This is a genomic window from Pseudomonas gebzensis (genome assembly GCF_034427815.1).
Classification (GTDB): domain Bacteria; phylum Pseudomonadota; class Gammaproteobacteria; order Pseudomonadales; family Pseudomonadaceae; genus Aquipseudomonas.
The window spans coordinates 172,721-230,391 of sequence record NZ_JAXQNS010000008.1 but is presented as its reverse complement, the minus strand read 5'-3'; the positions used below and the strand labels follow the sequence as shown (position 1 = coordinate 230,391).

The window sequence follows — 57,671 nt, the reverse complement described above, 5'->3', positions numbered from 1 at the left end:
CTGACCGAACTGAAATTTCTTGATTACCGGGTTCACGGTTTCCTACCTTCTTAGTGGCTCTGGGGGAACTGGTTTCTTGCGAATTCTTGGGCAGAACAGGGAATTGGCCCTGTTGACCGTCCAGATACAACACGAGGCTGGGAGCCTGACTGCCGCGCGGTAAAAACCGAACGGGGTCAGGCTGCCAACCTCGAAGATACGCGTGGCGTGTCCGACGGCAACGCTGCAGAGCAACGCTGCCGAAGCCTGCGACACGCCATGCACACCACTGGCCAGGCCGCTATTAGCGACGCAGGCCCAGGCGACCGATCAGGGTGCTGTAACGCGTGGTGTCTTTGCCCTTCAGGTAATCCAGCAGCTTACGACGCTGGTTGACCATACGAATCAGACCACGACGGGAGTGGTGGTCTTTACCGTTGATCTTGAAGTGACCTTGCAGCTTGTTGATGTTGGCGGTCAGCAGAGCAACCTGCACTTCCGGGCTACCGGTGTCACCGGCGGCTTGCTGATAGTCGGCAACGATCTGGGCTTTGTCTTCAACGCTGAGTGCCATCTGGCTTCTCCTGATAAACGGAATCCGTAAGCGAATCCCAATAGGCCGGGGAAAACCCCGTATTGATAAAGGAAGGTATGACCGCGCCTAATAACAGCCACCCTTTTTATCCACAGGTTCGGGCAAACGCCTTTGCCTGTGGTTCCGGTCATTCCGACCGAATCAGTCGACGCGGCGCAATGCGCCCGTCTTCGCTCACTTCACCGATACCCAGGAAGCGACCGTCTTCGTCTTTTACTCGAACCATGCCGAACTGCGGCGCATCAGGCGCTCGCACGGCTTGACCATGCAGCCAGTAAAACGCGCTGTTGGCCGACAAGCATACCAGTGGCCAATGCAAAAGGCCGCTGTCTGAAGGCATCAGGAACCGATCAAGGGCTTCACTGCCACCTTCGGCGTGCGCCTGCTCCAACGCTTCCAGCGTAACCGTCTGCGCCAGCTCGAAAGGGCCAGCATGCGTGCGCCGCAGCTCTGCGACATAGGCACCACAGCCCAGCACCTCGCCAATGTCTTCCACCAGCGTGCGAATGTAGGTGCCTTTGGTGCAACCTACCGTCAGCCTGGCCCGGCTTGCTTCACTTTCGAGAAGCTCAAGACGGGTAATAGTAACAGAACGTGCCTCACGCTCCACTACCTCTCCAGCGCGCGCCAGCTTGTACAGCGGCTGACCGTCCCGCTTGAGGGCCGAGTACATCGGCGGTATCTGGCTGATCGGGCCGCGAAAGCCCGGCAAGGCTGCCTCGATATCGGCACGACCAACGGTCACCTCGCGGGTCTGCAGAACTTCCCCTTCGGCGTCCCCGGTGTTGGTGGTCTGCCCAAGCTGCATGACCGTCTCGTAGCCTTTGTCGGAGTCGAGCAGGTATTGGGAAAACTTGGTGGCCTCACCGAAACACAACGGCAGCACGCCGGTGGCCAACGGGTCGAGGCTGCCGGTATGGCCGGCCTTTTCCGCATTGAGCAGCCAACGGACCTTTTGCAAGGCGGCATTGGAAGTGAAACCCAACGGCTTGTCGAGCAGGAGAATGCCGCTGACGTTACGGCGGATACGTTTGACCTGGGCCACCGCTTACTCCTTGTTGGTGTCCGGTTCGTCGTCGGCCTGATGCTGGCGATCTTCCGACACGGCGCGCTCGATCAAGGCTGACAGGTGCACGCCACGGCTGACGCTTTCGTCATAGTGGAAATGCAACTGCGGCACGCTGCGTAGCTGCATGGAGCGGCCCAGGTGCAAGCGCAGGAAGCTCGCAGCGCTCTTCAGGGCCTTCAGGGTTTCCGGCACTGCGGTGCCGTCTTCGTCATCCATCACGGTGATGAACACTTTGGCGTGACCCACATCGCGGCTCACATCGACGGCGGTGATGGTGACCAGCCCGACGCGCGGGTCTTTGACTTCACGGCGGATCAGTTCGGCCAGCTCACGCTGCATCTGATCGCCAATGCGTTGGGTACGGCTATATTCTTTTGCCATGCTTGTTGCTACCTGTCTCTAAAGCGGCAAACGCCCGGTGAGGCTGAAGCCTGACCGGGCGCTACCTGGTGAGGCGTCGCGCACCGCAGCAATACGGTGGCGGCGCCCGGCACGACCCTTACAGGGTACGCGCCACCTGGACTTTCTCGAAGACTTCGATCTTGTCGCCGACCTTGACGTCGTTGTAGCTCTTGACGCCAATACCGCACTCCATGCCATTACGCACTTCGGCAGCATCGTCCTTGAAGCGACGCAGCGATTCCAGCTCGCCTTCGAAGATCACCACATCGTCGCGCAGCACACGGATCGGACGGTTGCGGTAAACAGTACCCTCGATGACCATACAGCCAGCGATGGCGCCGAATTTCGGCGAACGGAACACATCACGTACTTCAGCGACACCCAGGATGTTCTCGCGAACATCGCTGCCAAGCATGCCGGTCAGGGCTTTCTTGACGTCTTCGATGATGTCGTAGATGACGTTGTAGTAACGCATGTCCAGCGCTTCCTGCTCGACGATCTTGCGCGCACCGGCATCGGCGCGCACGTTGAAGCCGAACAGAACAGCGTTGGAGGCCAGGGCCAGGTTGGCATCGCTCTCGGTGATACCACCGACACCGCCACCAATCACACGCACCTGCACTTCGTCGTTACCCAACCCGCCGAGCGAGCCATGCAGCGCCTCGAGCGAGCCACGAACATCGGTCTTGAGCACGATGTTGAGGGTCTTCTTCTCTTCTTGACCCATGGTCTCGAAGATGTTTTCCAGCTTGCCAGCGTGAGCACGGGCCAGCTTGACCTCGCGGTACTTGCCCTGACGGAACATGGCAACTTCGCGGGCTTTCTTCTCGTCAGCCACAACCGACAGCTCGTCACCGGCTTCCGGCGTGCCATCCAGGCCGAGGATCTCGACCGGGATCGACGGGCCAGCTTCCTTCACAGGCTTGCCGTTCTCGTCGAGCATGGCACGTACGCGGCCATAGTTCGAACCGCACAGGACCATGTCACCCTGACGCAGCGTACCGTCCTGAACCAGGATGGTAGCGACCGGACCACGGCCCTTGTCCAGGCGCGACTCGACCACGACACCACGACCAGGCGCGGTTGGGGTGGCAGTCAGTTCCAGAACTTCGGCTTGCAGCAGGACGGCTTCGAGCAGATCGTCGACACCGGTACCCATCTTGGCCGACACCTTGACGAACGGGGTATCACCACCCCACTCCTCGGACGTCACGCCTTCGACCGACAGCTCGTTGCGAATGCGATCGAGGTCAGCGCCTGGCTTGTCGATCTTGTTCACCGCCACGACCAGTGGAACGCCGGCAGCCTTGGCATGCTGGACCGCTTCGCGGGTCTGCGGCATGACGCCGTCGTCCGCAGCAACGACCAGGATGACAATGTCGGTCGCCTTGGCACCGCGAGCACGCATCTGGGTAAACGCAGCGTGGCCCGGGGTGTCGAGGAAGGTGACCATGCCACGGTCGGTTTCGACGTGGTAGGCACCGATGTGCTGGGTGATACCACCGGCCTCGCCAGCAGCAACCTTGGCACGACGGATGTAGTCGAGCAGCGAGGTTTTACCGTGGTCGACGTGGCCCATGACGGTCACGACCGGCGCGCGGGATTCAGCCACACCTTCGAACTTCAACGACTCGGCCAGGGAATCTTCCAGGGCACTGTCGCTGATCAGCTTGACCTTGTGGCCCAGCTCTTCGGCGATCAACAGCGCAGTTTCCTGGTCCAGAACCTGGTTGATGGTGACCGGAGTCCCCATCTTGAACATGAACTTGACCACTTCAGCGCCTTTGACGGACATCTGGTTAGCCAGCTCGGAGACGGTGATGGTCTCGCCGATGTTCACGTCACGCACGAGCGGGCCGGTCGGGCTCTGGAAGCCATGCTGGTTGCGCTTCTTCAGCTTGCCTTTGCCACCACGGCCACGACGAGCGCCATCGCTCTCTTCGTCGGTGGTGCGAGGGGCGGCACGTGGAGTCGGCGCCTTCTCTTTTTCCTTCACTTTGACCTTGATCGAAACGCGTGGTGCTTCACCACGACGTTCGCCACCACGGCGATCGTCCTCGCGAGTGCGGGTTTCGTTACGACGGGTCTCGTCTTTTTTGCGCTCGGCGGCACGGGCCACCGCATCGTCGGCTACCGGTGCGTTGGCAACGCCAGGCGCAGCAGCAGGGGCAGCGGCGGGCTTGGCCGAAGGCGCAGGGGCCTGGGCTTCGGTCGCCGGACGACGAGGCTGCTCTTCGGTGCGCTGACGATTTTCAGCTTCGCCCTTGGCGCGCTCGGCGTTTTCGGCCGCGCGGCGCTCATCCAGCTCACGCTTTTGCTCAGCCTGAATTTCTTCAGGGCTGCGCTGAACGAATACTTTCTTCTTGCGAACTTCTACGCTGATGCTCTTGCTACCGGCCACACGCAAGGTGCTGGTGGTTTTGCGCTGCAAGGTAATCTTGCGCGGCTCTTCCGCCTTGCTCTTGTGGCTGCTTTTCAAATGAGTCAGCAGTACCTGCTTCTCATTGTCGGTCACTACCTGACCGGCGTCGGTGTGTGGCAGACCCGCCTCGCGCATCTGCTGCAGCAGGCGCTCTACCGGTGCCTCGACCTCTTGGGCCAGTTCTTTCACCGTGACTTGCGTCATGCATTTCTCTCCTCAGGCCGCGCCTAATTACTCGAACCAGTGGGCTCGGGCGGCCATGATCAACTTGCCGGCACGCTCTTCGTCGATGCCGTCGATGTCGAGCAGGTCGTCAATCGACTGCTCGGCCAGGTCTTCGCGGTTAACCACGCCGCGCACCGCCAGTTCCGCTGCCAGGTCCGGATCCATGCCCTCGAGAGAGAGCAGGTCTTCGGCCGGATGGGCGTCTGCCAGTTTTTCTTCGGTAGCGATGGCTTTGGTCAACAAACGGTCCTTGGCACGAGCGCGAAGCTCGTTGACGATTTCTTCGTCGAAGCCATCGATGTTGAGCATTTCTTCCAACGGTACGTAGGCAATTTCTTCTAGGCTGGTGAAGCCTTCGTCGACCAGCACTTGTGCCAGCTCCTCGTCGACTTCCAGTTCTTCAACGAAATTGCGCAGGATGTCGCCAGTTTCTGCTTGCTGCTTGGCCTGGATATCCTTCTCGGTCATCACGTTCAAGGTCCAGCCGGTCAACTGACTGGCCAGCCGAACGTTCTGCCCGCCACGACCGATGGCCTGGGCGAGGTTGTCTTCGGCGACGGCGATGTCCATGGCATGGGCATCTTCATCAACGATGATCGCCGCGACTTCGGCCGGCGACATGGCGTTGATGACAAATTGTGCCGGGTTATCGTCCCACAGGACGATATCGACACGCTCACCACCCAGCTCGCCGGACACAGCTTGCACACGCGAACCACGCATGCCGATACAGGCACCTTGTGGATCGATGCGCTTGTCCTTGGAGCGGACGGCGATCTTGGCACGCGATCCCGGATCCCGAGAGGCGGCCATGACTTCAATGAGGCCTTCGGCAATTTCCGGGACCTCGATGCGGAACAGCTCGATCAGCATCTGTGGCGCAGTACGCGACAGGATCAGCTGAGGGCCGCGGTTTTCACTGCGAATCTCCTTGAGCAGTGCGCGCAGACGCACACCGACCCGGAAGGTTTCGCGGGGAATGATGTCTTCGCGAGCCAGCAATGCTTCGGCATTGTTGCCCAGGTCGACGATGATGTTGTCACGTGTGACTTTCTTGACGGTGCCGGAGATGATCTCGTTGACCCGCTCGCGGTAGGCGTCGACCACCTGGGCGCGCTCTGCCTCGCGAACCTTCTGCACGATCACCTGCTTGGCGGTCTGTGCAGCGATGCGACCGAACTCGATCGAATCGATCTTTTCTTCGATCACGTCGCCGACCTGGGCCTCAGGGTGGGTCAGGTGCACTTTGGTCGGCCAGGTTTCGATGGCTGGATCGTCCAATGCGTCTTCGTCGACAACGGTCCAGCGACGGAACGTCTCGTAGCTGCCGGTGTGGCGATTGATTTCCACACGCAGATCGACTTCGTCTTCAAACCGTTTTTTGGTTGCGGTCGCCAGCGCTACTTCCAGGGCGTCGAAAATAACGCCAGGGGGTACACCCTTTTCGTTGGATACCGATTCAACAACCAGCAGTACTTCTTTGCTCATCGTACGCCTCGCCTTGCGCAAGCCATTGGGCCCGTATAATCCGGCGGACCCGGCACGTCTCAGTCAAAACTGGGAATAATATTGGCCTTGTCGATCGAGTCGATCGGCAACAGGAATTCGTTTTGGTCCACCTGGACCACCACATCCTGGTCCTCAACACCACGGAGGAGGCCTTGAAAGTTGCGACGGCCTTCAAACGGCGTACGCAGCTTGATCTTCACTTGCTCGCCGGCATGCGCGGCGTACTGTTCCAGAGTGAACAGCGGCCGATCCATCCCGGGCGAGGACACCTCAAGGGCATACTCACTGGTGATCGGATCTTCGACATCGAGAACGCCGCTGATCTGGCGACTGACGGCTTCGCAGTCCTCGACCATGATGCCGCCTTCTTTGTCGATGTAGACACGTAACACCGTGTGCTTGCCTTGGGAGATGTATTCGATCCCCCAGCATTGAAAGCCCAGCCCCTCGACCACCGGGGCCAACAAGGCCTGCAACTGTTCTAGCTTGCTCGACACCTGAACCCCCTCGTGCATGCTGTGCAAATAAAAAATGGGCGAAGCGCCCATCCCTGAAGACGCCGTTGGACAACGGCGCCGAATACTGTTCGGCTAGCAAAAAGCCCCTGAAAAGGGGCTTTGCTGAAGCTGGTTGCGGGGGCTGGATTTGAACCAACGACCTTCGGGTTATGAGCCCGACGAGCTACCAAGCTGCTCCACCCCGCGACAAAGCTGGGGCAAAAGTATAAGACTGAACCCCTTTTGGGTCAATCCGACCTCCACCTGCAAGAAAGCCCGCTACAGCGGGCTCTCATGCTTCAATTGGTACCGAGAAGGGGACTCGAACCCCTACACCCTATGGGCACAACCACCTCAAGGTTGCGTGTCTACCAATTCCACCACCTCGGCAAAACTACATGTAAAGCGTATTACTTTGATTCTTCAGCGGGAGGAGGTACATCACCTTGCTGGGTGGTTTCGCTCTTCTGCTGCAGAACCGGTACATCATCATTTACCGCCGGCTTGGGCTCTTTAACTTCAAGAACTGCTGGATCTGGCAAACCTGCTTGAGTCAGCTCGTGAGCCTTCTCCTTTGCGAAGTATCCTAACCCAAGAGCAGTTAAAAAGAAAGTGGCAGCAAGTATAGCAGTGAATTTACTTAGGAAAGTCGCCGAGCCTTGACTTCCGAACACAGTATTAGAAGCACCTGCGCCGAAAGATGCACCTGCTTCAGCACCTTTACCCTGTTGCATCAACACCAGCGCCACAAGCGACAGTGCTGCTAACAGATGAAAAACAACTACGACTGTTTCCAGCATTTCAGTTTCCTGCGGCGCGACAAATTGCACCGAATTCGTCTGCGTTCAAGGAAGCTCCACCAATGAGCCCCCCATCGATATCCGGCATGCCGAACAGTTCGGCCGCGTTGGCCGCCTTCACGCTGCCACCGTAGAGCAGCTGAAGATTCGCAGCCACCTCGGCGTCCTTCGTCGCGAACTGCGCGCGAATGGCCGCATGCACGTCCTGAGCTTGTTGCGGAGAGGCCGTAAGCCCCGTACCAATGGCCCATACAGGCTCATAGGCAACCACCGCATTGGCAAAAGCGGCAACACCGAAAGCTTCGATGATACTGCTCAACTGACGCCCAACCACTTCAAGCGTCTTGCCCGCCTCGCGCTCCTCAAGGGTTTCCCCAACACAGAGCACCGGCTTCAAACCACAGGCCTGAGCGGCTGCAAACTTCTGCTGAAGTACCTCTTCACTTTCACCGATGATCTGGCGACGTTCAGAGTGACCTACCAACACCAACTTGCAACCTGTTTCAGCCAATTGACTCGGAGCAACTTCCCCGGTCAACGCGCCCTGTTCGGACTGTATTGCAGAATTCTGTGCACCGACGGCGATTCCGCTGCCTTCAAGCCCATCGATTACTTGCGCGACGTGCAAAGCAGAAGGAAAAACCGCAACTTCGACCTCACTCGACATGGGCATATTATTCAGCCCTTCGAGCAGTTCAGCGACACCGGCGCGGGTACCGTGCATCTTCCAGTTACCAGCTACCATGGGGCGACGCATGCTTTACCTCACAGGTCGAAGTGGGCGCAGATCTTACCCAACCAGAAACGCGCTGGCAAGCAACTTTCAAGCACAAACTTGAGAGACGAGTTTCGCCAGTGCCTCGGCATGGATACGGACCTGACTTTCGTCATCACCCTCGACCATGACCCGCACCAATGGCTCGGTACCCGACTTGCGCAGCAGCACCCGTCCCCGCCCGGCCATCGCTTCGGTAGCCTGGGCACTGGCCTGTTGCACAGCCGGGTTTTCCAAGGGGTCATCCTGACCGGCGGCAAAGCGCACGTTGATCAGCACCTGGGGGCACTTGCGTATGGCCTGACGCGCTTGAGCCAGGGTTTCATCTCGACGCTTGAGCGCCATCAACACCTGCAGCGCAGCGATGATCGCATCGCCTGTGGTGGTGTGATTGGCGCAGACCACGTGGCCGGAGTTTTCACCCCCTAGCTGCCATTCGCGCGCCGACAGCTCGGCCATCACGTAACGGTCCCCGACCTTGGCACGCACGAACGGAATATCCAGATCCTTCAGCGCGAGCTCCAGGCCGAGGTTGCTCATCAGTGTACCGACCACGCCCCCTTGCAACTTGCCACGGGCCTGCAGGTCGCGGGCAAGGATGAACAGCAGCTCGTCACCATCGACGATGGTACCGGTGTGGTCGACCATCAGCACGCGATCGCCGTCGCCATCGAAGGCGATGCCAAGGTCGGCATGGCCAACCAGAACCGCCGCCTGTAGCGATTCGATATGCGTCGAGCCACAGCCCTCGTTGATGTTCAACCCATCGGGCTGCGCGTGCAGCACGGTGACATCCGCGCCCAGCTCCTGGAACACGCTAGGGGCCACTTTGTAGGTCGCGCCATGGGCACAGTCGACAACCAGTTTGAGCCCCTCGAAACTGGTGCCGGTGGGTACGCTGCCCTTGCAGAATTCGATGTAGCGTCCGGCGGCGTCGGTAATGCGCGACACCTTGCCCAATTTACTGGAATCCACCACCGTCATGGGCTGGTCGAGCAACTCTTCGATCATCAGCTCGATATCGTCCGGCAGTTTCGTGCCCTTTCCGGAAAAGAACTTGATGCCGTTGTCATCGTGCGGATTGTGCGAGGCGCTGATCACGATACCGGCTTCGGCGTGGAACGTACGCGTCAGGTAAGCGATGGCCGGTGTGGGCATCGGGCCCAACAACATCACGTCTGCGCCGGCCGCAGACAGTCCGGCCTCCAGCGCAGATTCGAACATGTAACCGGAAATACGCGTGTCTTTGCCGACCAGCACCCGGCAGTGACCGAGTTTGCGGAACGCCATACCGGCCGCCCAGCCGAGCTTGAGCATGAAATCAGGCGTGATGGGGAACTGCCCGACGCGACCGCGAATGCCGTCGGTGCCGAAATATTTTCTGCTCATGTGTCACTCCAATTATTCTATTCGGCGCTCTGGACTGCCGTGATCATCCGCACCACATCAACTGTTTCGGCAACGTCGTGCACGCGCAGAATTCTCGCGCCTTTGGTCATTGCCAAGGCCGCCAAGGCCAGGCTGCCGTAAAGACGCTGGTCTACGGGACGTTGCAGCGTCAGGCCGATCATACTCTTGCGCGACACACCGACCAGCAACGGACGGGCAAGTTCCGCAAGCGCCTCAAGGTGCTTGAACAGGCTCAGGTTGTGCTCAAGCGTCTTGGCAAAGCCAAATCCCGGGTCAAGCACGATACGTTCTGCCGCAATACCCGCCGCCGCACAGGCCGCCATGCGCTGGCGCAGATAGCGTGCGACCTCGGCCGTCACATCGTCATAGTGAGGGTCGTCCTGCATCGTGCCGGGCTCACCCCGCATGTGCATCAGGCACACCGGCAAACCGGTCGCGGCTGCGGCGTCCAGCGCCCCATCACGTTCGAGCGCACGCACATCGTTGATCATGCCAGCGCCGACACGCGCCGATTCACGCATCACTGCAGGTGTCGAGGTATCGACGGAGACGATCACGTCCAGCCGGGCACTGATGGCTTCGACCACGGGCGCGACGCGCTCCAGCTCTTCGGTAACCGATACTGCGCGCGCACCGGGGCGGGTCGATTCGCCGCCAATGTCGATCAACGTCGCGCCAGCCTCGACCATCGCCTGGGCGTGGAACAGCGCCTGGTCACGCTGGGCGAATCGACCACCGTCGGAGAACGAATCGGGCGTGACATTGAGGATACCCATGACATGGGTATGTGAAAGGTCAAGCACCCGGCTGCCGCAAGGCAACCGGGTGGGGTATTGCGTGGAGGTCATAGAAGCCCTTAGTGATCCGCGGCTGGGCCGCCAATCGGGGACTCGGGGCGGTCGCCCTGAGCGGCAGGATTGCCAGGCGTGCCGGCATCGTTGTCCCAGTCGCGCGGCTCGCGCGGGGCGCGACCGGCCATGATGTCGTCGATCTGGTCAGCGTCGATGGTTTCGTACTTCATCAACGCATCGGCCATGGCATCGAGCTTTTCGCGGTTCTCGGTGAGGATCTGCTGCGCCGTGGCATAGCACTGGTCGATGATGCTGCGTACTTCGGAGTCGATCAGCTTGGCGGTGTCACCCGAGACGCTGGCCTGCTGCGACCCGGCGCTGCGACCCAGGAACACTTCGCCTTCTTCCTCGGCATACATCAACGGCCCGAGTTTTTCCGACAGGCCCCACTTGGTCACCATGTTCCGTGCGATCTGGCTGGCACGCATGATGTCGTTGGATGCCCCAGTGGTGACGCCGTCGAAACCGAGCGTCATCTCTTCGGCGATACGACCACCGTACAGCGAGCAGATCTGACTGATCAGGGCACGCTTGGAGAGGCTGTAACGGTCTTCTTCGGGCAGGAACATGGTGACGCCCAGAGCCCGACCACGAGGAATGATCGAGACTTTGTAGACCGGATCGTGCTCAGGCACGACACGGCCTACGATCGCATGGCCTGCTTCATGGTAGGCGGTGTTACGTTTTTCCTTCTCGGACATGACCATGGTCTTGCGCTCGGCGCCCATCATGATCTTGTCTTTGGCCAGCTCGAACTCTTTCATTTCGACCGTGCGCTTGCCAGCGCGGGCGGCGAACAGCGAGGCCTCGTTGACCAGGTTGGCCAGGTCGGCACCGGAGAAGCCAGGCGTGCCACGTGCGATGACCGCAGCGTTGACGTTGTCGCCTGCCGGCACTTTGCGCATGTGCACTTTCAGAATCTGCTCGCGACCGCGAATGTCCGGCAGGCCGACCACGACCTGGCGGTCGAAACGGCCTGGACGCAGCAGTGCGGGGTCAAGCACATCAGGACGGTTGGTGGCCGCGATGACGATGATGCCATCGTTCATTTCAAAGCCGTCCATCTCGACCAGCAACTGGTTCAGCGTCTGCTCACGCTCATCGTGACCGCCGCCCATGCCGGCACCACGGTGGCGACCCACGGCATCGATTTCGTCGATGAAGATGATGCAGGGCGCGTGCTTCTTCGCCTGCTCGAACATGTCGCGCACACGGCTGGCGCCCACGCCGACGAACATCTCGACGAAGTCGGAACCGGAAATGGTGAAGAACGGCACCTTGGCCTCGCCCGCGATCGCCTTGGCGATCAGGGTCTTACCGGTGCCTGGCGGGCCGACCATCAGCACGCCGCGCGGAATACGCCCACCCAGGCGCTGGAACTTGCCCGGATCGCGCAGGAATTCGACCAGCTCACCCACTTCTTCCTTGGCCTCGTCACAACCTGCGACGTCTGCAAGGGTGGTTTTCACCTGGTCTTCGGACAGCAACCGCGCCTTGCTCTTGCCAAAGCTCATCGGGCCGCCCTTACCGCCCGCCCCGCCCTGCATCTGGCGCATGAAGAACATGGCCAATGCCATGATGATCAGGATCGGGAAGCTGGCAACCAGCAACTGAGTCCAGATGCTCTGCTGCTCGGGCTGCTTGCCTTCGACGACGACGTGGTTATCGACCAGGTCGCCGATCAGGCCATTGTCGGCAATCGCAGGACGGATGGTCTTGAAGGTGTCGCCATCGGAACGCTTGCCATTGATTACGGCACCGTCGACCGTGACGCGCTCGACCTTACCGTCCTTGACCTGCTGGATGAAGTCGGAATAGTTGAGGGTCTGCGGCTCGTTCGGGCTGGAGAAGTTGTTCATCACCGTCACCAGGACTGCCGCGATGATCAACCACAGGATCAGATTCTTTGCCATGTCGTTCAATTAGCTACCCTCTGAGGTCGGCGCACGACGCAGCCGTGCCTCGCATGATATACAGCGCCCTAACTTACTACATTACCTACGCACCCGCAGGCACCGTCTGTAACCCTTTGTGAAATTCAGCCTACACGAAGTTCAGAGATTGCTGACGAGACCGCCGATTGCAAATAACTATCGCCGGCCAAGCCACACACCCCGTCTTCTCAACCTTTGAAGCCCTTGCCCAACAGATACTGCTCACGGGAGCGATCCCGGGAAGAGGACGGCTTGCGCATCTGCACCTTGTCGAAACGGGTGCGGACATCCTTCAGATAGCTGTCAAAGCCTTCGCCCTGGAAAATCTTGATCAGGAAATCACCGCCGGGGCGCAGTACGCGGCCCGCCAGATCCAGTGCCAGCTCGCACAGGAACATGGCGCGCGGCATGTCGACCTCAGGCGTACCACTCATGTTGGGGGCCATATCGGAAATCACAAGGTCGACATGCGAATCGCCGACCGCCTGGAGGATTTGCTCGAGCACCGAATCGTGGGTGAAATCGCCATGGATGAAGGTGACATCGGGGATGGAGTCCATCTCGAGGATGTCCGACGCGATAAGCCGCCCCTGACCACCGATCAGACGACTGGTCACCTGCGACCAGCCACCGGGCGCGGCGCCGAGGTCGATGACGCTCATGCCAGGGCGAATCAGGCGGTCCTTTTCCTGGATCTCCAGCAGCTTGTAGCTGGCCCGGGAGCGGTAGCCGTCCTTCTGCGCTTGTTTGACGAAGGGGTCGTTGAAATGCTCTCGCAGCCAGTTCTGGCTGCTTTTGGAACGTTGCGCCACGGGGCACCTCGATGATATGCGTGGTGATTGACTGGGCGAGCCAGGGGCCCTCGGGTAAAATGCCGGTCAATTTTACAGAATCAGACGAAAAGGGTCAGATTATGCCGCTCAATAACGAGCAGAAGAAGCAGTACAAATCCATTGGTCATGACCTCAAGCCGGTCTTGATCATCGCCGGCAACGGTCTGAATGAGGGTGTGGTCGCCGAGCTCGAAAGAGCCCTGGCCGATCACGAACTGATCAAGGTGGAAATCCGCTCCGAGGATCGCGAGGAGCGCGCCGCGACCATCGCAGCGCTGTGCAAGGCCGGCCGCGCCGAGCTGGTACAGACCATTGGCAAGAAAGCCCTGGTCTATCGCAAGAACCCGCAGCCGAACAAGCAACTGTCCAACATCCACCGCTACAAGTAACGGTGGTTTCGGTCAGCGGCGCGCCAGACGCGTCCTGACCGGCACTGGCTGGGCCACCAGCACGATGCCGGAAAAGCCCAGAACCAGAAAGCAGAACATCTGCCAGCGCTCACCCACCGAGATGCCATAGCGCAAGGTGTAATAGCCCACGCAAGCGCTGAAGCCGAGCAACAGCATCTGCCCGCGGAACTGCCGCCACCACGCCGCCAGGCCTTCTACCCTCGCCAATACCGCCAGCTGGGTCAGCAGCCCGAGCAACGCCACGCCAATCAACCAGCGATCGATCTGCCCCGCGATGTCCTGCACCAGCAACGGTGCCAGGCCCGAGACCTTGAGCGCGGGCACCAGGCCGACGTGGAACACCCACAGGCCACCGACCCAGAACACCTGGGCCAGTTGCCAGAGAATGCCTTCGAGCGACGGCGCCCGCAGGCGTCGGTCAGATGTGCTGGACTTCGACAATCTCGTACTCGACTGTGCCGCTCGGCGTCTTGATGACGACGATGTCGCCTTCATCCTTACCAATGATGGCGCGAGCGATCGGCGCACCCGCCGAGAGCTTGCCCAACTTGATGTTAGCTTCGTCCTCGCCAACGATCTGGTATTTCACCCGCTCGTCGGTCTCGGTGTTGGCCAGCTCCACGGTCGTACCGAAAATCACTTTGCCACTATGCGGGATGGTGGTGACATCGATGATCACCGCATTCTGCATACGGCCTTCGATGTCGCGAATACGCGCCTCGACCATGCCCTGCTCTTCGCGGGCGGCATGGTATTCAGCGTTTTCCTTGAGGTCGCCCAGCTCGCGCGCTTCACCAATGGCCTGGCTCAGGCGCGGTCGCTCGGTCTTGCTCAGGAACAGGTGTTCTTCTTCCAGGGCGCGAGCGCCCTGGACGGTCATCGGGTATTTGGTAATGCTCATGCGTTCAATCCTGCGTGCAGATCCTGCAAGCGGCGAACGGTCTTTTCCGGACCGAATTTCAGCGCTTCACAGATGGCTTCACCCGCGGCAATGGTCGTCGTGCAGTAGATCTTGTGCTGCAGCGCATTGCGGCGGATCGAGTAGGAGTCGGCAATCGACTGGCGGCCTTCGGTGGTGTTGATGATCAACGACACTTCGTCGTTCTTGATCATGTCGACCACGTGCGGACGACCTTCGGTCACCTTGTTCACACGGCGAACTTTCAGGCCAGCGGCCTCGATCACCTTGGCCGTGCCGACGGTGGCCACGACTTCAAAGCCCAGGGCGATCAGGTCGCGTGCAACGGCCGCCACTTGTGGCTTGTCGTCGTCGCGCACGCTGATGAATGCGGTGCCGCCGGTCGGCAGCACTTCGCTGGCGCCCATCTGGGCCTTGGCGAAGGCTTCACCGAAGCTGTCGCCCACGCCCATCACTTCACCGGTCGATTTCATCTCAGGGCCGAGGATCGGGTCAACACCCGGGAACTTGGCGAACGGGAAGACGGCTTCCTTGACGCTGTAGAAGTTCGGAACGATTTCTTGGGTGAAACCGAGCTCTTTCAGCGATTTGCCCGCCATGACGCGGGCCGCGATCATGGCCAGCGACGTGCCGATGCATTTGGACACGAAGGGTACGGTACGCGAAGCACGCGGGTTGACTTCGATCACGTAGATCTTGTCGCCCTGCAGCGCCAGTTGCACGTTCATCAAACCGACCACGCCCAGCTCCAGGGCCATTTTCGAGACCTGTTCACGAACCTGGTCCTGGACGTGCTTGCTCAGCGAGTAAGGCGGCAGCGAGCACGCCGAGTCTCCGGAGTGAACACCGGCTTGTTCGATGTGCTGCATGATCGCGCCGATCACCACGTCAGTACCGTCGCAGACCGCGTCCACGTCCATCTCGATGGCGCAGTTGAGGAAGTGGTCGAGCAGCACCGGGCTGTCGTTGGACACTTGCACCGCATCACGCAGGTAGCGCTTGAGCTCGTCCAGTTCGTAGACGATCTCCATGGCGCGACCGCCCAACACATACGAAGGACGCACGACCAGCGGGTAACCGATGACGCCCGCCGCAGCGACGGCTTCTTCTTCGCTGCGCACAGTGGCGTTTGGCGGCTGCAGCAGGTTCAGGCGCTGCACCATCTGCTGGAAGCGCTCGCGGTCTTCGGCGCGGTCGATGGCGTCCGGGCTGGTGCCGATGATCGGTACACCGGCTTCTTCCAGCGCGCGGGCCAGTTTCAGCGGGGTCTGACCGCCGTAGTGGACGATCACGCCCTTGGGCTTCTCGACGCGGCAGACTTCCAGCACGTCTTCCAGGGTCAGCGGCTCGAAGTACAGGCGGTCGGAGGTGTCGTAGTCGGTGGAGACGGTTTCCGGGTTGCAGTTGACCATGATGGTCTCGTACCCGTCTTCACGCAGTGCCAGCGCAGCATGCACGCAGCAGTAATCGAACTCGATGCCTTGGCCGATACGGTTCGGGCCGCCACCCAGGATCATGATCTTGTCGCGAGTCGACGGGTTGGCCTCGCACTCTTCCTCGTAGGTCGAATACAGGTAGGCCGTGTCGGTGGCGAACTCGGCGGCGCAGGTGTCGACGCGCTTGTAGACCGGGAACACTTCCAGCTTGTGGCGGTGGCGACGCAGGTTCTTGTCGCTGATGCCCAGCAGTTTCGCCAGGCGCTGGTCAGAGAAGCCTTTGCGCTTGAGGCGCAGCATGTAGTCCTTGTCGATGGTCGACAGGGCCAGGGTCTTGACCTTCTCTTCTTCCTTGATCAGGTCTTCCATCTGCACCAGGAACCACAGGTCGATCCCGGTCAGGGCGAAGATTTCTTCGCACGTCATGCCCGAGCGCATGGCATCGGCCACGTACCAGATGCGCTCGGCGCCCGGCACGGTCAGTTCGCGCTTGAGGATGCTGGCGGCTTCAGCGCTGGCCAGGTCGACTTTAGGGTCCAGGCCGCAGACGCCGACTTCCAGACCGCGCAGGGCTTTCTGCAGGGATTCCTGGAAGGTCCGGCCGATGGCCATGACTTCACCGACCGACTTCATCTGCGTGGTCAGGCGGGCGTCGGCCTTGGGGAATTTCTCGAAGGCAAAACGTGGCAGCTTGGTCACGACGTAGTCGATCGACGGCTCGAAGGACGCTGGGGTGCGGCCGCCAGTGATGTCGTTCTGCAGCTCGTCGAGGGTGTAACCGACGGCCAGCTTGGCCGCGATCTTGGCGATCGGGAAGCCGGTGGCTTTCGACGCCAGTGCCGAAGAACGCGACACGCGCGGGTTCATCTCGATCACGACCATGCGGCCGGTGTCCGGGCAGATACCGAACTGCACGTTGGAGCCGCCGGTTTCCACACCGATCTCACGCAGCACCGCCAGCGAGGCGTTGCGCATGATCTGGTATTCCTTATCGGTCAGGGTCTGCGCCGGCGCTACGGTGATCGAGTCACCGGTGTGCACGCCCATCGGGTCGAAGTTCTCGATGGAGCAGACGATGATGCAGTTGTCCTTTTTGTCGCGGACCACCTCCATCTCGTATTCCTTCCAACCGATCAGCGATTCGTCGATCAGCAGTTCCTTGGTCGGCGACAGGTCCAGGCCACGGGCGCAGATTTCTTCGAACTCTTCGCGGTTGTAGGCGATGCCGCCACCGGTGCCGCCCATGGTGAAGGACGGACGGATGATGCACGGGAAGCCGAGCTTCTCGAGCACTGCATTGGCCTCGTCCATGCTGTGGGCGATGCCGGAACGCGGGCATTCCAGGCCGATGGCCTTCATGGCCTTGTCAAAGCGCGAACGGTCTTCGGCCTTGTCGATGGTGTCGGCGTTAGCGCCGATCATCTCGACGCCGAACTGCTCCAGAACGCCGTGGCGCTCCAGGTCGAGTGCGCAGTTCAGCGCAGTCTGGCCACCCATGGTCGGCAGCAGTGCGTCCGGGCGCTCTTTCTCGATGATCTTGGCCACGGTCTGCCATTTGATCGGCTCGATGTAGGTGGCGTCGGCCATGGAAGGGTCGGTCATGATGGTGGCCGGGTTGGAGTTCACCAGGATGACGCGGAAACCTTCCTCGCGCAGGGCCTTGCAGGCCTGGGCGCCGGAGTAGTCGAATTCACAGGCCTGGCCGATCACGATCGGGCCAGCGCCGAGAATCAGGATGCTTTTGATGTCTGTACGTTTTGGCATGGTGGTCACTCAATTCCGCGGGTCAGTCGGCAAGCCGTCTTGAACAATCTGGTCAGGCGCGTCCGGGTGCGGCGTGGGCCGCCCCGGGGCCTTGCTGCAGGATGCTCAGCGGCGCTTGGCCATGGCATCGATGAAACGATCGAACAGTGGCGCGACGTCAGTCGGGCCTGGGCTCGCTTCAGGGTGGCCCTGGAAGCTGAACGCGCTCTTGTCGGTGCGCTCGATGCCCTGCAGGGTACCGTCGAACAGCGATTTGTGGATGGCGCGGACATTGCCCGGCAGGGTGGCTTCGTCAACCGCGAACCCGTGGTTCTGGCTGGTGATCATGACCACGCCGGTGTCCAGGTCCTGGACCGGGTGGTTGGCACCGTGGTGGCCATGGCCCATTTTCAGGGTCTTGGCGCCGGAGGCCAGGGCCAGCAGCTGGTGACCCAGGCAGATGCCGAAGACCGGGATGTCGGTCTCGAGCACGTCCTTGATCGCCTGAATGGCGTAGTCGCAAGGTTCCGGATCGCCAGGGCCGTTGGACAGGAACACGCCATCCGGGCTCAGTGCCAGTACCTCACTGGCCGGGGTTTGCGCCGGCACCACGGTCACGCGGCAGCCGCGCGCGACCAGCATGCGCAGGATGTTGACCTTGACGCCGTAGTCGAACGCCACCACATGATACGGCAGGTCTGCCGCGTCGATCGTGGCATGGCTGTCGGTCTTCAGTTCCCAGACACTGGAGCGCCACTCGTAGCGTTCAGTGGTGGAAACGACCTTGGCCAGGTCCATGCCCTTCAGGCCTGGGAAAGCGCGCGCGGCGGCGATGGCGGCTTCTTCGGTGATGTCATCACCGGCCAGGATGCAACCGTTCTGAGCGCCTTTTTCACGCAGGATGCGGGTCAGGCGACGGGTGTCGATGCCAGCGATGGCGACCACGTTGTTGGCCTTGAGGTAATCGGGCAGCGACTGCTTGTTGCGCCAGTTGCTGGCCAGCAGCGGCAGGTCACGAATGACCAGGCCTGCGGACCAGACGCGATCGGACTCGGCGTCTTCGGGCGTGGTGCCGGTGTTGCCGATGTGCGGGTAGGTCAGGGTAACGATTTGCTGGGCGTAGGAAGGGTCTGTAAGGATTTCCTGGTAGCCGGTCATAGCGGTGTTGAACACCACCTCTCCAACGGTCTGGCCGTCGGCTCCAATGGCTTCGCCGCGAAAAATGCTGCCATCGGCAAGGGCGAGTATGGCTGGCTTTGTCAAGAAGACCTCCCGTAAGTAGAACCTGAAAGGGCGATCGCAGGTTGCAAAAAAGCGGAATGACGTATGGACACGTCACCCCGCTTTCTATGCTGAATTATTCTGCGCGCTTTTAGTGGACACACTAAAGCTGTAGCTTACAGAAAAAGTGATTTTTGGTCTACCGTGAATGCGCCACTAAACTGCGTTATCCCGGTAGGACAGGTGCACGCGCAACACCTGCCACGCCGATCGACCGCTTGTGCAGCTGAGCGCCGCCAAGCGAATCGACCGTCATTGAGCCCCGATCAGTGCAGATCGAGCACATCTTGCATGTCATACAGCCCGGCGTCGCGGCCATCGAGCCACAACGCGGCACGCACGGCACCCTTGGCGAACGTCATGCGGCTGGAAGCCTTGTGCGTGATCTCGACACGTTCACCGTCGGCGGCAAACAGCACCGTGTGGTCACCCACAACGTCACCGGCACGTACCGTGGCAAAGCCGATGGTCTGACGCTCACGCGCGCCGGTCTGCCCTTCGCGGCCGTACACGGCCACTTCGCGCAGATCACGGCCCAACGCCTGCGCCACCACCTCACCCATGCGCAGCGCCGTGCCCGACGGCGCATCGACCTTGTGCCGGTGATGCGCCTCGAGAATCTCGATGTCCACATCATCGCCCAGCACGCGCGCTGCAGTGTCGAGCAACTTCAGGCACAGGTTCACACCGACACTGAAGTTGGCGGCGAAGACAATCGGAATGTCCTTGCCCGCCTCGGCCAGCAACTGCTTTTCCTGCTCGCTGAAACCCGTGGTTCCGATGACCATGGCCTTGCCGGCCTTGCGGCAGAACGCCAGGTTTCTCAGCGTGACCGAGGGGTGGGTAAAGTCGATGAGCACATCGAACTCATCACTGACTCGGCCCAGGTCATCGGAGATGGGCACGCCAATGCGCCCCAGACCCGCCAACTCACCGGCATCAGCATTGACCAACGTGCTGTCGGGGCGATCGATCGCCGCCGTCAGCCCGGCTTTCGGGGCCTGCTGCTGCACCGCCTCGACCAGCACCTTGCCCATGCGCCCGGCGGCGCCCATCACTGCAATACGTCGCATAATCCAATCCTTGTCAGAGGTCGCCGAAGAAGCGCTTCACACCCTCGAACCAGCCACTGGCCTTGGGCGAGTGGGAGCTGTCGCCTTCCAGCGAATCGCGCAGCTCTTCGAGCAGCTCGCGCTGGCGACGACTGAGGTTGACTGGGGTTTCCACTGCGACGCGGCACAGCAAGTCACCGGCTCCGCCACCCCGCACCGGCGCAACACCCTTGCCACGCAGGCGGAACTGCTTGCCCGTTTGCGTGCCTTCCGGGATGCGCAGCTTGACGCGGCCATCGAGTGTCGGCACTTCGAGTTCGCCACCCAGAGCTGCCTCGGTGTAGCTGATCGGCACTTCGCAATACAGGTGTTTGCCATCACGCTGGAAGATGTCGTGCTCACGCACGTTGATCACCACGTACAGGTCACCGGTCGGCCCGCCATGGGCGCCGGCCTCGCCTTCGCCCGACAGGCGGATGCGGTCACCGGTATCCACCCCCGGCGGCACTTTCACGGAAAGGGTCTTGTATTCTTCGACCCGCCCTTCGCCGTTGCAGGAAGCGCACGGGTCGGTGATGATCTTGCCCTGGCCATGGCAGCGCGGGCATGTCTGCTGCACCGAGAAAAAGCCTTGCTGCATGCGCACCTGGCCGATACCGCCACAGGTCGGGCAGGTGGCCGGGGTCGAGCCCTTCTTGGCGCCGGAGCCGTCGCAGGGCTCGCAGTTGACCAGTGTTGGCACGCGGATATTGACCGACGTACCGCGTACCGCTTCTTCCAGGTTCAGCTCAAGGGTGTAGCGCAGGTCGCTGCCGCGCTGAGCGCCGCCACGTCCACCACGGCCACCGCCGCCGCCGAAGAAGTCGCTGAACACGTCGCCGAAGATATCGGAGAAGTTCGCGCCACCGAAACCGGCACCACCGGCACCGCCTTGCTCGACACCGGCATGGCCGTACTGGTCATACGCGGCGCGCTTGCTGGCATCCGACAAGACTTCGTAGGCTTCGTTAGCCTCTTTGAACGCGTCTTCGGCTTCTTTGTCACCCGGATTGCGATCGGGGTGGAATTTCATCGCCAGACGGCGATAGGACTTCTTGAGATCCGCTTCGCTGGCGCCGCGTTCGACACCCAGGACCTCGTAATAATCACGCTTTGCCATAAGTCATTTGCACTCTTGGGGGCGTTCGGCAAATCTCTGCGCAGAAAGCTGCGCCGTGCCGCAAGCAAGCACCTGCCGCCACATACGAAAGTGCCCAGACAGATGCTGTAAAAATTCTCGTATTCCAGACACGCCAACGCGGGAGCAAGCCCCCGCGCGGCGACATCCTACCAGCTCACCGCCCGAAGGCGGCTTACCGGCCGACAACTTGCAGGGATTACTGCTTGTTGTTGTCTTTGACTTCCTCGAACTCGGCGTCAACCACGTCATCGTGCTTGGCTTCGGGCTCGGCCTGCTGTGCGCCGCCTTGAGGCTGCTCGCCCTGCTCGGCGTACATCTTCTGAACCACTGGCGCGGAGACTTTCGACAGCTCCTCGACCTTGGCATCGATCGCGGCCTTGTCGTCGCTCTTCACGGCCGATTCCAGCGCAGCCACTGCAGTTTCGATGGCAGCTTTCTCTTCGGCGGTCACCTTGTCACCGGCGTCAGCCAGCATCTTGCGGGTCGAGTGAACCAGTGCATCGCCCTGGTTACGCGCGGCGGCCAGTTCTTCGAACTTGCGGTCTTCGTCGGCATTGGCCTCAGCATCACGCACCATGCGATCGATTTCTTCGTCCGACAAACCGGAGTTGGCCTTGATCACGATCGACTGGGTCTTGCCAGTGGCCTTGTCTTTGGCGCCGACGTGCAGGATGCCGTTGGCGTCGATGTCGAAGGTCACTTCGATCTGCGGCACGCCACGTGGAGCCGGTGGAATGTCGGCCAGGTCGAACTTGCCCAGCGACTTGTTCTGAGTCGCCTGTTTACGCTCGCCTTGCAGCACGTGGATGGTCACGGCGCCCTGGTTGTCGTCAGCGGTGGAGAAGGTCTGCGACTTCTTGGTCGGGATCGTGGTGTTTTTATCGATCAGTGGCGTCATCACGCCGCCCATGGTTTCGATACCCAGGGTCAGCGGGCTGACGTCGAGCAGCAGGACGTCCTTGACATCACCGGCCAGTACCGCGCCCTGGATGGCCGCGCCGATCGCAACGGCTTCGTCAGGGTTGACGTCTTTGCGCGCTTCTTTACCAAAGAAGTCAGCGACGGTTTTCTGCACCAGGGGCATACGCGTCTGGCCACCGACGAGGATGACTTCGTCGATTTTGCTGACGTCGATGTTCGCGTCTTTCAAAGCGGTACGGCACGGCTCGATGGTGCGCTGCACCAGGTCTTCGACCAGGGCTTCCAGCTTGGAGCGGGAAATCTTGACGTTCAAGTGCTTCGGACCGGTCGCGTCGGCCGTGATGTACGGCAGGTTGACGTCGGTGGACTGCGCGGACGACAGCTCGATCTTGGCCTTCTCGGCGGCTTCCTTCAGGCGCTGCATGGCCAGAGGATCGCCCTTGAGGTTCATGCCCGACTCTTTCTTGAATTCGTCGACCAGGTAGTCGATCAGCACGATGTCGAAGTCTTCGCCACCCAGGAAGGTGTCGCCGTTGGTGGCCAATACTTCGAACTGGTGCTCGCCATCGACTTCGGCGATTTCGATCACGGACACGTCGAAGGTGCCGCCACCGAGGTCATAGACGATGACGGTGTGGTCGCCTTTGGCTTTGTCCATACCGTAGGCCAGCGCTGCTGCGGTAGGCTCGTTGATGATGCGCTTGACGTCGAGACCCGCGATGCGACCGGCATCCTTGGTGGCTTGACGCTGGCTGTCGTTGAAGTAGGCCGGCACGGTGATGACCGCTTCGGTGACCGTCTCACCGAGGTAGTCTTCAGCGGTCTTCTTCATCTTTTTCAGCACTTCGGCGCTGATCTGCGGCGGTGCCATTTTCTGACCGTTGACTTCGACCCACGCATCACCGTTGTCGGCTTTGGCGATCTTGTACGGGACCATCTGGATGTCTTTCTGTACGACCTGCTCCTCGAAGCGGCGGCCGATCAGACGCTTGACTGCGTACAGCGTGTTGTGCGGATTGGTGACAGCCTGGCGCTTGGCCGACTGACCCACGAGGATCTCGCCATCGTTGGCGTAGGCGACGATCGACGGCGTGGTGCGACCACCCTCGGCGTTCTCGATGACCTTGGCCTTACCGTTCTCCAGGACGGACACACACGAGTTGGTGGTCCCCAGGTCGATACCGATGATTTTACCCATGTTAACTCTCCCGAAACTTGAATGAGGTAGCAGCGACTCGCTCTCGCCAACTGCGGCAATACTTGAAGGCTTGACTTCTAAATGGGGATGCCCTGAAAGATTTCAAGCCTTTTCATTGATAGAAGGCTGCGCTGCGGCAGGCGCCTTGCTGACCACCACCATGGCGGGGCGCAGCAGACGGCCGTTGAGCAGGTAGCCTTTCTGAAACACTTTCAACACGCTGTTCGGCTCGACCTCGGCGCTTTCTTCCATCGCCATTGCCTGGTGATGCTCGGCGTTGAACGGCTGGCCATGGGGGTCGACCGCTTCGAGCTGGTAGCGCTTGAGCGTGTCGCTGAACATTTTCAGCGTCAGTTCCATGCCTTCACGCATGGGGCGCAAGGTCTCGTCGCTGGCATCGGAAAGCTCCAGGCCACGCTCGAGGCTGTCGAGGATCGGCAGCAGGTCATTGGCGAATTTCTCGAGGGCGAACTTGTGCGCCTTCTCGACATCCTGGTCAGCGCGGCGACGCACGTTCTGCAGGTCCGCAACGGCACGCAGCGATTGATCCTGAGCGGCGGCCAGTTGCTCCTCGAGCGTCTGTACACGGGCAGCCAGATCAGAGGCGCCGGTTTCTTCAGCGTTAAGGTGTTGCTCATCCAACTGTTCGTCAGCCATTGAATCTCTCCTGGGCAATTCGGGGTCTGCGAGCATGCTCGCCTCGTCTGATCGTTATATGGGGTTGGAAAAACCAGCTTCAAGGGTTGGCGTGATCGAGTGATGGCAATTCACCGAGCGTCATGCAGGCATTGTCAGCTCACCGCAAAGCACTGTATAAATAACCAGATCCGAACCTTTGGGAGCCTGCCCATGCTGGTGCACCTGTCGATTCACAACTACGCCATCGTCGAACACCTCGACCTCGAACTTGCCCGCGGCATGTCCGTGATCACCGGTGAGACGGGTGCTGGCAAATCCATCATGCTGGATGCCCTGGGCCTGGCCCTGGGCGACCGCACCGACAATGGCGTGGTCCGCCCGGGCGCCGACAAGGCCGACATCCTCGCCACCTTCGACCTGGTGGACATTCCCGAAGCCGCCGCCTGGCTGGCCGAGCGCGACCTGAACAACGATGGCCCGTGCATCATGCGCCGCGTCATCACCGCCGAAGGCCGCAGCCGGGGCTACATCAATGGCACGCCCTGCACGCTGGGCGACCTCAAGGCGCTGGGCGAGCTGTTGATCGATATCCACAGCCAGCACGAGCATCAATCCCTGCTCAAGGCCGATACCCATCGCCGCCTGGTGGACGAATACGCCGGCGCCGTCGAGCTGTCTCGCCAGGTGCAACTGGCCGCGCAGCGCTGGAAGCAGACACGTCTGGAACTGGAGCGCCTGTCCAACTCGGGCGATGAACAGCGCGCGCGCCAGCAGCTGCTCAGCTATCAGCTCGAAGAGCTCGACAACCTCGGGCTGGGTGACAACGAACTCGAGCAGATCGAGCAGGAGCACAAGAACCTCACCAACGCCGAGGCGCTCTTCGGTATCTGTCGGCAGGTCATCGATCAGTGCAGCGAGAACGATTCGGGCAATGTACTCAACGCCCTGACCAACAGCCTCAACCGCCTGGGCGCGGTCGCCAATGCACCCAAGGCCTTGAGCGAATCGGTCAACCTGCTTTCCAGCGCGCAGATCCAGATCGAAGAAGCCGTGGGCGAGCTCAACCGCTTCCTGGATAACTTCGATGCCGACCCTGCACGGCTGCAGGCACTTGAAGAGCGGCTCGACACCATCTACACCCTGGCACGCAAACACCGCGTGCACCCCACCGAGCTTCCGCACCTGCAACAACGCCTGCTGGTCGAGCTGGAAAGCTTGAACGCCAGCGACGAATCACTCGAGCGCCTGGGCGAAGAGCTGACGGCCTATACCCAGCATTATCAAGAAAAAGCCGAGAAGCTCAGCGCCCTGCGAACGCAGGCTGCCGGCGAGCTGGCCAAGGCTGTAGAGCAGGAGATACAGCGACTCGGCATGCCAGGCGGACGCTTCCAGATCGGGCTGGTGCCGCTGAACAGCCAGGAGCTTTCTCCGTATGGCCTGGAGCAGATCGAACTGCTGGTCAGCGCCAACCCCGGCCAACCTTTGAAAGCCCTGGCCAAAGTGGCCTCGGGCGGTGAGCTGTCGCGGATCAGCCTGGCAATCCAGGTCATCACTGCGCAGACCTCGCGCATCCCCACGCTGGTCTTCGACGAAGTCGACGTCGGCATCGGCGGCCCCACGGCGGAAATCGTGGGTCAGTTGCTGCGCCGGCTGGGCGACCGCGGCCAGGTACTGACCGTGACCCACCTGCCGCAGGTCGCTGCGCAAGGCCACCATCATCTGTTCGTGCACAAGGTGCGCGACAGCGACACCACCCATACCGCCGTGGCCCACCTGGGCAAGCGCGAGCGGGTCGAGGAAGTGGCGAGGATGCTGGGCGGGATCGACCTGACCAAGGAATCCTTGGCCCACGCCCGCAAAATGGTCGTCACCGGCAAGCACTGAGGCGAACCCGCTGCGGGTTCGTCACCGGCCACACGCAAAAAAGGCGACCAGAAGGTCGCCTTTTTTGTATCAGCAACGAAATTCGTTACTTCTTCTTGCGTACGTACAGGACCAGATTGTGGTCCACCAATTCGTAGCCATGCTCCGCTACGATCTCGCGTTGACGACGCTCGATCTCGGCATCCATGAACTCGATGACTTCGCTGGTTTCCACGTTGACCATATGGTCGTGGTGGCCGCCATCCGACAGCTCGAATACCGCATGACCGCCGTCGAAGTTATGGCGAACCACCAGACCCGCCGCTTCGAACTGGGTCAGTACGCGATACACGGTGGCCAGACCGACATCTTCGCCAGCCTCCATCAACGCCTTGTAAACGTCCTCGGCGCTCATGTGACGCTGCTCGGTCGTGTCGAGCATTTGCAGAATCTTCACTCGAGGCAGTGTCACCTTGAGACCGGCTTTGCGTAATTCGCTATTTTCAACCATGGTCAGCTTTCTCGCCGATGCTGCTTCGCAGCTTCTCTTAATACGGGTATGATCGGGGTTTACGTTGTCCAGCCAAGATAGTGGAAGTCGCCCACCGATGCAAAACACCAAGCTCTTGCTAAACAGCCTCGCCCTCGCGGGACTGCTCGCACTCGCCGGTTGCTCGTTTCCCGGGGTTTACAAAATCGACATCCAGCAGGGCAATGTCGTCACGCAGGACATGATAGACCAATTGCGTCCGGGAATGACCCGACGGCAAGTGCGGTTTATCATGGGCAATCCCCTGCTGCAGGACACCTTCAACACCAATCGCTGGGATTACCTCTATAGCCTTCAGCCTGGCGGCGGCAAGCGCCAGCAGGAACGCATGAGCATTTTCTTCAACGACAGTGATCAGCTGGTCAACCTGGCCGGTGACTTCATGCCGGGCGTCAGCCGCGACCAGGCCATTCTGGGCGGCAGCGGCGACACCAGCGTCGTCCCACAGGAAGGCGCCAGCGAAGCACCGCAGCAGCCGGTCGAACAACCTGCCGCACCGGGCTCGACCGAAGAATCGATCCAGCGCGAAATCGACAGCATCGAAACCACACCTGTGCCGACGCCAGGTGCGCTGGAAACCTCGCCACAGTAAGTGCGCACAAAAAAAGCCCGGGGCATTCAATTCAACCCCGGGCTTTTTTACGCCTGCTCACCTGCCCTGGACGCTCAGCTGGCGAGTTGTTTGGCGCGCTCGCAGAAGGCATCGACCAGCGTATTGGCGGCCTGATTGAACAGCGGCCCCAACGTGGCGCGCACCAGCGAGCCGGCGTAGTCGAAAGACAGGTCCAGGCTGATCTTGCAGGCTTTGTCGCCCAATGCCTTGAAGGTCCAGATACCGTGCAGTTGGCTGAACGGCCCTTCTTCCAGGTTCATCTCGATCGACTGCCCCGGCACCAGCACATTGCGCGTGACCAGGTGCTGACTGATGCCGCCCTTGGCGACTTCCAGCCTGGCCCGCATCTGGGTTTCGCTGGCCTCGATCACGGTCGTGTCCGAGCACCAGGGCAGAAACTCCGGGTAGCGGGCAACATCGTTGACCAGATCGTAAAGGGCCTGGGCAGGGTACGGCAGCAGGGCGGAGCGTTGAATATGGGTTGTCATCCAGGCATCACTTCCAAAGCGGGGCGGCAGCGCTTCACAGCGCATCGGAAACCGGTCCTGTTCCAGGACGAGGATGCGCCATTGTCCGGCATTCAACCCACAGGCTCAAGCGCGCCCAAATCCCGTAGCCGACAGCGCAACGACTCCCTATAATGCCGCCCCTATGGCTAAACAAAAGAAACATCCGACAGGGACCATCGCGCAGAACAAGAAAGCGCGTCACGATTACTTCATCGAACACAAGTTCGAGGCCGGATTGGTCCTGTCCGGTTGGGAAGTAAAGAGCTTGCGCGCCGGCAAGGCCCACCTGGTAGACAGCTATGTGCTGCTCAAGGACGGCGAAGCCTGGTTGTTCGGCAGCCACATCACGCCGCTGACCGCTGCAAGCACCCACGTCATTGCCGACCCCATGCGCACCCGCAAGCTGCTGCTGAACAAGCGCGAGATCGAGCGCCTGGAAGTGGCCGTCTCACAGAAAGGCTACGCCTGCGTTGCCTTGGCGCTGTTCTGGAGCAAGCACCTGATCAAGTGCGAAATTGCCCTGGGCAAGGGCAAGAAGGAGTTCGACAAGCGCGACACCCTGCGCGAGCGCGACTCCAACCGCGAGATCCAGCGCGCCGTGCGCAGCAAGGGCAAGGACGTCTGACCGCGCCCCACCCGCTCACCGCCAGGGTGGGCGGGGCTCACTGGCCGCTGCGCCGCTCCGCCCGCGCCACCCGCTGGGCTTGCTGCTGAGCTTCGGCCAGCACTTCCTGAACATAGAGGATGTGTCGGCTAGACACCTCACGCGCGTCCTGCGCACGCCCCTCGATGATCGCCTGGTACAACTCGCGGTGCTGATTGATCAGCATGTCGCGCGTTTCCGGTCGCTGCTGATACATCCCACCGATGTTGGTCACCACGTTGCGCTTGAGCAGGTCGAACAACCCGCGAATGGTGTGCAGCAACACCGCATTGTGGCTGGCCTCGGCAATGGCCAGATGAAAGCGCGCATCGGCCGCGCCCTCTTCAGCCCGGCTCACTTCATCGACACGGCAATAACAGTCCTGCAGCACCTCGAACGCCGCCTTGAGCCGCGCCCGATCCGGCTCGGTCGCACGCTGCGCCGCGTAGTACGCGCATGACGCTTCAAGCGTGTGGCGAAACTCCAGCAGGTCGCGCTGCGCATCGCCGTTACGCTCAAGCAAGTGCAGCAAGGGATCGCTGAAGGTCGACCCCAGCGCTTCAGCGACATAGTTGCCCCCGCCCTGCCGGCTGATCAGCAAGCCCTTGGCGACCATTTTCTGGATCGCTTCACGCAGTGACGGCCGCGACACCCCGAACTGCTCGGCCAAGGCACGCTCCGCCGGCAGCCGCTGCCCCGAGATCAGGGTGCCCTCCAGAATCATCCCCTCCAGCCGCTCGACGATATCGTCGGACAACCGCCGTTGGTGGACCTGACCAAAAACCATCACGTGCTCTCCCGAAACTCCGGGCAACTCCCGAAGCGCTCTATTCTCGCCGATCCGCGCCATGGCCACACTCATCAGATGACGAAATCCACCCCTGGGCAACGCACCGCTCATCGTCCTGCGACCAAAGTTTGCAGCGAGACAAATTGACACACCCCCGACCGGGCTCTTAACCTAGCGCCCAGCCATTGTAAATTGGTCTTACCAATTACCCAATGCCATTGCTGACCAACAACAATTAGGGGTTTCCCCATATGCAAACTTGGCAACAACTCTATGCCCCACTCGGTAGCCTCGGGCTCTCTGCCGCCGCTGCCGTGGTGCCGATCGTGTTCTTCTTCCTGGCCTTGGCGGTGTTTCGCCTCAAGGGCCATGTCGCTGGCAGCATCACCCTCGGCCTGTCGATCCTGATCGCCATCTTCGCCTTCAACATGCCTGCTGACATGGCCTTTGCCGCCGCCGGCTACGGCTTCCTGTATGGCCTGTGGCCGATTGCCTGGATCATCGTCGCCGCCGTCTTCCTCTACAAACTCACGGTCAAGAGCGGCCAGTTCGAGGTCATCCGCAGCTCGGTGCTGTCGATCACCGACGACCAACGCCTGCAAGTGCTGCTGATCGGCTTCTGCTTTGGTGCCTTCCTCGAAGGCGCAGCCGGCTTCGGCGCGCCTGTGGCGATTACCGCCGCGCTGCTGGTAGGCCTGGGTTTCAACCCGCTGTACGCCGCCGGCCTGTGCCTGATCGCCAACACCGCGCCAGTAGCCTTCGGCGCGCTGGGCATCCCGATCATCGTGGCCGGCCAGGTGACCGGCATCGACGCCTTCCACATCGGCGCCATGACCGGCCGCCAGCTGCCCCTGCTGTCGCTGTTCGTGCCGTTCTGGCTGGTGTTCATGATGGACGGCCTGCGCGGCGTGAGGGAAACCTGGCCTGCCGCCCTGGTCGCCGGGCTGAGCTTTGCCGTGACCCAGTACTTCACCTCCAACTACATCGGCCCGGAGCTGCCCGACATCACCTCGGCCCTGGCCAGCCTGATCAGCCTGACGCTGTTCCTCAAGGTCTGGCAGCCCAAACGCTCGATGACTCAAGCCCAGGGCAGCGTCAGCGCCGCAGTGGTACAGACCACCGGCAGCCAGCCAACGCCTTACAGCCTGGGTGAAATCTTCAAAGCCTGGTCACCGTTCCTGATCCTCACCGTGCTGGTGACGATCTGGACGCTGAAACCGTTCAAGGCCGCCTTTGCCCCAGGCGGCGCGATGTACAACGCCGTGTTCAACTTCGCCATCGCGCACCTGGATCAACTGGTCATCAAGACCGCGCCGATCGTGACCACCGCCACTGCCATGCCGGCGGTGTTCAAGTTCGACCCGCTCTCGGCCACCGGCACTGCCATCTTCCTCTCGGCCCTGATCTCGATGTGGGTACTCAAGATCACCTTCAAGACTGGCCTGACCACTTTGAAGGAAACCCTGTGGGAGCTGCGCTGGCCAATCCTGTCGATCGGCATGGTGCTGGCCTTCGCCTTCGTCACCAACTATTCCGGCATGTCCTCGACCATGGCCCTGGTGCTGGCCGGCACGGGCGCGGCGTTCCCGTTCTTCTCGCCGTTCCTGGGCTGGCTGGGCGTGTTCCTCACCGGTTCCGATACCTCGTCCAACGCCCTGTTCAGCTCGTTGCAGGCCACCACCGCGCACCAGATCGGCGTCAGCGACACCCTGCTGGTGGCGGCCAACACCAGCGGCGGCGTGACCGGCAAGATGATTTCACCGCAGTCCATCGCGGTGGCCTGCGCCGCCACCGGTCTGGTCGGCAAGGAATCGGACCTGTTCCGCTTCACGCTGAAACACAGCCTGTTCTTCGCCACCATCGTTGGCGTGATCACCTTGGTTCAGGCCTACTGGCTGACCGGCATGCTGGTCACTCATTAATGTGAGAAACACCGGGCGCCTACGTGCGCCCGGTCACGCTCTCCGTCCACGCTGCGAGACCCCATGATCATTTCCGCCTCCACCGACTATCGCGCCGCAGCCCAACGCAGGCTGCCCCCGTTCCTGTTCCACTACGCCGACGGTGGCGCCTACGCCGAATACACCCTGCGCCGCAACGTCGAAGACCTGGCCAGCATCGCCCTGCGCCAGCGCGTACTCAACGACATGTCGCAACTGAGTCTGAGCACCGAGCTGTTCGGCGAAACCCTGAGCATGCCCGTGGCCCTGGCCCCGGTCGGCCTGACCGGCATGTACGCGCGCCGCGGCGAAGTGCAGGCTGCACGCGCTGCCGCCGCGCACGGCATCCCCTTCACGATGTCGACCGTCTCGGTGTGCCCCATCGAAGAGGTGGCCCCGGCCATCGACCGGCCGATGTGGTTTCAGCTGTATGTCCTCAAAGACCGCGGCTTCATGCGCAATGCGCTGGAGCGGGCCAAGGCGGCCGGCGTGCGCACCCTGGTGTTCACCGTCGACATGCCCGTGCCCGGGGCCCGCTACCGCGACGCCCATTCCGGCATGAGCGGGCGCAACGGCCCGCTGCGGCGCATGCTGCAAGCCGTCACCCATCCGCAGTGGGCCTGGGACGTGGGCGTCATGGGCAAGCCGCACGACCTGGGCAACATCTCCACCTACCGCGGCAACCCCACGGGCCTGGCCGACTACATCGGCTGGCTGGGCAACAACTTCGACCCGTCGATCTCGTGGAAAGACCTGGAATGGATTCGTGAATTCTGGGACGGCCCGATGATCATCAAGGGCATTCTGGATGCCGACGACGCCCGCGACGCGGTCAAGTTCGGCGCCGATGGCATCGTGGTGTCCAACCACGGCGGCCGCCAGCTCGACGGCGTGCTGTCCACCGCCCGCGCTCTACCCGCCATTGCCGACGCGGTAAAGGGCGAGATCAAGATCCTCGCCGACTCCGGCATCCGCAGCGGCCTGGATGTGGTGCGCATGATCGCCCTGGGCGCGGACACCGTGCTGATCGGCCGCGCCTTCCTCTATGCCCTGGCGACCCACGGCGAGGCCGGCGTGAAAAACCTGCTGGAGCTGTTCGAAAAAGAGATGCGCGTGGCGATGGTGCTGACCGGCGCCAAGTCGATTGCCGAAATCTCTCGGGATTCTCTTGTGCAAAACCCTCTTGTACAAAGCTCCCACGCTTGACGCACCTGCTTCCTACCGCCTGATTGCCGGGCACGCTGCGCAACAGATGCGGCGGCCCGACGAGGAGACTGCATGACCCTGCCCGCCTCGTTCCTGCGCGACGCCGCCCGACTGATCCCCGCCGAGCGCCGCTTCGACGACCCCACTTCGACCCTGGCTTTCGGCACCGACGCCAGCTTCTACCGGCTGATCCCCAAGCTGGTGGTGCGCGTCGAAGCCGAAGCCGAAGTGGTCGCCCTGCTCAAACTCGCCCAGCGCGACCAGGTGCCGGTGACCTTCCGCGCCGCCGGCACCAGCCTCTCGGGCCAGGCCATCAGCGACTCGGTGCTGATCGTGCTCGGCGACAACTGGAACGCCCGCGAGATTCGCCAGGACGGCGCGCAGATCCGCCTGCAACCGGGCGTGATCGGCGCCCAGGCCAACGCCTGGCTGGCCCCGTACGGGCGCAAGATCGGCCCGGACCCGGCCTCGATCAACGCCTGCAAGATCGGCGGCATCGTCGCCAACAACGCCAGCGGCATGTGCTGCGGCACCGCGCAGAACACCTACCACACCCTGGCCGGCCTGCGCCTGGTGCTGGCCGACGGCACCGCCCTCGACAGCGAAGACCCGGCCAGCGTCGCCGCCTTCGAGCACAGCCACGCCGACCTGCTCGCCGCCCTCGCCCAACTGGGCCAGGACACCCGCGCCAACACCGAACTGGCAGCGCGCATCCGGCACAAATACCGCCTGAAGAACACCACCGGCCTGTCCCTTAACGCGCTGGTGGACTACGACGCCCCGCTGGATATCCTGCAGCACCTGCTGGTCGGGTCTGAGGGCACGCTGGGCTTCATCAGCGCCGTGACCTACAACACCGTGCCCGATCACCCCTTCAAAGCCAGCGCCCTGGTGGTGTTCCCCAGCGTCGAGCTGTGCTGCCGCGCCGTGCCGGTGCTCAAGCAACAACCGGTGTCGGCCGTGGAGCTGCTCGACCGCCGCAGCCTGCGTTCGGTACAGGCCATGCCGGGCATGCCGGTGTGGGTCACGGGCCTGTCCGATAACGCTTGCGCCCTGCTGATCGAATCGCGCGCCGCCAGCCTGAGCCTGCTGCACGAGCAACTGGCGCAGGTCATGGCCTCGATCGCCGACTTCCCGGTCGAGCAACGCGTCGACTTCAGCGAAGACCCGGCCGTGTACAACCAGCTGTGGAAAATGCGCAAAGACACCTTCCCCGCCGTCGGCGCGGTGCGTCAGACCGGGACCACGGTGATCATCGAAGACGTCACCTTCCCCGTGGAGAAACTGGCCGAGGGCGTCAACCGCCTGATCCAGCTGTTCGACCAGCACCGGTACGACGAAGCGATCATTTTCGGCCACGCCCTGGAGGGCAACCTGCACTTCGTCTTCACCCAAGGCTTCAACAGCCAGGCGGAAGTGGCGCGCTACCAGGCGTTCATGGACGACGTGGCGCACCTGGTGGCCGTCGAGTTCGGCGGCTCGCTCAAGGCCGAGCACGGCACCGGGCGCAACATGGCGCCCTTCGTCGAGCTGGAATGGGGGCACGACGCCTATCAGCTGATGTGGCAGCTCAAACGCCTGCTCGACCCCAACGGCATCCTCAACCCCGACGTGGTGCTCAGCACCGACGCCGATATCCACCTGAAAAATCTGAAACCCCTGCCCGCCGCCGACGACATTGTCGACAAATGCATCGAGTGCGGTTTCTGCGAACCGGTCTGCCCGTCCAAGGGCCTGACCCTCAGCCCGCGCCAGCGCATCGTCATGTGGCGCGACATCCAGGCCCGCCGCCGCGCCGGTGAAGACACCCGCGAGTTGCTCGACAACTACCAGTACCAAGGCATCGACACCTGCGCCGCCACCGGCCTGTGCGCCCAACGCTGCCCGGTGGGCATCAACACCGGCGAGCTGGTCAAGAAGCTGCGCGCCCAGGCCGCGCACCACGCCAGCACCGCCCACTGGCTGGCCGAGCACTTCGCCGGCGCGCTGAAAGGCGCGCGCTTCACCCTGGCCGCCGCCAATGGCGTGCGGCGCCTGCTCGGCGCCCCCAGGCTGAGCCGCCTCAGCGCACGCCTGAGCACAATCAGCCACGGCACACTGCCCACCTGGACCCCGGCCATGCCACAGCCCCTGCGCCCGATCCGCTTCGAGCCCGCCGCCCAGGACAACCGCCCGCGCGTGGTCTACCTCGCCGCCTGCGTGTCCCGCGTGATGGGCCCCGCCTACGCCGACCGCGAACAAAGCTCGCTGCTCGACAAAACCCGCGCCCTGCTGGAAAAAGCCGGTTACCAGGTTATCTTCCCTGAGCACGCCGACAGCCTGTGCTGCGGCCAGCCCTTCGCCTCCAAAGGCTACCCCGAACAAGCCGAACACAAACGCCAGGAGCTGCTCGCCGCCCTCCTGCTCGCCAGCCGCGGCGGCCTGGACCCCATCTACTGCGACACCAGCCCCTGCACCCTGCGCCTGGTGCAAGACCTCGCCGAGACCCGCCTCGACCTGTACGACCCGGTGCGCTTCATCCGCACCCACCTGCTCGAGCGCCTGACCTTCACCCCACAGCGCGAGCCCATCGCCGTGCACGTCACCTGCAGCACCCAGCACCTGGGCGAAAGCCAGGCCCTGATCGACCTGGCGCGGCGCTGCAGCACCGAGGTGGTGATCCCCGAAGGCATCCACTGCTGCGGCTTCGCCGGCGACAAAGGCTTCACCACCCCAGAATTAAATGCACACGCGTTGCGCAGTTTGAAAGACGCCGTGCAGCACTGCAGCGAAGGCCTCTCCACCAGTAGAACCTGCGAGATAGGGCTGTCGAGCCACAGCGGCATCGACTACCACAGCCTGGTGTACCTGGTGGATCGCGTCACCCAGCCCAAAACGTTGTAACAATCGCCATGCTTAGGCCAGCATTTGCATGGAACCCCCGTCAACGCGGCGCAGTCCATGCAATAGGCCCACATTTCGGAGGCCTCATAAGGAGACGTCCATGAAAGGTACCGCGCTTTCGGCCCTGTTCGCAGCAGCGACCCTGCTGGCCTCGCCAGTGTTCGCCGCTGAAGACCTCTGTGCTGGCAACCTGCAAAAAATCGACGACACCCTGGCCACCATGACCACCGCGCCAGAAGGCCAGAAAATGGCCATCGGCAAACAGGTCGACGAAGCCAAAATGGCCGAGTCCAATGGCGACAAAGAAAAATGCGTCACCATCTCCACCAAGGTCCTGAGCGAACTGAACAAGACCGAGAAAGGCAGCGGCAGCGCCAGCGGTAGTGGCGGCGGCGCCTAAGTGGGCCGAGCGGGCGAAGCGACGAAAATTCGACGTCGCCCGCACAAAGGCGTACACTGCGCCTTCGCATCGAAAGGTGCGGTCAGCTAGAGCTGAGTGTGGGGCCGATTAGGATTCGACGCCGGTCGCGAAACTCTAGGTGCATGCCGAGTTGGTAACAGAACTCGTAAATCCACTGTTGCAACTTTCTATAGTTGCCAATGACGAAAACTACGGCGTGGAGTACAAGCTGGCCGCTTAATGCGGTCCTCTTGATCCATTGCTTCTGGTAGCTTCGGCTCCAGCAATCACTAGGGGATGCCTGTAAACCCGAAGTGATTGTCATATAGAACAGGATCGTCGCGGAGCACGTTGGGGGCAAAGCGCCTAAAACTTACCCAACTCGTCCAAAGCACCCTGCCACTCGGGCGGCTGCGGATTAACTCAATTGAGATGGCTAAGCATGTAGTACCGACAGCGGAGTACTGGCGGACGGGGGTTCAAATCCCCCCGGCTCCACCAAATGATCAAAAAAAGACGTCCACGGACGTCTTTTTTTGTGCCTGCAAACCAGTAAATACGTGGCTTCCAGCGCTTTTCCGGTCTTTTGAGGGTTTTTGAGTTCCAGCCGTTCGGGTATTCCAGACGGTATTCCAGTCCACCCGGTGCTAATACTTTGGAATACCGAATCAGTGCCTGAGGACAATCTCATGCCTGCTCAAAACGTCCGCCTCTCCGATCGATAGCTCAAGGGAGTCAAACCCGCGTCCAAGGATTATGTCCTCACGGACGGTGATGGCTTGCAGCTCCGCGTACGCAGCGACGGCTCGTTGCTGTGGATTTCAACTCCCGCGAACCGGGGACCAAGAAGCGCATCAACATCGGCTTTGGGACCTACCCCGAACTGTCATTGGCGAACGCACGAACGAAGGCAGTCGAGGCGCGCGAGTTGCTCGCCCAAGGCATCGATCCGAAGGTACAGCGCAATACGTTGAATGAAGCCAAACGCGCAGAAACGGAATACACCTTCGAGAACGTGGCCACCGCCTGGTTCGAGCTCAAGAAAGACTCGGTGACCCCGGCCTACGCCGAAGACATTTGGCGGTCGCTCACGCTGCACGTGTTCCCCGATTTGAAGACGACACCACTCACGAAAATCACCGCGCCGATGGTGATCGCATTGCTTCGTCCAATCGAAGCTAAAGACAGCCTGGAGACGGTCAAGCATCTTAGCCAGCGGCTAAACGAGATCATGACCTACGGCGTCAACTCGGGCCTGATCTTCGCCAACCCGCTCAGCGGTATCAGGGCAGTATTCAAGAAGCCCAAGAAAGAAAACATGGCTGCGCTCCCGCCCGAAGAGCTCCCCGAGCTCATGCTGGAGATCGCGAATGCCAGCATCAAACGCACCACCCGCTGCCTGATCGAATGGCAGTTGCACACGATGACTCGCCCCGCCGAGGCGGCGACTACCCGCTGGGCGGACATCGACTTTGAAAGGCGTGTCTGGACTATCCCACCGGAGCGGATGAAGAAGCGCCGTCCACACAGCATCCCGTTGAGTGATCACGCTGTCGCACTGCTGGAGTCACTGAAAACTCACAGCGGCCATCGCGAATACGTCTTCCCGGCAGACAGAAATCCACGTACCCACGCCAATAGCCAAACGGCCAACATGGCGTTGAAACGCATTGGCTTCCAGGATCGCTTGGTCAGCCACGGCATGCGCTCGATAGCCAGTACTATCTTGAGTGAACATGACTGGGACCCGGAACTCATCGAGGTCGCACTGGCGCACGTCGATAACGATGAGGTGCGTAGCGCCTACAACCGAGCCGACTACATCGAGCGCCGGCGCCCGATGATGGCCTGGTGAAGTGAGTACATCCAGAAAGCCGCCACCGGCAGCCTGCTTGCCTCAGCCTACGGTCAAATCATAGACAAGAATGTGGTGCCGATTCGTTAGCACTGTGCAGGCGCAAGAATTGCGGTAACAACTGAGCATCCAAAATTCGGGGCAACCAGCCTCGCTTATCTGCTTCTCAGCGCGGGTCCATCCAAACAGGGCTGCAAAGCCGCCCTGTTTGGATGGACCTTACTTTGAAGAGCTAAAATCGACCACGTTGTCCAGGATTTACCACGGAATTCCACAAATGGATAACCGTTCTTCAAGTCCAAATTGGCGCTGAATTTAGAACCTTGACCCGGTTTATCCACAGGCGTAGAACTGGCCGTGCAAGCGCTGTCGATGACAGCAACCCAGGTGGCCCGAACCTTGAGGGTCACGCCGCTCCCGCGGTGGTTCCCCCCCCATAAGGCGATTAGCGTCCGGCAGCTCGCCCGGTCACCTCCACGGTGATGGATGCCTACTTCAGATCATGGCCCTCGTGCGCCAGACGACACTTCCTACTTCGCTGCCCTGCAGCAACCTATCCGCTTGGCCGAATCTTGCGCCAACCTGCGCCCGTCTCTTTCTTCTGGAAAGAGACGGGCGCTCCTACCGCTGCTGCAGCCCAACTCGTACAAGGCTTTGCGGCATTCCCCCTCGTGACAATCGGCGTGACAAACACCGAAGTCACCAGCAACAGCGATGCAGATGATGGTGCCGCAGCCTACGGAATGGACTGCACCTGACTGACAGTCAGGCATGCCCCGGTCATCGCATCACTGCCTTCACCTGACTCAGGATCTCGCGGCGCTGGTCTCGTCAGCCAGTGCAGCCTCCACCCGCCCACCGGTAACGGTGTTCAGGAGGCCAGATCATGAGATGCCCAAGCTCTCGGTCGTAAAGAGCCGCCAGTCCCGCGTTAGTGGACAACCCTCACAGGTCGCAGGGGCCTTGATCCCTGATAACACTCAACATTCTTGGCGGGATGACGTGGGGCGAGGACTGGAGAGCAAGAGATGAGGTGACCGACATGACATTGGTGGGTAGACGCGATGGTCGTAATTTCGGCTACGGCAGGCAATTGAGTTACGCCGGGCCTCAGGCACTGAAAGACATGTTCGGCGGTGGCCACTACGGCACGGTCAAGGCGCACAGTGATCGATGGTTGGCATTCGTGAGGTGGTGCCGCTCCGAACAGGGGCCTGGCATCAATGATGCGCGGCAGATTGATCGCAAAGTGTTAGCCGACTACGCGGCGTATCTGCGTGACGTGGTTAGGCGCGGTGACCTCGCCGTCAGCACCGCACAAAACCGGCTATCCAGCGTTAACAGGACCATGGCGGCGCTTCGCGGTGATCAGTGCGTGAAATTGCCAAGCCCGAGTAAGGCGTTGGATATGCAGCGCACCGGAGTTCGCCTGTCGGTGCCTCAGGTCCAAGACCGCGAACAGGTTAAGCAGATCGTCGATGCGCTTTGCCGCCAACATCAGCTACGGGTCGCTGCGATCGTTTTGTTGGCGCGAGCCACCGGTATGCGCTTGCGTGAGGCCATCTTGGCTGACCTGCCACGATTAAGTCGTGAGGCGCGAGACATTGGCAAGATCAACATCCAGGACGGAACTAAAGGCGGCCGCGCCGGAGCCTCGGCACCACGCTGGATCGCGGTGGACGACCATGTCCGAGACGCACTTGGGTTTGCACGACAAGTGTCGCCTACGGGTAGCCGCAACCTGATTGCGCCACACGAAAGCTACCTGAGTCTTCTGCAAGAGATCATCCGCCCTGCGCGCGACATCCTGCATGTACACGACCTCAAAGGCTTCCATGAGCTACGAGCGGCATACGCATGTGAGCGCTATGAACAAATAACCCAATACCGCGCGCCTATCAATGGCGGCCAATGTTACCGGGTAAATAAGAGCCTTGATCATGACGCCCGGAGACAGATTAGCCATGAGCTGGGGCACGGTCGGGTCGATGTGGTAGCTGCCTACATAGGAGGGCGCGCATGAGTAAGCCATTCGACATGGAGCTATTCCTGGTAAGCGTCTTGACCGGGTCTTACTCCACGCGCCAACGCCACATTTGTCAGGCGAAGACAATTCAAACAGCAATCGCTGAGCGGTGGAGTCGAGACAATCCATGGACCTGGAGACGCAAACATATTGCTTGGTTTCTAGCAAACAAAAGAAGTGACCGATGCGAAGCCACTTGGAATTACTATAAAATCACTATCAAATTAACAATCAAGCGTCTTGAAAAACAAAACGCTTTTAAGAATATTCCATGACAGACCAAGTCACCCAGCAGGCTTAGTTTTTAACTTTTTACCAGATCTATAACTAGAGCCAATACTGCGAAAATCAAACATATTAATTTCAAAGGATGATATTGATACTTGGTGAGAACCATGAACATGAGTTATAAGTTTGTCATATCGTTCTTTATATGGTGCTTTAGCAACCGAACCGCCAAATTCACCAGTATTAACCAGTGCAACATGCTGGTACATGTGATAATACAAGGCATCCACCATTGAATCAAATGTGGTCACATCTTGATTCAATGCAACGACCAAGTATGCATCTGATTTATCTTTCAAGTCAGCACTAATCTTTATGTCAGTAGCGTCATAGCATACTGACCCTGAGAGCGTGAATCCTTTATCCTTCGGAAAGGCTGGGTGCACTAACTCAATTAGCAACTGATAAGGACGCCAAGGTTTCACCTTACCAACTTCGTCCTTCATCATATTAAACTTACCCTGAAGCCTACTTATAAACTTCTTACCCGCCGAAAGCTTTTGAGGTATGAGCCATTTGGCTACATTATTGGGACCCTCCACACCATGGAGTTTTATAAAAGTTAAACCTGTAAAAATAATTGCCCCAGTCTTATTCGCGAGCTGGTGCAAAATATCAGCATCTTGCTCACTAACTGATAACTCCGGCCAAATTATAAGATCTATACTACTATCTTTGTAGTTCAGGTCATCGATGCTACGCTGACTATGAGCCTTGTGTAAAATTAGCTCAGCAACAGAAGCTATATGCCTACGATGTCTGGACCTATATTTAGGTGTATCCAGCATAAGCCCATGCTCTTGAAAGTCGCCCTTCAATGGCAACAAAGATTGGACCATAACAACTTTTAGCGACTTCTTGTCTTTTTGCCAGTCAAAGCTGAACTTTTCTACATATGCAGGAATACCTGTCATCTTACAGAATAGTTTTTTCTGATACTCTAAGCGCTCAATTGTTAATTTCTGAAGAGCTTTAATATCCCAAACTTTTGGCCATTCATAATTTCCCTCATGCAAATTGGTTCCCGGCCATTGCAATAAAGCAAACAGAAGACTGGAAATCCAGTTAGACATAGGTGCCGTCTCACCATTCAACGCTTCAGGAGAGTGCATCATGCCTAACTGACGCTTCACAAAACTCGATCTCAAACCTATATATCGAGCCTGACTTGAGTCAGCTGGAGTCATTGAAGACCAGTCTAGATTGCCGATTAGGCAACTACGAAGGAAGATGCCTAACCTGTATAGAGGCTTGTGATTTTCCTCAATCCATTCCGGCAAAGGAAATATCGGATCCTCATCGAAGCCGATCACGATACTGAATCGAACATCCAACGATTGAATCTTACCCCAATTTGAACATGTTATCGTACAATTACCCAGATCAATATTAGCAGGAAGATCCAACGAATTCTCAGTTAAAGAATCCAAATTACAATCGAAGTCACCACCACTCATCAACGCCAGCAACAAAGCAAGAGCGGCATTCTCATGCGCAAAAGGATTATCAGGCCTTTTGACAACCCCAAGTAGAGAAATAGGCTTTCCATTAAAACGGTTAAGGTCGCCGGTAATTGCTAACTGAAATAGGCCGGCTTTTTCCATAACACCCTTACATTCAGATATCCAACCGCAATCATTATTTTTCGCATAATCAGCTAAAGCAAACAAAAATTCTGGTGACTCAACAGCTATTTTTTTGCAGAAGCTTAGTACATCAACTCTATATAGACCGCCGGCAGGCAGAGGAAAAACCTTTGCAAAAGACTTTTCTAGCAAACAACTGACAGCACGAACGACCAAGCCCTTATCGCGCGACAACTGATAGGAGAGAAGTGCATTTGCTATAAAATCGGTAGCACTCATTTTTGCTGAAATATTACGATAGCCTTTCATCATCTTTGTAATGACATTAAAGTCATCGCTATTCGTATCTTGATCTAAAGGCGAGTCATTCCTAACTAAGCAATAGAACATTGCCTGATCAAGAAGATTTTTATGCGTAGACGATGAAGAAATAATTTTTACCGCTAGATTTTGCAGGTGCTCAAAAAAATCATTTGTGTCAGCATGTGCTGGAAAAGTCCATTTTTCTTTTGTATGCATTACTGTTGCCGCGTGACGAAAAATCTCCCCCAAGCAATATTGAGCAACTTGCTGCTGTTGGAGTTCGGCCTCACGCTGGGCGACCGACGTTAGCTGGCCCAATATAGGTTTCAGGATTCGTTTATCTGGAAAAAGCTCTAACCCTTTTTTCAACAAAAGAGTTAAAGATGGATCTTTACTCCAACATGAAATAAATTTTCGAGCCATCCTTTCTTGTAGATAATCCCAGGCTCCTGGTTTAGGGTTACCATTCTCATCTAGTTCTTGCGAAAAAAAACTTCGCTTTTGTTTCAGCAAAGCATGAATCTTATTAGCTGAAAATCGTAGCAGCGTGTCATCACGAACATCATTACTAGGCGCTTCGATAATTGCAAGCGGGTTGGTGTTATCCTGATCAGTTTGGGAGTCTCGCAGACTATCTGCCAGACCAATCAATCCCTCCAGATGACCTAATTGCTCATCCACCTCCGTGGCAGATAGCGGGCCGCTGACCTTACTTTGAATATCCTTAAGCTTCGTAGAAATCCCAGCACGCTTATATACAAATTTTTCTATTTTAGTCTTATCATGATTAAATTTCAGGCCAAGCGCTAGAAGATGGCAACCAATCTTTTCATCAATTACAGACCTGATTTCTTCCGAACGAACTCCGTCATCTACTAAAACAATCAGCCTCATATCGTCGACATAGCGACAATAATCTACAAGACGGATATTATTCGAAAGATCCTGACCTATTAGAGCCTGAGCTATCTCATCAAACTTCAAAAGATAAATATTGGCTAGAAAACCACCCACAACCAAGCCCTGTGGGATTCCACTTGGAATATTTTCTTGATCACTTTTGCATACTGCTTCATAAATAGCTGGACTAGTTGCGTCCCACTTCCAATTAACGAAGCTTGCTAGCAACTTCTCAACGATCGGATCCAGATTATTATCACACAAGGCTCTAATAGCAGATGCCAACTTGTTACGATCTATATTATCGTAGAATTTAGCTATATCTAAATGAACTTCGAAGACGTGTTGACCCTTGAGCTTCTGCTGCAGCGCCTCCGCTCCAAAATATAAAGGTCTGGCAAGAAATTTTTGGTAATCCGAAAAGTACTTACTATAACTCGTACTGTTACCCCATGCGAATGTCGCATCAGAGTCCTTAAATTGACAATAGAGGCGATTACCATAATTTACTATTTTTTTCTGATGGACCTCATTCAGAGGTGTAGCCGCATTTCCTTGACTAGACTCAACCTTATTGACCAAGCACATCATGAGCGCCATCAATAAGCTTTGGTCACGAATGGAAACATGGGCTAAAGGTCTAAGTGGCTTCGGAGTTTTTGCCTCAGGACACCATTTATGAGTAGGGGCTTCAGATGCGTCAAAAGCCCAACCGAGCACACCCATATCTAATATATTTAGATCCTGAGCTTTAACAAAAGTCCAGCGTTCGGCTTTAGGTGCAGGCACTAGCCGTAATTCGTTGAAAGAAAAGCCCGGGCTCTTTAAGTCTGCGAGCCAATGATTGAGACGTTCATCCAGATCTAGTGCCGACCTATCGAGTTCAAAGTTGTCAGCATACCAATTAGTCGAGCGGATATACTGATGTGCCTTTTTCCAGGCTTGAGCAAGCACAACTTTATCTGTCAGATACTCGAAGGTAGGTTGCAGCGCACGATACTTACTTGCAAGTAATCCCATTTTTCATAACTCAGAAATTTACAATCATTCAAGTTTATTTTATTAGTTACAGACTAATTGAGATCGCTACATATCGCACGCACACCTACCCTGCACAAACCATATCAGTCAATGGCTAAAACACGAAACCTAAATGACTAAAAATATTTCATGCATGAAAAATTCTAACATGCACCCTCTGCTAATCGTCGAAATGGTCAATTAGAAACGAATTAAAATAGCAGCCTCATACAGGCTGCCTTGCATGCTTTGCAGCAACAAGTTCTTTATATTCTATTACTTCATGCACAACCGAGTGTATATGGTGGTTGGTGTCAATAGAGATCCAATCTGAAGACGTCCCCGAAAACTCACCCTGGCTACAACGAAGAATCTCATTGTCCCCCCAACTGAACTTTTCTGTAGCCCAGTGCCCTGATGCAATAACTAACCTTGCAAGCTCCTGATGCTGAGCACCTTTGAGCCCCTCTGTCAAAGGGTAACCTCTAGCGATGAATATCTCCTTCTCAATTGTATAGCGAATTTTTCCGTTCGCATTTGATGGCCCACCTGTTTCTTTAGAATTAGGTCCGCGGATGCCATAATCGCTAAAACCTAGCGACTCAAATCCAGGTTGCACAATCAGAGATCTCCATGCGGACATCTCTTTCCTAAGAACTAAGCCAGTGCTATTTTGGTCTTTAATCGCGGAAGAAATAAAAGCAGGAAGTGAACAGCCCGCCACCCTAAAATCATTAAATCCAGCTCTTTTTAACAAGGCTATTGCTTTTTCCGACTTAGATATGATGTCAGGTACAGTGTGCTTTTGAGAGGATACGTCTCCAAAATCGATCATAACCATGACAAGGAACGGATCAAGATCCAAAGTATCAGTTATCTCGTTCAGACGTTCTAATACGAATTCTTCCTCAGAGAGTTCCTCCACCGTGTCTGAATCCATAACAAGGCGCAGAACAAAATCACACGCTGAGGCTAGCCGAGCTCCACGAAGCGCATTAACGTATACAGGATCATCCCATCGAACATAATCAACTACTAGATTAGCTGTAACACGAAATGACTCCAACTGATTCCGTAGAAATGGAATCACATGCTCTCCACCCTCTGTTTGAGCATCGGTAGACCACTTCGGCATATCTAAAAAAATTTGGCGATCTTTCCAAACAGTGGAGATCTCCGCAGCAATACCGCTCAAGTAGGATTCGATTGGAGGAAACAGCTGACCGCTAAGCTTTTCAAGCTTGTCATCGTTGACTGGTGAAATATCGAACCAAGGTACAATTTTTTCCGCTGCAAACTTTTTTAGCTCGCCAAGAGCAATGAGCTCACCGGGTTTTGCTTTCAAAATTGGGACGTAAATAAGTTTCATAACTCACCATTAAAATGATTATAAAGTAGTTTTCTAACTTCACCACGCCCCAACAAATCAGAAAACAACTGGTAGTTTTCTTTCTCTCGCTGGATTCTGCCTGCGATGATCGCAGGATGTATCTTTAACTCTCTGGATAACTTATCTATATTTTCCCTGCTGGGGTCCAAGTAGGCGGCAGAGCGCTTCCAAGTTACCCTAGGAATACAGGCCTCTCTTGCTATTCGATTTGCTTCCGCCTCTCTTCTATCTTCTGAAGAAGCATCTAAATCATCCAGAAAAGCCTCTTCATTTCCAATATGCTTCCATATATGCGCAACTTCGTGAAGCAACGTAAACCAAAAGTTATCTAATCGGTCGTGTCTTAATGTCAAGCCTATCACGGGAGTTCCGTCTACATCTTTCAATGCGGCACCATCTAGCATGGTACCCTTCAGATGCGGCTCAATTATCACTGCTATACCATGTTTCTTAAGAAACTCGATAGCAAGGAGAGGCCCATTTTCAAACCAACTTAACTGGGCCAAATCCTTCAAAAATGAATTCGACAGCTTACTTTGGTCAAATGTACCTAAAAGATGGCTACACTCTCTAGCGCGTTGAATAACCCTGAGAAGCCATACATACAGAGAATATTTCGTAGTCGGTGAGTAAGCATCACCCAATGGCGTACGCCTGAATGCAGCCTCGCCGAACTGCCACCCTATAAGAGACACGAACTCCCGAAGCGTTTCTTCAGTAGTTTTTGAAGCTTTACCTATAGCTTTATCAATCCATCCTCTAGCGACCATTTCTTTCACTGGGAATCGAGACCAGTCAACTTCGTCCGTCGATTTTTTTTCTTCTGTATGGGACAATCCAAGTAAAGTCTCTGCCGAAATCCCCAATCCGACTGAAAGAGCTTTTATCATAGGAACAGTCAGCGGGCGTTTGCGGCCCAGAACTTCTGAAACTCGACTTCTAGTGCCAAAGTAAGGAATTAGATCTGCTTGCTTTAAATTCCTCTCGTGCATCCTAAACAGAATTGCATCGATTGGGTCGGGGGCATCGATCGGATGTTTTTTACTCTCATAATTTTCAATAAGAAGAATCAGGACCTCAAGGCGATTACTTTCTGAAGAGCCAGGTTTAGGCATCATTGACATCAACCTATCCACTTCACTCAGATAAGCTCGATGCTGCTCTTCTGTTCTTATGACCTTAGTGTCCATCAATTTCTTCTGCACCTAATAGCGCGGTTATGAGAGCTATTTTTTGAGGAAACACAATTTTCACCTCTAACCAGCACTTTGCTAAATTCACTTCGAAAATAAAAACACCGGTCTTCCGCTCTCTTGCCGAGGGAAATTGATCAAATAGATCAGATTCTTGCGTCCACACCGCATGGATAATTTCAGCGACCCATGCGCTGACCCACGTGTCAATTTCTGGTCCGCGCCCTCTCAGCCTATCGAGTATGTCCTTACCAACCAGATGCATAATAATGTTCCCAATTTGGGATCAATATAAATCCCTTTCGAACGCGTGTCAATCGCATAAATTCCCAAAACGGGAACACCACAAGAATCCTCATGGTAGCGTTTTATCATCACCCCCAACAAGCGGCTGAATCTGCGGGGAGATGGAGGTGAATGGCTAGGGAAAGCCCGTAAGAAACCTAGCTCGGCCACCAAGCGCCACATCAGTCATCAACGGAATTACCCTGTGTAGCAGCGACAGTCACTTCTGTGGCGCCACATGTAAGGCCAGAAACGGCGCAGGTTGTCACCTGCGTCGCCGCCCCACAATTGGAGCCTACCGACCTCGCAAGGCTGGTTGAGCGAATACAACATGCAAAGGTTGTGTTGCAACACTAGGAGAACGCACTCCACATCCGCTTAGCACACAGGCGGCAATTGGACAGTGTCAGCCCCACAGGAAAGCGCTGCTGCTCTATCTGCAACAAACGATCAGGGTGAAGGAAAGGCCGCTGGTCGGTGGGCAATATCGTTGTCGCGGCCAACTGAACTACGCCTACCGACAGGCAAAGATTTGTCTGTTGGCGGCACACTTCGCCACGCTCAAAGCAAGAACGCCGACAAGGAATTCCGCCGGCAGACCGCGCGTGAGAGAAAAAACACAAAAAATCTGCTCAGACAGCGAAAACCCTTACAATCCAAGGCCGGATTTCCTACACCTTTTTAGCCCCTTCACTGATACCCAAGAGATAGCCCCGTGAGTGACTCAGACAGCTCATCAGCGCCATTGGTTGACGTAGTGAAGCTCGCCGCATCCCTTCAGCGTTTCGCAGATGATCGCGACTGGCAGCAGTTCCACTCTCCCAAAAATCTCATCCTGGCTCTCACTGGCGAGGTTGGAGAGCTGTGCGAGATTTTCCAATGGATGAGCGATGCCGATTCGATCTCCGCCGCAACAGATCCCGAAATCGGCCAAGCCGTCAAGGATGAACTGGCGGACGTACTGATGTACTTGGTTCGCCTGAGCAGCGTACTCGGCATTGACCTCAACGAAGCGGTGACACGGAAACTCGCCTCCAATGGCAAGAAGTACCCCGTGAATAAAGCCAGAAGCAACAGCAAAAAGTACGACCGACTCTGACCAACACGCATCTAAGGACAACCCGTGATCGTTTACGCTGCGACCAAACAGCAATTTCTTATAGACAACGATAACGATGACATTGAGGAGGTGATCCTCAGGCATTACAAGGAAGCTACCGGCAAGAACGTTGGCACATCGGAAATCAGGTCGTGGCAAGGATCCCTAACGTACATGGCCAAGGTCCTTAGAGATGAGGGCCTGCCGAGCGACGCAGGCCTGGCCATTGAATTGCACATTCCGCAGTCGTCGAAGCGAATCGACTTTCTACTCACCGGTCGCGACGAAAACCAGGCAAAAAAGGCCGTACTGATCGAACTGAAGCAATGGAGTAAGGCCAACGCCACAACCAAGGATGCCATCGTCAAAACGGCATTGGGTGGCGGCCTCATTGAGACCATTCACCCGTCCTATCAGGTATGGTCATATGCAGCGCTGTTGGAAGGCTTCAACGAGGCGGTATATGACAAAAGCATCGAAATCCGTCCGTGTGCCTACCTCCATAACTACGTCAGCGACGGCATCATAGATTCGGCTCACTACGAGCCCCACATCAGCAAGGCTCCGCTGTTTCTGAAAGGCCCGGAAGAGCTCAGTAAACTCAGAAGCTTTCTGAGAAAGCATATAAGTCATGGCGACAACAAAGAGGTTCTTTACGAGCTGTCCGAAGGAAAAATTCGCCCGTCCAAGGCGCTAGCCGAAGCCCTCGGTGGGTTGATGAAAGGCAAGCCCGAGTTCGTATTGATTGACGATCAGAAAGCAATTTTTGAGTCGGCACTGGCGGCGGCAAGCGAGGCCTCAGATCAAGCACCCAAGGTGATGATCATTGAAGGTGGACCGGGCACCGGGAAGACCGTTCTGGCTATCAATTTGCTCGTCAAGCTCACCGAATTGAAGCTGATGAGCAAATACGTCTCCAAGAACGCAGCCCCGCGCAAGGTCTACGAGAGCAAACTGGTTGGCACCATCAAACGCAGCCATTTCTCGAATTTCTTTTCAGGCTCTGGGGCATTTATCGACACTGAGCCCAACACATTCGATGCGCTTATCGTGGACGAAGCTCACCGGCTGAATGAGAAAAGCGGGCTTTATGGAAACCTTGGGGAAAACCAGATCAAGGAGCTGATTGACTCAGCGAAATGCTCAATTTTCTTTATTGATGAAGACCAACGTGTAACCTTGAGCGATATCGGCAGCAAGCAGGCGATACGCACCTTTGCAAAAGCCAAGGGTGCTGTGGTTGAAGAACATGTGCTGTCTTCGCAGTTCCGCTGCAGTGGTTCTGACGGTTACCTGGCATGGCTGGATGACACGCTAGGCATTCGCTCGACGGCAAATCCGACGCTTGAGACTCAAGAGTACGAGTTTAAGGTGTTCGACTCACCTCAGGCGATGCATGAAGCAATCAACGAGAAAAACCACGGAAACAAAGCTCGTGTGGTCGCGGGCTATTGTTGGCCTTGGTTGAGCAAGAAAGACCCCGCCGCTGCTGATATCGTCATTGGTGACTACAAACGCCAGTGGAACCTGGATCAGGATGGCAGCCTATGGATCATCGCTGAGAACTCCATCGAGCAGGTTGGCTGCATTCATACCTGCCAAGGTTTGGAAGTCGACTACATCGGGGTGATCATCGGGCCAGACCTAGTCGTCCGTGACGGCAAAGTAGTGACATTCCCGGATGAGCGCGACAGGCACGATAAATCGATTCGCGGCTGGAAAAAAATGATGAAAGAGCAACCTACACTGGCGAAAAAAGAAACAGACCTGATCATCAAAAATACATACCGAACCCTGATGACACGCGGGATGAAGGGTTGCTACCTGTACTGCACCGACAAAGAGACTGCGCAATACTTCGAAAGTCGGCTTAGCCAACACAGCAGTCATTGACGGTATCGTTTGCTAGGAGCCCCTGTACCTGCAAGTGGGGACATCGTTCGCGCAGGGGCAACAATCAACAGCGCGACCATTTGCTTGATAGACTCGATCACGATTCGTTTTTGGGGCGGAGCTCAAAAAGCACCGTCCATCGGAATCCAGACCACGCAGCGTTCCAACTGGTATTCCAAGCAAGTTGACCAATAAATTATTAACCAGAAAAAACAAATAGATACCGACTTGTTTCAAATTACCCCGGCAATCCAAACAAAGAAAGACGCCGCTGGGCGGTTTTTTCTATCGGAAGAGATCAAGCTTCTGCCGAACGCTGCAAATCAGATTAACCCCCTTCCCTGTAGGCAATTTCCCAAAGATACTCACCCTCCCTGTTTTTCGTTGCACTCCCCTCCCTCTTGTCTATCCTCGCTGGGTCGTTCACAGCAACGACCGGCTTTGACAGGCCGCAACGACACACAGGGCATGACCGTTTATGGCGGTTGTGCATGGGGCACGTTCGCGTGCGCCGGTTTCTGTGTTCGCCGGTCTGTCAACCCATGCACAGCTGCCACCCTTCTGTTTGACAGCGGAGCGGTGGTTGCCCCACTGAGAACACAGATGATGTTGAAGATAGTTCCCGATCCTCCGCAGATCGTCCATTACCCCGCTTGGAATTTCAGAGCCTCGTCGAACAGTCGGCTTGAGTTGTTGGCTGCTGGCGATCTGTCGCCGCTGCTCGTGTCATCAGCCACTGGGACAGCCGCAGGTATCGAAGCTGGCGAGGCGATCCGCATTTTCGAGGGACCTTCGTCTGGATCACGTCCTTCTCCATAGAGACGGCCCCTGAAACCAGCTGAATACCTTACCTGCTTCAATCATGGAGCGAGCCCGCGCGCTCGCTCTGCGAGGGTCATCTGAAATGAGCACCACGCATACTGCTTTTACGGTTGGTCGAACCACGTTTTATCGAGATGGAAATCATGCACAGCCACTCTTTCGCATAGAGCCTGGGGTTTCTTGCCAGGTTGCCAGGGAACATGCGTCAGAGTTGTTGGACTACGCCCGGTATCTGAGCTTTGAAGGGCTAATGGAAGACAAACCGAAGATGGTGTGGGCCTCGCACTATTTTTGCGCGATGGCGAAGGCGCTGCTGGATGACGCGGAATTGGGGATGGGCAGGGTGTGATCACGTCATGTTCCGCAGCCGGTATACGCTAGCCGCACAGTGCTACCTGTCCGAGGTACTGCGGACTTTGCTGAGGGTTTAACTAGCCTTCGTCAGAATCAGCAGGTTCAGGTGATCCAATTGCAGCTTCTATGGCCGCCAATGGAGATACCCACCAAAGCAGATCTGCGCACTGGCCGCCAGACCATACGAATCAAACAGCCCCCCAGCCTTGCCAGCCCCCGCTCCCCTAGGTATGTTTACCCCCAGTCGCTGCAAACTCAGCGACCAGGCTTGGCGGCCTGAAACGTACAAGGCGCAACAGCGCCCCCATCACGATTGCCGGCGCTTTTTTTGCGTCTGCTTTCCTGTGTCATGGCGGGTTGCGCAGGAGCACCCTCGGGTGCGCCGGTTTCCTTGTACGCCGGTCCGCCAATCCTGTGCAATCCGCCACCCTAACTGCTTGGCGGCAGCGGGCGGCGGTCCATCAGTACAAGGAGATTACCGATGAAGATTGCTTCGCACCCTTCCCCTCCTGCAGTCGCCTGCAATCCGCGAGATCACCAGTCTATGGACTTGATCTGTGCTACTGGCGCGTGGAGGCGAGCATGAAAACGGCTCACCTCACGACTATGAAAGGGCATAGCTTCTGCCCCACTGCCAGCGCCCTCGAACCACAGCCCCTTTTTGCCGTGCTGCCGGGTGTCCCCGTCGTTAATGCTGCACGCGTCCTGTCCGAGCTCTTGAGCAATCTGGATGAGTCCATCTACGCAGCGGCCATGGGTGAGCGGGCGATGAGCGCCCATGATGCGTGGCTGGCCAAGTACACGCTGGATGCGGCGAGGGCTGTTGTGAGCTCGATCACCGAGTCACTGGAAAGCAGCCACGCGAGCGCGGCGCAAGAGGCCTGATCCAGGCCCTAAGCAGCTCAACGCTCTTTCAGAGCCTCTAAATCGAAAGGTTTAGGGGCTCTTGGCTCCCAAGGGAGACACGAGAGACCCCAAGGCTAGTCGCCCAACGACATCGGTTTGCTGCCCCCTGGCGGCAACCCAAACAACGCACGCACCCAGTTGAGAAACGCCCCGTACGGACGCCCCAGCAACAGCATGATCAGCGCAGCACCGATAACGCCCTTGATCAACCCTTCGGCAGTAGCCCCACTCGCCGCGATGATCGCCGCGTAGACCGGCACCTGAAAGGTCACCAGTGCCAGGCTGTCCCAGCACACCCGCGACACAGCGCCAGGGCCGGCACGCTTCATCAGGAAGTCGCGCCAGAGGCCGTAAGGCCTGGCAACTGGGATCATCAGGGCCGCACCGATCAGGCGGGCGCGCAGGACCTGGTCCCAGCTCATGCCGGCGATGAAATGCTCGTTCAGGGCGCCGGTCAGGGTGAAGAAGATCACCAGGGCGGTGGTGTCGGCGATGAAGGGGCGATGACGGTCGAGCAGGGTCATGGGTCAAGGTCCTTGGCGTGCATAGAGGTAGGTGACGCTGCACGCTGATTGTCATCATGCAGCAAGCGTCGACACGCCCGCCAGGTAGCACGCGTGCGGCATCGCCAATGCCCTAATACTACTCACGCTCATTCACGTCCTCGGCCAACTGCAAGGTCTGCCACTCAGCCCATACCTCAGCCGTCACACTGCGTGAACGGTTGCCCTGCCCGCGCGGCTGGGAAAAGAACGTGATGCCGTCCCGAAGACTGACGCGCTGGGATTGATCATCGCCTTTGCCATCGTCGCCCAAGGCAAAATGCGGACTGAAGCATTCGATGCCTCGGGCCAACAGTTCGCTGATCCCTTCACGGGTGCTGAAATCGTCCTCGTCAGCCCCGAGCATGTGACGGATGATGGAAAGATCGACAATAGTGCTTTCATGCCAGAACGCTGCACAGTTGTAGGCTGCCACCCAAGCGATGTTGGATGCCTGAACCAAGTTGTCGATGATGCCCGCCTGCGGGCGTTTGACGGTACCTGCGGAGAAGCATGAACCCAGGACGACACCCGTGATATTGGCAGCGACCGAGCTCAAGTTGCACTCGGCCATGATGTCGACAATCTTCGCCCCGCTGACACGTTGACCGTCACCATGACCTGCGACGTAAACGATCGCATTCTTGTACCTGCAACTGCTCAGTACCTTGAATGCCGACCTGAAACTGCTCGCGTCGTAAAACCTGGAATGCAGGATATCGACATCGTTGGTTTGTTTGGCCAAGCCTTGGAAGAACGGCTCCACCGAACTTCGATTGATATCGCCTTCATAGATGTCCCAAGGCGCTTCAAGAATCAGTACTGCGGTTTTAGTGTGCATAGGTCCATCTTGCCGTTGTTGAAAAAACTCAGTCGTTTGCCGGGCGGGAGGCTTTGTACATCGGTTCCAGAGGCCGCTGTTGCCATGCACCGATCATTTCCATGACCTCGCGGGTGATGGAAATGATGAAGTCGCGCGAGGCGTCTGTTGCGTACTGTTCAGAGAGAAATGCCCGGCTTTCTCTGACCGTGATTCACGGGCATACATGGCAATGATCTTGTCGTCGAACGCCGTGTCACGGCGCTCATGCTCGGGAAGCAGAATGGGCGAAAAACTGCCATTCCGGTCGCGTGGGATGTTCAGCCGTAGCGGGCCATCCCCAGTGAGTACGGCCTTACCGCTTTTGCCGTTACGCTGATTGGCTTCATCCTCTGGGCGCTGCGTGCCCGGCAGATAGCCCAGATGATGACCGCGATCAGCTTTTAACACACGCTCGATCGGCGCCTTTTCGAATGCAGCCGACGCGTCCTCGAGGGCGTCGGCGGTTATCATCCCTTCGCCGAACAGCTCCAGCAGCTCCTTGGGGATTTTTTGGCAGGTCGCGCAGGGGTTTCTTTTTGGCTTGGCATACATGCACCTCTTACTCATGTTAGGCCCGAACACAAAATTCCTGACACCCCCGGCTGCCCCACCCTACCCCTGCGTCCTACATCCGGACTGATCAAAAGACGCCATGCGCGCCCCAGCCTCACTTATACAAAATCGCCTGATAAATCTCCCCCAACCCCATAACCCGCTGCGCCGCATTCAGCTTGATCGCCTCCTTAGGCATCCCGAACACCACACAACTCGCCTCATCCTGCGCCACCGTCGCCGCCCCCGCGTCAAGCATCTCCTTAAGCCCCCGCGCCCCATCATCCCCCATCCCCGTCATGATGATCCCGGTCGCATTGCGCCCCGCAAACCGCGCCACCGACCGAAACAACACATCCACCGAAGGCCGATGCCGATTGACCAACGGCCCATCGATCACCTGCGCGTGGTAATACGCGCCGCTACGGGTGACCATCAAGTGCTTGCCGCCGGGGGCGATCAGGGCCAGCCCCGGCAAAATCCGATCATTGTTGCGCGCCTCGCGCACCTCGATCGCACAGACGCTGTTGAGCCGCTCGGCGAACGAGGCGGTGAACTTCTCCGGCATGTGCTGCACGATCACCATCCCTGGGCACACCCGCGGCAGCGCCGTCAGCACCGCTTCCAGCGCCTGGGTGCCACCCGTGGACGTACCGATGGCGACGATACGCTCGGTGGTCTGGGCCATGGCCTGGCCGTTGCCCGCGGGCAGGATCGCGTCGGCACTGAGCTTGGTGGCCGGGGCCGGCGCCGGTACGGGGCTCGCGCTGCGCTTGCCCAGATTCCTGACGTTGGCGTTCGCGGCGGCGCGGACGGCGGCCACCAATTCGGCCGCCGATTCGAGCAGGAACCCCTTCAAACCGGTGGAGGGCTTGGTGATGATTTCCACCGCGCCCGCCGACAGCGCCTGCAGGGAAGTTTCCGCGCCCTTCTGGGTCAGCGAGGAACAGATGATCACCGGCGTCGGCCGCTCGCTCATGATCTTCCTGAGAAAGGTGATGCCGTCCATGCGCGGCATTTCCACGTCGAGCACGATCACGTCCGGCCATTCCCGGGCGAGCTTGTCCATGGCGAACAGCGGGTCGGACGCGGCGCCCATGACGTGGATGTCCGGCGTATCGCTGAGAATCGCCTGCAGTACCTGGCGCACCACGGCCGAATCATCGACCAGCAACACACTGATTTTTTTGGTAGGCATCTTCTTGAAGGAGTCCCATGGGTTGGTGCCGAACCCAGACGTTGCCGTTCCACAGGTCGAACAGGATCGTGCGGTGGCCGGTGCTGCCCATGTCCTGGGCCGTCAGGTGCAAATGGTGGCGCTCGGTCAGGGCCAGCGCGGCGCGGATGTTCTGGCGGGCCACGTCTTGCGTCGGCAGGCGGCGATGCAGTTCGGGGAACATCTCGCCGCCGCCGAACAGCTTGACCTGGTAATCCTGGGCTTGCGTGCCATTGGCTTGCGCGTGGCGCAGCAACAGTTCCAGGGCCTCGTCGGCGTAGCGGCCGTCCAGGGGCTGCTGCTTGCGCAGGCGCCCCGGCAGCATGAAGTGGCACATGCCGCCGATCAGCCGGTGCGGATGCCAGAAGGTGATCGCCACGCAGGAGCCGAGCAAGGTGCGCAGGCGCGTCGGCCGCGTGGCGAAACTGACTTGCCCGGGGGCCAGGACCACTTCGGTGGCGCCGATGGGCTTTTTCATGGTTTGCGGTAGATCGACGGGGCCACCAGCTTCAGGGTGTCGTTGACCCCGTGCAGGCTTTCCGAGTGGCTGATGATCAGGTAACCGCCTCCTTTAAGCAGCGGCAACAGGCGCGCGACCACCTGGCGCTTGGTCGGCTGATCGAAATAGATCATCACGTTGCGCAGGAAGATCACCTCGAACTCGCCCAGCGCCGGCAGCGCTTCGTTGAGGTTGACCTGGATGAAATTGACGCGGTTGCGCAAGGCCTTGTCGATCAGCACGGTGCCCGCCTGACGCCCGATGCCCTTGAGGCAGTACTTGACCAGCAGCGGCTTGGGCAAGGTCTCGATGCGTTCCATCGAGTAATGCCCGGTGCGCGCCTTGGCCAGTACCTGGGAACTGATGTCCGAGCCGATCACCTCCCACGGCGTGGTGCCGAGGCTTTCGGCCAGGGTCATCGCCAGGCTGTAGGGCTCCTCGCCGGTGGAACTGGCCGCGCTCCACACGCGGAACGTGCGGCCCGGCGCGGCCTGGGGCAACACCTGCTGGCGCAGGAAGTCGAAGTGCTTGGGCTCGCGGAAGAAATAGGTTTCGTTGGTGGTCAGCAAATCCAGCGCCACCTGCAGTTCGCCCTTGCGCGTGTCGTGCATGATCAGCTTGAAGTACTCGCCATAGCTCTGCAGCTCATAGTGCTTGAGGCGCTTGAACAGGCGCCCGGCCACCAGGGCTTTCTTGGCCGGCGACAGGTTGATGCCGGCCGCGCGGTACAGCCAGCTCTGGAACTGGCCGAATTCGCGGTCGTCGATGGCAACGGTGTTGGGCATGGTCGAGCCTCAACGCGGGTCGAGGTCGGCGGCCGGCGCCTGGCCGGCCTCGGCGATGCAGGCCATCTCGTCGATGGACAGCACCTTGTCCACCGCCAGCACGATGACGAACGTGCCGTCGACCTTGGCCATGCCGCTGATGAAGTCGGCGCGAATGCGCGCGCCGAAGCTCGGTGGCGGTTCGATCTGCGTGGCCGGGATCTCCTGCACGGCCGACACCGTGTCGACCAGCAGCCCGATGTCCTGGGGCTGGCCGTCTTCGGTACGGGTTTCGAGGATGATCACGCAGGAACGCCGGGTGATCGCCGAGTGGGCCCGGCCGAAGCGCGCCGACAGGTCCACCACCGGCACCACGGCGCCGCGCAGGTTGATCACCCCGCGCACGAACGCGGGCATCATCGGCACCACGGTCAGGCTGCCGTATTCGATGATTTCCTTGATCCCGAGAATGCCGAGGGCGAACATTTCGCCGCCCAGCATGAAGGTCAGGTACTGCCCGTCCTCGTCGACTGCCACTGCGGCCTGCCGCGTCGTCATTACTGCGCCCATGTCGCTACTCTCCCTTGTAGGCTGCCTCGACCGTGCGATCAGAAGCGGGTGAAATCCGACTCGTCCGGAGCGCTGGCCATGCTGTAGGCGAACGCCTTGCGCGCCGGCACGGGTTTGGCGCGGGGCGGTTGCCGGTTGGCCGTACTGCCGGGGCCGTCCACGCCGCCTTGAACGGTGGCCTTGGGCGCCGAGTCGAGCACGAAGAAACTCATGGCCTGTTGCAGTTGCTCGGCCTGGCTGCTCATTTCTTCGGCGGTGGCCGCCAGCTCTTCGCTGCTGGAGGCGTTTTGCTGGGTCACCTGGTTGAGCTGGGTCATGGCCGTGTTGATCTGCGCGACACCGGCGGCCTGCTCTTCGGACGCCGCGCTGATTTCCTGCACCAGGTCGGACGTCTTGTTGATCGAGGGCACCATTTCGTCGAGCAACTTGCCGGCTGTCTCGGCCATGTCCACGCTGCTGGACGACAGCTCGCCGATTTCCTGGGCGGCCACCTGGCTGCGTTCGGCCAGCTTGCGCACTTCGGCGGCCACCACGGCGAAGCCCTTGCCGTGCTCGCCGGCCCGCGCGGCCTCGATGGCGGCGTTGAGCGCGAGCAGATTGGTCTGGTAGGCGATGTCGTCGATGATGCTGATGCGCTGAGCGATCTTCTTCATCGCCACCACGGTCTGCTGCACCGATTCGCCGCCCTCGGTGGCCTCCTTGGCGGCTTTGCTGGCCATGCCGTCGGTGACCCTGGCGTTGTCGGTGTTCTGGTTGATGCTGGCGCTCATCTGCTCCACCGACGCGCTGGTTTCCTCGACGCTGGCGGCCTGCTCGCTGGTGGCCTGGCTCATCGATTGCGCCGTGGCGCTGACTTGCTCGGAGGCGCTGGCGAGGTTGTCGGCGGCGTTGCGCACTTCACCGATGATGTGCGCCAGCTTGCCGACCATGTTGCGCATGGCGTTGAGCACCATGCCGGTTTCGTCCTTGCCACCCGGCTCGATGTGCGCGTTGAGGTTGCCTTCGGCCAAGTGCTCGGCGGCGCTCGCGGCTTGGCGCAGCGGGCGGGAGATGATCCGCGCGATGAACAGCGCCAGGCCCAGGCCGATCAGCAATGCCAGGACCAGCACCGCGATGATCGATACGCGGGCGCGTTCGTACAGCGCCGAGCCCTTGTCGCCCGCGGCAGTGGCGCCGGCGTCGTTGAGCTCGACCATTTTCTGCAGGCGGGTGGTCACCTCGTCGAAATGCCCTTTGGACTCCCCGCGGAGCAAGCTGCGCGCCTGCACG

At 58.6% G+C, this 57,671-nt stretch carries 49 protein-coding genes, 2 tRNA genes, 1 other RNA gene and 2 pseudogenes (2 of these 54 running past the window's edge); 16 read left to right on the top strand and 38 right to left on the bottom strand.

Annotated features, from left to right (window positions below; genetic code table 11):
* The 15 genes from pnp to rlmE all read right to left on the bottom strand — a co-directional run.
* Positions 1 to 36: the start of a polyribonucleotide nucleotidyltransferase gene (gene pnp / locus SJI00_RS16640; RefSeq protein WP_322462797.1), read on the bottom strand. It extends 2,070 nt beyond the left edge of the window; 36 of the gene's 2,106 nt are visible here — the first part of the coding sequence; its start codon is at positions 34 to 36; its stop codon lies off the left edge, out of view.
* A 247-nt stretch (positions 37 to 283) separates the two neighbouring features.
* Positions 284 to 553, bottom strand: a complete 270-nt coding sequence (rpsO, locus tag SJI00_RS16635) for a 30S ribosomal protein S15 (RefSeq protein ID WP_312932290.1) — start codon at positions 551 to 553, stop codon at positions 284 to 286.
* Positions 554 to 701: 148 nt separating this feature from the next.
* Positions 702 to 1,619 (bottom strand): tRNA pseudouridine(55) synthase TruB, encoded by a 918-nt coding sequence (gene truB, locus SJI00_RS16630; protein WP_322462796.1) that lies wholly within the window; start codon positions 1,617 to 1,619, stop codon positions 702 to 704.
* A 3-nt stretch (positions 1,620 to 1,622) separates the two neighbouring features.
* Positions 1,623 to 2,024: a 30S ribosome-binding factor RbfA gene (gene rbfA / locus SJI00_RS16625; protein WP_322462795.1), complete on the bottom strand. Its 402-nt coding sequence runs from the start codon at positions 2,022 to 2,024 to the stop codon at positions 1,623 to 1,625.
* A 118-nt stretch (positions 2,025 to 2,142) separates the two neighbouring features.
* Positions 2,143 to 4,671 (bottom strand): translation initiation factor IF-2, encoded by a 2,529-nt coding sequence (infB, locus tag SJI00_RS16620; protein WP_322462794.1) that lies wholly within the window; start codon positions 4,669 to 4,671, stop codon positions 2,143 to 2,145.
* A gap of 27 nt (positions 4,672 to 4,698) precedes the next feature.
* Positions 4,699 to 6,180, bottom strand: coding sequence for a transcription termination factor NusA (gene nusA, locus SJI00_RS16615; RefSeq protein WP_322462793.1), 1,482 nt, complete (start codon positions 6,178 to 6,180; stop codon positions 4,699 to 4,701).
* Between the two features lie 59 nt (positions 6,181 to 6,239).
* A complete protein-coding gene (rimP, locus tag SJI00_RS16610) occupies positions 6,240 to 6,698 on the bottom strand; it encodes a ribosome maturation factor RimP (RefSeq protein WP_312932353.1) in 459 nt (152 codons plus the stop codon).
* Between the two features lie 130 nt (positions 6,699 to 6,828).
* Positions 6,829 to 6,905, bottom strand: a tRNA-Met gene (locus tag SJI00_RS16605).
* A 97-nt stretch (positions 6,906 to 7,002) separates the two neighbouring features.
* Positions 7,003 to 7,088, bottom strand: a tRNA-Leu gene (locus SJI00_RS16600).
* A gap of 20 nt (positions 7,089 to 7,108) precedes the next feature.
* Entirely contained in the window at positions 7,109 to 7,498 is a 390-nt protein-coding gene (gene secG / locus SJI00_RS16595) for a preprotein translocase subunit SecG (protein WP_322462792.1), read from the bottom strand.
* Between the two features lies 1 nt (position 7,499).
* Entirely contained in the window at positions 7,500 to 8,255 is a 756-nt protein-coding gene (tpiA, locus tag SJI00_RS16590) for a triose-phosphate isomerase (protein WP_322462791.1), read from the bottom strand.
* A 66-nt stretch (positions 8,256 to 8,321) separates the two neighbouring features.
* Positions 8,322 to 9,662, bottom strand: coding sequence for a phosphoglucosamine mutase (gene glmM, locus SJI00_RS16585; RefSeq protein WP_322462790.1), 1,341 nt, complete (start codon positions 9,660 to 9,662; stop codon positions 8,322 to 8,324).
* Between the two features lie 17 nt (positions 9,663 to 9,679).
* On the bottom strand, positions 9,680 to 10,531 hold the full coding sequence (gene folP, locus SJI00_RS16580) for a dihydropteroate synthase (RefSeq protein WP_322462789.1): 852 nt from the start codon (positions 10,529 to 10,531) through the stop codon (positions 9,680 to 9,682).
* 8 nt (positions 10,532 to 10,539) lie between these two features.
* Positions 10,540 to 12,447, bottom strand: coding sequence for an ATP-dependent zinc metalloprotease FtsH (gene ftsH, locus SJI00_RS16575; RefSeq protein WP_322462788.1), 1,908 nt, complete (start codon positions 12,445 to 12,447; stop codon positions 10,540 to 10,542).
* 209 nt (positions 12,448 to 12,656) lie between these two features.
* Positions 12,657 to 13,280 carry a 23S rRNA (uridine(2552)-2'-O)-methyltransferase RlmE gene (rlmE, locus tag SJI00_RS16570; RefSeq protein ID WP_322462787.1) on the bottom strand — a complete coding sequence of 208 codons (624 nt, stop codon included), beginning with the start codon at positions 13,278 to 13,280 and terminating at the stop codon, positions 12,657 to 12,659.
* A gap of 101 nt (positions 13,281 to 13,381) precedes the next feature.
* On the opposite strand from rlmE, the gene yhbY reads away from it, so the two are divergent.
* Positions 13,382 to 13,690 carry a ribosome assembly RNA-binding protein YhbY gene (gene yhbY, locus SJI00_RS16565; protein ID WP_322462786.1) on the top strand — a complete coding sequence of 103 codons (309 nt, stop codon included), beginning with the start codon at positions 13,382 to 13,384 and terminating at the stop codon, positions 13,688 to 13,690.
* A 12-nt stretch (positions 13,691 to 13,702) separates the two neighbouring features.
* Here yhbY and SJI00_RS16560 read toward each other — a convergent pair whose 3' ends face one another.
* The 8 genes from SJI00_RS16560 to grpE all read right to left on the bottom strand — a co-directional run bounded on the left by SJI00_RS16560 (position 13,703) and on the right by grpE (position 24,098).
* A complete protein-coding gene (locus tag SJI00_RS16560; protein WP_322462785.1) occupies positions 13,703 to 14,152 on the bottom strand; it encodes an MFS transporter in 450 nt (149 codons plus the stop codon).
* Entirely contained in the window at positions 14,130 to 14,612 is a 483-nt protein-coding gene (gene greA / locus SJI00_RS16555) for a transcription elongation factor GreA (RefSeq protein ID WP_322462784.1), read from the bottom strand. The genes SJI00_RS16560 and greA overlap by 23 nt, the downstream gene beginning before the upstream one ends.
* Entirely contained in the window at positions 14,609 to 17,830 is a 3,222-nt protein-coding gene (gene carB, locus SJI00_RS16550; protein WP_322462783.1) for a carbamoyl-phosphate synthase large subunit, read from the bottom strand. The genes greA and carB overlap by 4 nt, the downstream gene beginning before the upstream one ends.
* A gap of 105 nt (positions 17,831 to 17,935) precedes the next feature.
* A complete protein-coding gene (gene carA, locus SJI00_RS16545; RefSeq protein ID WP_322462782.1) occupies positions 17,936 to 19,072 on the bottom strand; it encodes a glutamine-hydrolyzing carbamoyl-phosphate synthase small subunit in 1,137 nt (378 codons plus the stop codon).
* A gap of 284 nt (positions 19,073 to 19,356) precedes the next feature.
* Positions 19,357 to 20,163 carry a 4-hydroxy-tetrahydrodipicolinate reductase gene (dapB, locus tag SJI00_RS16540; protein WP_322462781.1) on the bottom strand — a complete coding sequence of 269 codons (807 nt, stop codon included), beginning with the start codon at positions 20,161 to 20,163 and terminating at the stop codon, positions 19,357 to 19,359.
* 13 nt (positions 20,164 to 20,176) lie between these two features.
* Positions 20,177 to 21,301 carry a molecular chaperone DnaJ gene (gene dnaJ / locus SJI00_RS16535; RefSeq protein WP_322462780.1) on the bottom strand — a complete coding sequence of 375 codons (1,125 nt, stop codon included), beginning with the start codon at positions 21,299 to 21,301 and terminating at the stop codon, positions 20,177 to 20,179.
* A gap of 217 nt (positions 21,302 to 21,518) precedes the next feature.
* The gene (dnaK, locus tag SJI00_RS16530; protein WP_322462779.1) at positions 21,519 to 23,441 is read right to left on the bottom strand and encodes a molecular chaperone DnaK; all 1,923 of its coding nucleotides are present in this window, start codon (positions 23,439 to 23,441) and stop codon (positions 21,519 to 21,521) included.
* 102 nt (positions 23,442 to 23,543) lie between these two features.
* Entirely contained in the window at positions 23,544 to 24,098 is a 555-nt protein-coding gene (grpE, locus tag SJI00_RS16525; protein ID WP_322462778.1) for a nucleotide exchange factor GrpE, read from the bottom strand.
* Positions 24,099 to 24,290: 192 nt separating this feature from the next.
* On the opposite strand from grpE, the gene recN reads away from it, so the two are divergent.
* Positions 24,291 to 25,964 carry a DNA repair protein RecN gene (gene recN / locus SJI00_RS16520; RefSeq protein ID WP_322462777.1) on the top strand — a complete coding sequence of 558 codons (1,674 nt, stop codon included), beginning with the start codon at positions 24,291 to 24,293 and terminating at the stop codon, positions 25,962 to 25,964.
* Positions 25,965 to 26,049: 85 nt separating this feature from the next.
* Here the strand turns inward: recN and fur are convergent, their stop codons facing one another.
* Positions 26,050 to 26,454: a ferric iron uptake transcriptional regulator gene (gene fur, locus SJI00_RS16515; protein ID WP_312932333.1), complete on the bottom strand. Its 405-nt coding sequence runs from the start codon at positions 26,452 to 26,454 to the stop codon at positions 26,050 to 26,052.
* 97 nt (positions 26,455 to 26,551) lie between these two features.
* Between fur and SJI00_RS16510 the strand changes: the two genes are divergently transcribed.
* Positions 26,552 to 27,085, top strand: a complete 534-nt coding sequence (locus SJI00_RS16510) for an outer membrane protein assembly factor BamE (RefSeq protein ID WP_322462776.1) — start codon at positions 26,552 to 26,554, stop codon at positions 27,083 to 27,085.
* 74 nt (positions 27,086 to 27,159) lie between these two features.
* On the opposite strand, the gene SJI00_RS16505 is transcribed toward SJI00_RS16510, so the two are convergent.
* Positions 27,160 to 27,594 carry a type II toxin-antitoxin system RatA family toxin gene (locus SJI00_RS16505; RefSeq protein ID WP_312932337.1) on the bottom strand — a complete coding sequence of 145 codons (435 nt, stop codon included), beginning with the start codon at positions 27,592 to 27,594 and terminating at the stop codon, positions 27,160 to 27,162.
* A gap of 163 nt (positions 27,595 to 27,757) precedes the next feature.
* On the opposite strand from SJI00_RS16505, the gene smpB reads away from it, so the two are divergent.
* Positions 27,758 to 28,240, top strand: a complete 483-nt coding sequence (gene smpB, locus SJI00_RS16500; RefSeq protein ID WP_322462775.1) for an SsrA-binding protein SmpB — start codon at positions 27,758 to 27,760, stop codon at positions 28,238 to 28,240.
* Positions 28,241 to 28,277: 37 nt separating this feature from the next.
* Here the strand turns inward: smpB and SJI00_RS16495 are convergent, their stop codons facing one another.
* The gene (locus SJI00_RS16495) at positions 28,278 to 29,045 is read right to left on the bottom strand and encodes an FCD domain-containing protein (RefSeq protein WP_322462823.1); all 768 of its coding nucleotides are present in this window, start codon (positions 29,043 to 29,045) and stop codon (positions 28,278 to 28,280) included.
* A 254-nt stretch (positions 29,046 to 29,299) separates the two neighbouring features.
* On the opposite strand from SJI00_RS16495, the gene SJI00_RS16490 reads away from it, so the two are divergent.
* From SJI00_RS16490 to SJI00_RS16455, 8 genes and pseudogenes are all read left to right on the top strand, one after another.
* Positions 29,300 to 30,970 (top strand): lactate permease LctP family transporter, encoded by a 1,671-nt coding sequence (locus tag SJI00_RS16490; protein WP_322462774.1) that lies wholly within the window; start codon positions 29,300 to 29,302, stop codon positions 30,968 to 30,970.
* A gap of 63 nt (positions 30,971 to 31,033) precedes the next feature.
* Positions 31,034 to 32,194 carry an FMN-dependent L-lactate dehydrogenase LldD gene (lldD, locus tag SJI00_RS16485; protein WP_322462773.1) on the top strand — a complete coding sequence of 387 codons (1,161 nt, stop codon included), beginning with the start codon at positions 31,034 to 31,036 and terminating at the stop codon, positions 32,192 to 32,194.
* Positions 32,195 to 32,266: 72 nt separating this feature from the next.
* A complete protein-coding gene (locus SJI00_RS16480) occupies positions 32,267 to 35,077 on the top strand; it encodes an FAD-binding and (Fe-S)-binding domain-containing protein (protein ID WP_322462772.1) in 2,811 nt (936 codons plus the stop codon).
* Positions 35,078 to 35,177: 100 nt separating this feature from the next.
* Complete coding sequence (locus SJI00_RS16475; RefSeq protein WP_322462771.1) at positions 35,178 to 35,477, top strand: PA2433 domain-containing protein; 300 nt, start codon at positions 35,178 to 35,180, stop codon at positions 35,475 to 35,477.
* Positions 35,478 to 35,577: 100 nt separating this feature from the next.
* Positions 35,578 to 35,978: a transfer-messenger RNA gene (ssrA, locus tag SJI00_RS16470) on the top strand.
* Between the two features lie 188 nt (positions 35,979 to 36,166).
* A pseudogene (locus tag SJI00_RS16465) lies at positions 36,167 to 37,422 on the top strand (integrase domain-containing protein).
* Between the two features lie 952 nt (positions 37,423 to 38,374).
* Positions 38,375 to 39,355, top strand: coding sequence for an integrase domain-containing protein (locus tag SJI00_RS16460; protein ID WP_322462822.1), 981 nt, complete (start codon positions 38,375 to 38,377; stop codon positions 39,353 to 39,355).
* The gene (locus SJI00_RS16455; RefSeq protein WP_322462770.1) at positions 39,352 to 39,633 is read left to right on the top strand and encodes a hypothetical protein; all 282 of its coding nucleotides are present in this window, start codon (positions 39,352 to 39,354) and stop codon (positions 39,631 to 39,633) included. The genes SJI00_RS16460 and SJI00_RS16455 overlap by 4 nt, the downstream gene beginning before the upstream one ends.
* Before the next feature lie 9 nt (positions 39,634 to 39,642).
* Here SJI00_RS16455 and SJI00_RS16450 read toward each other — a convergent pair whose 3' ends face one another.
* The 4 genes from SJI00_RS16450 to SJI00_RS16435 form a co-directional block, all read right to left on the bottom strand.
* Positions 39,643 to 43,455, bottom strand: a complete 3,813-nt coding sequence (locus SJI00_RS16450; protein WP_322462769.1) for an RNA-directed DNA polymerase — start codon at positions 43,453 to 43,455, stop codon at positions 39,643 to 39,645.
* A 226-nt stretch (positions 43,456 to 43,681) separates the two neighbouring features.
* Positions 43,682 to 44,824 carry a beta family protein gene (locus tag SJI00_RS16445; RefSeq protein ID WP_322462768.1) on the bottom strand — a complete coding sequence of 381 codons (1,143 nt, stop codon included), beginning with the start codon at positions 44,822 to 44,824 and terminating at the stop codon, positions 43,682 to 43,684.
* Complete coding sequence (locus tag SJI00_RS16440) at positions 44,821 to 46,035, bottom strand: ImmA/IrrE family metallo-endopeptidase (protein WP_322462767.1); 1,215 nt, start codon at positions 46,033 to 46,035, stop codon at positions 44,821 to 44,823. Before SJI00_RS16440 ends, SJI00_RS16445 begins: the two co-directional genes overlap by 4 nt.
* Positions 46,025 to 46,303: a hypothetical protein gene (locus tag SJI00_RS16435; protein ID WP_322462766.1), complete on the bottom strand. Its 279-nt coding sequence runs from the start codon at positions 46,301 to 46,303 to the stop codon at positions 46,025 to 46,027. The genes SJI00_RS16440 and SJI00_RS16435 overlap by 11 nt, the downstream gene beginning before the upstream one ends.
* Positions 46,304 to 47,038: 735 nt before the next feature.
* On the opposite strand from SJI00_RS16435, the gene SJI00_RS16430 reads away from it, so the two are divergent.
* From SJI00_RS16430 to SJI00_RS16415, 4 genes are all read left to right on the top strand, one after another.
* Positions 47,039 to 47,422, top strand: a complete 384-nt coding sequence (locus tag SJI00_RS16430) for a nucleotide pyrophosphohydrolase (RefSeq protein WP_322462765.1) — start codon at positions 47,039 to 47,041, stop codon at positions 47,420 to 47,422.
* Positions 47,423 to 47,446: 24 nt separating this feature from the next.
* Entirely contained in the window at positions 47,447 to 49,315 is a 1,869-nt protein-coding gene (locus tag SJI00_RS16425; RefSeq protein ID WP_322462764.1) for a DUF2075 domain-containing protein, read from the top strand.
* Positions 49,316 to 50,219: 904 nt separating this feature from the next.
* A complete protein-coding gene (locus tag SJI00_RS16420; RefSeq protein WP_322462763.1) occupies positions 50,220 to 50,486 on the top strand; it encodes a DUF3077 domain-containing protein in 267 nt (88 codons plus the stop codon).
* 587 nt (positions 50,487 to 51,073) lie between these two features.
* Positions 51,074 to 51,376, top strand: coding sequence for a hypothetical protein (locus SJI00_RS16415; RefSeq protein ID WP_322462762.1), 303 nt, complete (start codon positions 51,074 to 51,076; stop codon positions 51,374 to 51,376).
* 95 nt (positions 51,377 to 51,471) lie between these two features.
* On the opposite strand, the gene alaE is transcribed toward SJI00_RS16415, so the two are convergent.
* From alaE to SJI00_RS16375, 8 genes and pseudogenes are all read right to left on the bottom strand, one after another.
* A complete protein-coding gene (alaE, locus tag SJI00_RS16410) occupies positions 51,472 to 51,921 on the bottom strand; it encodes an L-alanine exporter AlaE (protein WP_322462761.1) in 450 nt (149 codons plus the stop codon).
* A gap of 118 nt (positions 51,922 to 52,039) precedes the next feature.
* Positions 52,040 to 52,780 (bottom strand): hypothetical protein, encoded by a 741-nt coding sequence (locus tag SJI00_RS16405; RefSeq protein ID WP_322462760.1) that lies wholly within the window; start codon positions 52,778 to 52,780, stop codon positions 52,040 to 52,042.
* Between the two features lie 55 nt (positions 52,781 to 52,835).
* A pseudogene (locus tag SJI00_RS16400) lies at positions 52,836 to 53,353 on the bottom strand (transposase); the annotation flags it as partial.
* Between the two features lie 115 nt (positions 53,354 to 53,468).
* Positions 53,469 to 54,551: a protein-glutamate methylesterase/protein-glutamine glutaminase gene (locus SJI00_RS16395; RefSeq protein ID WP_322462759.1), complete on the bottom strand. Its 1,083-nt coding sequence runs from the start codon at positions 54,549 to 54,551 to the stop codon at positions 53,469 to 53,471.
* Complete coding sequence (gene cheD / locus SJI00_RS16390; protein WP_322462758.1) at positions 54,514 to 55,047, bottom strand: chemoreceptor glutamine deamidase CheD; 534 nt, start codon at positions 55,045 to 55,047, stop codon at positions 54,514 to 54,516. The genes SJI00_RS16395 and cheD overlap by 38 nt, the downstream gene beginning before the upstream one ends.
* Entirely contained in the window at positions 55,044 to 55,853 is an 810-nt protein-coding gene (locus tag SJI00_RS16385; protein ID WP_322462757.1) for a CheR family methyltransferase, read from the bottom strand. The genes cheD and SJI00_RS16385 overlap by 4 nt, the downstream gene beginning before the upstream one ends.
* 9 nt (positions 55,854 to 55,862) lie before the next feature.
* Positions 55,863 to 56,402 carry a chemotaxis protein CheW gene (locus SJI00_RS16380; RefSeq protein WP_322462756.1) on the bottom strand — a complete coding sequence of 180 codons (540 nt, stop codon included), beginning with the start codon at positions 56,400 to 56,402 and terminating at the stop codon, positions 55,863 to 55,865.
* A gap of 38 nt (positions 56,403 to 56,440) precedes the next feature.
* Positions 56,441 to 57,671, bottom strand: partial view of a methyl-accepting chemotaxis protein gene (locus SJI00_RS16375; RefSeq protein ID WP_322462755.1) — the 3' portion only. Its footprint extends 425 nt past the window's final position; 1,231 of the gene's 1,656 nt are visible here — the last part of the coding sequence; the start codon falls outside the window, past its right edge — the gene reads right to left on this strand; it ends in the stop codon at positions 56,441 to 56,443.

Excerpts from the sequence above, each read along its gene's own strand:
- rpsO (WP_312932290.1), bottom strand. The coding sequence starts at position 553 with ATGGCACTCAGCGTTGAAGACAAAGCCCAGATCGTTGCCGACTATCAG.
- rbfA (WP_322462795.1), bottom strand. The coding sequence starts at position 2,024 with ATGGCAAAAGAATATAGCCGTACCCAACGCATTGGCGATCAGATGCAG.
- infB (WP_322462794.1), bottom strand. The coding sequence starts at position 4,671 with ATGACGCAAGTCACGGTGAAAGAACTGGCCCAAGAGGTCGAGGCACCG.
- nusA (WP_322462793.1), bottom strand. The coding sequence starts at position 6,180 with ATGAGCAAAGAAGTACTGCTGGTTGTTGAATCGGTATCCAACGAAAAG.
- secG (WP_322462792.1), bottom strand. The coding sequence starts at position 7,498 with ATGCTGGAAACAGTCGTAGTTGTTTTTCATCTGTTAGCAGCACTGTCG.
- tpiA (WP_322462791.1), bottom strand. The coding sequence starts at position 8,255 with ATGCGTCGCCCCATGGTAGCTGGTAACTGGAAGATGCACGGTACCCGC.
- glmM (WP_322462790.1), bottom strand. The coding sequence starts at position 9,662 with ATGAGCAGAAAATATTTCGGCACCGACGGCATTCGCGGTCGCGTCGGG.
- folP (WP_322462789.1), bottom strand. The coding sequence starts at position 10,531 with ATGACCTCCACGCAATACCCCACCCGGTTGCCTTGCGGCAGCCGGGTG.
- ftsH (WP_322462788.1), bottom strand. The coding sequence starts at position 12,447 with ATGGCAAAGAATCTGATCCTGTGGTTGATCATCGCGGCAGTCCTGGTG.
- yhbY (WP_322462786.1), top strand. The coding sequence starts at position 13,382 with ATGCCGCTCAATAACGAGCAGAAGAAGCAGTACAAATCCATTGGTCAT.
- greA (WP_322462784.1), bottom strand. The coding sequence starts at position 14,612 with ATGAGCATTACCAAATACCCGATGACCGTCCAGGGCGCTCGCGCCCTG.
- carB (WP_322462783.1), bottom strand. The coding sequence starts at position 17,830 with ATGCCAAAACGTACAGACATCAAAAGCATCCTGATTCTCGGCGCTGGC.
- dapB (WP_322462781.1), bottom strand. The coding sequence starts at position 20,163 with ATGCGACGTATTGCAGTGATGGGCGCCGCCGGGCGCATGGGCAAGGTG.
- dnaJ (WP_322462780.1), bottom strand. The coding sequence starts at position 21,301 with ATGGCAAAGCGTGATTATTACGAGGTCCTGGGTGTCGAACGCGGCGCC.
- dnaK (WP_322462779.1), bottom strand. The coding sequence starts at position 23,441 with ATGGGTAAAATCATCGGTATCGACCTGGGGACCACCAACTCGTGTGTG.
- grpE (WP_322462778.1), bottom strand. The coding sequence starts at position 24,098 with ATGGCTGACGAACAGTTGGATGAGCAACACCTTAACGCTGAAGAAACC.
- recN (WP_322462777.1), top strand. The coding sequence starts at position 24,291 with ATGCTGGTGCACCTGTCGATTCACAACTACGCCATCGTCGAACACCTC.
- fur (WP_312932333.1), bottom strand. The coding sequence starts at position 26,454 with ATGGTTGAAAATAGCGAATTACGCAAAGCCGGTCTCAAGGTGACACTG.
- SJI00_RS16510 (WP_322462776.1), top strand. The coding sequence starts at position 26,552 with ATGCAAAACACCAAGCTCTTGCTAAACAGCCTCGCCCTCGCGGGACTG.
- SJI00_RS16505 (WP_312932337.1), bottom strand. The coding sequence starts at position 27,594 with ATGACAACCCATATTCAACGCTCCGCCCTGCTGCCGTACCCTGCCCAG.
- smpB (WP_322462775.1), top strand. The coding sequence starts at position 27,758 with ATGGCTAAACAAAAGAAACATCCGACAGGGACCATCGCGCAGAACAAG.
- SJI00_RS16495 (WP_322462823.1), bottom strand. The coding sequence starts at position 29,045 with ATGGTTTTTGGTCAGGTCCACCAACGGCGGTTGTCCGACGATATCGTC.
- SJI00_RS16490 (WP_322462774.1), top strand. The coding sequence starts at position 29,300 with ATGCAAACTTGGCAACAACTCTATGCCCCACTCGGTAGCCTCGGGCTC.
- lldD (WP_322462773.1), top strand. The coding sequence starts at position 31,034 with ATGATCATTTCCGCCTCCACCGACTATCGCGCCGCAGCCCAACGCAGG.
- SJI00_RS16480 (WP_322462772.1), top strand. The coding sequence starts at position 32,267 with ATGACCCTGCCCGCCTCGTTCCTGCGCGACGCCGCCCGACTGATCCCC.
- SJI00_RS16475 (WP_322462771.1), top strand. The coding sequence starts at position 35,178 with ATGAAAGGTACCGCGCTTTCGGCCCTGTTCGCAGCAGCGACCCTGCTG.
- SJI00_RS16460 (WP_322462822.1), top strand. The coding sequence starts at position 38,375 with ATGACATTGGTGGGTAGACGCGATGGTCGTAATTTCGGCTACGGCAGG.
- SJI00_RS16455 (WP_322462770.1), top strand. The coding sequence starts at position 39,352 with ATGAGTAAGCCATTCGACATGGAGCTATTCCTGGTAAGCGTCTTGACC.
- SJI00_RS16450 (WP_322462769.1), bottom strand. The coding sequence starts at position 43,455 with ATGGGATTACTTGCAAGTAAGTATCGTGCGCTGCAACCTACCTTCGAG.
- SJI00_RS16445 (WP_322462768.1), bottom strand. The coding sequence starts at position 44,824 with ATGAAACTTATTTACGTCCCAATTTTGAAAGCAAAACCCGGTGAGCTC.
- SJI00_RS16440 (WP_322462767.1), bottom strand. The coding sequence starts at position 46,035 with ATGGACACTAAGGTCATAAGAACAGAAGAGCAGCATCGAGCTTATCTG.
- SJI00_RS16435 (WP_322462766.1), bottom strand. The coding sequence starts at position 46,303 with ATGCATCTGGTTGGTAAGGACATACTCGATAGGCTGAGAGGGCGCGGA.
- SJI00_RS16420 (WP_322462763.1), top strand. The coding sequence starts at position 50,220 with ATGAGCACCACGCATACTGCTTTTACGGTTGGTCGAACCACGTTTTAT.
- SJI00_RS16415 (WP_322462762.1), top strand. The coding sequence starts at position 51,074 with ATGAAAACGGCTCACCTCACGACTATGAAAGGGCATAGCTTCTGCCCC.
- alaE (WP_322462761.1), bottom strand. The coding sequence starts at position 51,921 with ATGACCCTGCTCGACCGTCATCGCCCCTTCATCGCCGACACCACCGCC.
- SJI00_RS16405 (WP_322462760.1), bottom strand. The coding sequence starts at position 52,780 with ATGCACACTAAAACCGCAGTACTGATTCTTGAAGCGCCTTGGGACATC.
- SJI00_RS16395 (WP_322462759.1), bottom strand. The coding sequence starts at position 54,551 with ATGCCTACCAAAAAAATCAGTGTGTTGCTGGTCGATGATTCGGCCGTG.
- cheD (WP_322462758.1), bottom strand. The coding sequence starts at position 55,047 with ATGAAAAAGCCCATCGGCGCCACCGAAGTGGTCCTGGCCCCCGGGCAA.
- SJI00_RS16385 (WP_322462757.1), bottom strand. The coding sequence starts at position 55,853 with ATGCCCAACACCGTTGCCATCGACGACCGCGAATTCGGCCAGTTCCAG.
- SJI00_RS16380 (WP_322462756.1), bottom strand. The coding sequence starts at position 56,402 with ATGGGCGCAGTAATGACGACGCGGCAGGCCGCAGTGGCAGTCGACGAG.